This is a genomic window from Marinilabilia sp. (assembly GCF_016278715.1).
Taxonomy (GTDB): Bacteria; Bacteroidota; Bacteroidia; order Bacteroidales; family Marinilabiliaceae; genus Marinilabilia.
On record NZ_JADQBH010000139.1, the window covers coordinates 1 to 44,029 of the forward strand.

Consider the following 44,029-nt stretch of genomic DNA (forward strand, 5'->3'; position numbering starts at 1 on the left):
AGCCCCCTATCTGAGGTTCAATTGGTCGCTTATGCAACAGAGGCTTCAATTCGTAATTCTCATAACCGAAAATAACACAATCCACAGCCAGATAATGCTTGGGTGTATTTTTATAGTGTCCCTGATATGGCATTTGCATAATTGTTTTTATCTGGAAAAAGTTTTAATACCCGCCTCTTCTACTCGTGAATTAGCAATTCATGAATCAATTATTGAAATTTACGGAAAATCGGTTTTAAAAAAAATTTCAATTTTATGCTTCAAAATTAAAAAGTAATTTCTACTTTTAAAATGTTTTTAGAGATTTTTTTTAATAAATTTCGAAAACAGACCATTTAAAGGTGTTTCCTTTGACAACCGACTGTCATTGCGGTTCAGGAGGAATCAAAGAATCCGGCAGTTTTGAACATTCAAACAAAAAAAGCTCTAAATAGTTAATAATATTGAACTTAACCACTTTAGCAATTTACAAAAAAAAGCATTACAAATGTTTAATGTACTCTTAAACAAAACATTTTCAATATAGAATGCAAGCACAGACTTTGAATTGTACAAACCGGTAACAGATATTAAGGTAATAGAAATTAGAAAATCCAATAAAAAAACACAGACTTAATTTATACTTTTCAAGTGTTCAACCGTTCTCACATAAAGTATGGAGATAAATGGAATATTCAGTTTTGAACGAGCTCTGTAATCATTTTCCTCATTTGAGGCTCAGGATTCATTGCAACTGCTGACCGGAGACTGAAGAGCTCCTATATTTATACAAGTTTATAATAAGAAAACACCAGCACTGTAGGTATCGTACATTTATTAATATTATTTTTAACGATTAAAAAATAAGTCATATTATGAGAAAAAGTCCATTACATTTTATGGTTGCCATCATTTTAGGATTAGGCATCGTCAGTTGCAACACTCCCGTTGAGCAGTCCATCCAAAAAGAATCCTGGGGGCAGAGCTCAGATGGCACCGCAGTTGACCTTTACACACTGACCAGTAGCACAGACCTGGAGGTAAAGATATCCACATTTGGCGGAGTTATTACCGCCATAAATACACCCGACAAAAACGGGAAAGTAGAAAATGTGGTTCTGGGATTCGATGATTTATCGCGCTATCTGGAGAAAAGGAGTTTTTTCGGAGCCATCATCGGACGGTATGGAAACCGAATCGACAAAGGCCAGTTTACGCTAAACGACAGCACCTATCAGCTATCGCTAAACGATGGTCCCAACCATTTGCATGGCGGTACCAACGGTTTTGACCAGAAAGTTTGGGACGCTACACCCGTTGACTCCCCCGAAGGCCCGGCCCTGCAGCTTGAGTATTTCAGTCAGGACGGGGAAGAAGGTTACCCCGGAAATTTAGACGTCACTGTTACTTATCAACTCAAGGGCGACAGTCTGGTGGTTAAGTATCTGGCCAATACCGACAAAGCAACCCCGATTAACCTGACCAACCACTCGTTTTTCAACCTGGCAGGAGAAGGAACCATCCTGGATCACGAACTCACCATTAATGCAGATGCTTATACTCCGGTGGATTCCACACTTATTCCTACGGGAGAAATTAAACCCGTTGAAGGAACACCTTTCGATTTCACCGAAGTTCATCTTATTGGCGAGCGAATTGAGCAGGTTCCCGGAGGTTATGACCACAATTATGTGCTGAATCAGGACGCAGCAGGTGAAATGGCTTTCGCATCGAAATTAAAAGATCCCCAATCGGGAAGAACAATGGAAATCTATACCGAAGAACCGGGCTTGCAGTTTTATTCCGGAAATTTCCTGGACGGATCTCAAAAAACAGGGGATTGGGTATTCGAGCAATACAACGGTCTTTGCCTCGAAACACAACACTTTCCTGATTCGCCGAATCATGAAAACTTCCCGTCAACCATCTTAAACCCTGATGAAACCTATCAGACTACAACAATTATGGTATTTGGTGTGGAAGAATAAATAATAGTTATTCCAATCTCAATAGTCCGTTAAGAAAGGCTTAAATGCAAAGGCGCAAAGTTTTCATTACCGGGCAGTGACATGCAGCTCCCCTTGAAATCACAAATGCCTTGCAGTCAGGTGATTGCCAAAGACAGCCGGAGTGTTAAAAAACAGCTAAATAAAAAGGCCCGCTGAATTGTTTTCAGCGGGCCTTTTTTATCATTTTTCTGAGTCGGATAACTACCACTCCGTTTTTGCTATTTTCATAATTTATGAGATTAACAACTAAACTGCATCATTCATAAATTTTCTATTCCGATGCTCAACTAACGGGCACCAATAAAGGAATCCTGAACATCGGTCCATCCTGCCGCTTCTTTCACCTTTTCCGGAATTTCAGCAGCAACTTTAGAATCCCCAAAAACGGAGACAATCGAAGAATTTCCGGCAGGCAAGTCTCCCTCATAACCATTATAAAATTTGCTGTTTGCTTCGAAAGTTTCATACAAAGCATTCAAATCAGCAGGATCGGCAATCCGGGCCTGGCATTCTTCATTATCGGCCGGACTCCACAAGGCCACCAGGGGTTGCTCTTCTTTTTTCACTTTAACATATACATTGTTGTCAATGGCTTTCAGCGTGGACTCACTGAGTCGCTCACACATTTCGGCGGGTTGCCACACATAAAGCAGGGGCGTTTCCATACCGACCGTATCTATCATCAGATTGTTTACAAATACATGCTCCTCCCGCTCATCAACGCCGGGGCCACTAGTAACATGCCAGCCAAAATGATCGGCGCCGTCACCACGAGCTGTACGCCCAAAGCTTGCACGGCTGTTAACGAATGTATTGTTATAGATCTCGGCACCACGAGCGTTGAGAATCAAGATTCCCTGATTGTTGTTCACAAATTCGTTTCCGGCCACAATAACACCCTCAGAAATTTCAAAGAAGAAACCACTTCGTCCAACCCAAACTTTATCCCCCGAGGCTGCCTGGTCAACCTGACCAACATTCTCGATACGGTTATTTACAAACACACCATCCACATTACCTACATCATACCATATACCATTGGAATTGGGTTGATTGGTCACCAAATTCTCGCGACAAACCACCCGGTGGCTTTGGTTAAATATCTTTACAGCAGCAGGAAAATACCCTCTCCAATTCTCAATATTGTTGTGTGCAAAAATGTTTCGCTCCAGCAACACATCATCCGACGCAACGATATAAAGCCCTTCGGTATTGGTATCTTCAATTTTACAGTTGCGTATTACCATACTGTCGCCATGCGCAAATACACCAACACGCAGTGACTTCGTGAAAGAGCAGTTTTCCAGAACAGTTCCCACTGCATCGTTACCATGTGCTTCTTCGGGCGAGATTTCCTCAGGAAAAAGGCCATCGATGAGCACGCTGATATCTGCATACTGAGTTACCTCAAGCCCTTTTATCACCGGACCTCTTTTATCGGTTGTTTTGCCATGTACATCCTCAGGCGTTCTGATAATTGCATTATTGAAGGCAGTTATTTCAACCAACTGGTCGGTAGGATCGGCACCCAGATAAATTTTCTTTGCTTCGTAATCAACATAAAAAGTTCCTTCATCCAACTCATCTTTGCTACCTGCAGATTGAAGATACTCTCCATCCACAAACACACAGTCGTTGTTGAACCGATGCATGGGTGTTGATTCGATGTTCCGCTCTTTGTTCCACCATGATTGTGGGAAAGCCGGGAACAGGCGCTCCCACTCGGTGTACCAGACTCCATCTTCGTCCTTTTGCCAGTTTTCAGCAACCAATGTACCATTCAGTACCGGCTTTTCATCCTGATAGGGTTGAATGGTAATTCCCTGATTAAAGGTAAGGTCGCCGGTACGGTAAATCCCACCCCGCATCACAATAGCATCATTGGTCACCACGCGGGCGATGGCAGTCTCAATAGTGGTGGGATTCTCAAGAGAAGTTCCATCCGCCTGGTCATCTCCATCCGGAGCAACATAATAAATAGTTCCTGCCACTTCCGGAAGTTCGTAAGTGGTATCATAAGGTCCGTAAACGACCTCTTCCTTTTGTTCAGTTTCATCTGCTGGAGGAGGTGTCTGACAGGAAAACAATCCTGCAACAGCCAACACGACAAAAGAAACCTTCAGTAAAACCTGACTTTTTTTCATGAGGTTCTTTTTTATTTTTTAAAAGAAAAGGGGAAGCACCCTAAGCAGCTCCCCCCATTTGTTAAATTTAACTATTTTGCGCCAACAAAAGAGACATTCTCTTCTGTCCATCCGGCTAGGTGCTTAATGTTTTCGGGGATTGTGGTAGCAACAGAATGTCCTTCAAAATCAGATACGGTCTCGATATTCATCGGGTCCTCATCTGTAAACAAAGCACCTTCAAAACCATTATAAAGCTTACTACTCACTTCGAATGACTCGTACAAAGCATTCAGCTCCTCCGGCGAGGTTATTTTTGCCTGACATTTGTCGTTATCGGCAGGACTCCAAAGCACAATGGTAGCATTCTCTTCCTTCTTGGTCTTTAGATACACATTGTTATCAAAAGCTTCAAGTGTAGGTGTATTCAGTCGCTCACACATTTCGGAAGGCTGCCATACATAGAGAAGCGGAAATTCCAGTCCTATGGTATCCACCAGTAGGTTATTCACAAAAACGTGACCTTCGCGCTCATCAACGCCCGGTCCGGTATTGATGTGCCATCCAAAATGGTCGGCATCGTCACCCCGGGAATCGCGACCAAAGCTGGCACGACTATTCACAAAAGTATTGTTGTAAACTTTTGCACCACTACTGTTCAGAATCAGCATCCCCTGATTGTTATTCACAAATTCATTACCTGCAACAGTCACCCCTTTGGATATCTCAAAGAAGAAACCATTGCTGCTGGGCCACACCTGGTCATTTCGGAATGGGCCTTTGGGACTGCCCACGTTCTCGACCCGATTGTTTACAAAAACCCCGTCTATATTGCCCACATCGTACCAAAGACCGTTGGAGTTGGGATGATTGGCAATAAGGTTTCCACGGCAGACCACGCGGTGCGATTGATTAAAGATCTTCACAGCGGCAGGATAGAAACCGGTCCATTTTTCAATATTGTTGTTTTCAAAAACATTCTGCTCCAGCAATACGTCATCCGAAGCAACTACATACAAGCCTTCAGTATTTGTATCTGCTATCTTACAATTACGCATTACCATGCTGTCGCCAATGGCAAAAACACCGACCCGCAGGCTTTTTGAGAAGGTACAGTTCTCGAAAACCGTTCCCACCACATCGTTACCATTAAGTTCCTCGTTGGAAGCCCCCTGAGGGTAAAAACCATCAATATGCACCATTGTATCAGGATATTGGGTAACCGTCAGACCGCGAATCACCGGTCCTACCCCATCGTTTTCTTTGCCGTTGGCATATCCGCTGGTTCTGAAAATAGCTTTTCTGAAAGCGGTAATCTCAACCAATTTATCAGCAGGATCCTGACCAAGAAAAATCTCTTGGGCATCATAATCCACAAAGAAAGTTCCGTTGTCCAGTTCATCCTTGCTACCAACTGATTGCAAATATTCTCCATTCACAAATACCATATCATTATTGAATCGATGAAGCGGAGTAAACTCAAGGTTTCCTTCTGGGCGCCACCACGGTTCGGGTTCTCCGGGGAAAAGACGCTCCCATTTGGTAAACCAGATTCCATCCTCAGTTTGTTGCCATTCGGTTGCTTCAAGAGTTCCGTTCAAAACAGGTTTCTCATCCTTAAAAGGCTGAATGGTAACCCCCTGATTAAAGGTCAGATTTCCACAACGGTAAGTTCCCCCTCGCATCACCACTGCATCTCCGGTAACCACACGTGCAAGAGCCGACTCTATGGAAGTGGGCGACTCAAGAGCCGTTCCTTCGGCTTCGGCATCTCCATCGGGAGCTACATAATATATAGTTCCGGCAACTTCGGGTAACTCATAAATTTGTTCTACAGGTCCAAAAACCTTATCGTCGCCTTTAGTATTCTCTGCAGCTTGCGGGGCCTGACAAGCTACCACTCCAAGAGCCAGAATAAAGGCAGGGATTAAGCGTAAAAATGGGTGATTCTTTTTCATGTTATTGTTTTTTGATAAAATCAGATAATTCAATTCTTTTATTTTTATAATTGTGGCCCTGCCCGTTGGCAGGTAAAATAGTAGTGGGAAAAGGTTCAATATTTAAACAATTTACTAATAAACAAACATCTGGTCAAAATAGAAATAATCCAAACCAGGAAAACCTATTAAATTATTGTAACACAATGGTTGTTATGCTCTCTTTGGGTAATTCAACAATTACGTTATCCTCATTTAAAATATTATCATTGAGATTTCTGTTGAGCCCGGAGGAAGTCGTATAAGATACTGCCGACGTAGCAGAAGATGGTAATTCAACCTCAATCGTCCTGGCTGAATACTCAGACGGGTTGATAATCACAATCACGGTATTTCCCTCGCCCGAATAAGCAGTCATCTTGAGGGTGGAAACGCCCTCCGGACTGACATCAATACGCTGATAACCTGGACGAATAAACTTTGAATATTGCGAAAATGCGTAACCACGCTTCAATATTTTGCCTCGTTGAGTTCCGTTATTGCCGTCACCCAGGAAACTGTAATATCTGCGGATATACCACCAGATGTAAGCATTCCAGTCAAAAGCCATGGACGAATGAATCCCTTCGAGCATTTCCATGGTTTCGTCCCAGATGGTTTCCTGGTCGGTGTACTCAGTCCAGTTGGAAGAAACATTACCGCTGTTCAGATTCAGCAGATATTCAGTCATCCAGATTTCTTTTTCCTTCTCATGGGCAAGTGGATATGCTGCCAAACCGCCGCCATAGAGGTGTCCGCCAACAATATCAAGATTGTCCACTGCGGTTGCATCATTCAGAATATCACTGGTATAGGCCTGGTTAGAATTCAATGATTCCGCAGCCACCACTTTAGCATTTTCAATCACTCCCGCATAGTTTCTTACAAAATCATACATTTCGGCCACACTATATTCACATCCTTCATAATCCACTTTCCAATCAGGTTCGTTCTGAATGGAGACGGCATCAATCACAGCCCCTTTATCTGCCATGAACTGAATATACTCATTAATATAGTTGGCAAAATCAGAATAATGCTCTTTCAACAAATAACCGCCACCGTTGGTGCTATTATTGCTTTTCCACTCTGAAGGGGGAGACCACGGGCTGGCCAGCACTTTTGCATTGCGGCTGTTGGCCATTTTCACGGAGTTGACCAATCCGGCCCAGTCATCCCGGTTAGAAGGTAATCTCACCCTGTAGATGGAGAGCCCCAATTGATCTTCACCGGTTCCAAACGCCATATCCATTTCGCTTTCGGTGAGGTAATCGGTTCCCCAAATCATATTAGCCCCCCCAAAACCTGCAATTGTTTGATGAACCACTGTAGGATCAAGAGTTAATTTGGTTGTAGTCGGTGCCACCCTCCCGGATTGCTTCAGAACAATCTCCTCCGAAACCTCATCTTTCAGTGACTTGAGAATAAGCTTCTGCCAGTTTTCAGTGGTCTTACCATTTGCAGCATAAGTTATTTCCACAAAAGAGGAAGTCTCCGCTTCCATTATACTCCCGCCCTCTGATGGGAGTATGGTCGAGATAAAGGCATCGCCCTTCACCACTTCGGTGGTGATGTCCCATTGAGTAAAAGCCCAGTCAATTTCCAGGGAAAAACTTCCTCCTGCGGCATCCAGATTCTCCGGAAAGGAACTTTGTTCAAAAGATAATACAACAGTTTTATCCACCTCTTCCCCATTGTCATCTTCACTGCATGATGCAAAAAAAAGGATGGTGGAAAAAAATACGATTAATGAAACAACACAGAGTTTTCTTATGACGAGCATATTCTTCTTTAAATGTGAAAAGGTTGTTGGGAGGAAAGGATTTTCGACAAAATTTAACTTCTCAAAACTAATCAACTATCTCCTGTTTTATGTGGACTTTTTCGTGTATTAAGGGGATATTTTTCATTCCTGTCCATTTTTTGAAGCAGCCGCAACAGGTTGAAAACAACAAAAGGATAGCCTGCAAAGCCAGGAGATAAAAGGCTCTCCGTTGGAAATGCCTCAAATAATTCTTAATTTTGTCTGTTTAAAGATCCTCTTTGATTGATTTCATAACTACCCCATGTTAAAGCAGACACGGATTTTTTCATATAATAACATAAAGCACATTTTGGGCTTTTTGTTGCTTATTGCTTTTCCCAGCCCCACCATGGGACAAGTAATAGGAAACCCTCCGGTGACTCATTACTCTCATCAGGACTTTAACAGTGATGGCCAGTTTTGGGATGCCTGTCAGGATACCTCTGGAATTATGTACTTTGGCAACAATTATGGTGTCTTAAGATTCGACGGCGAAAGGTGGAACAAAATTTCTCTTCCAAACAACAGTGCGGTTCGAAGTCTGCATTGCTCCGAAAACGGAATCGTTTATGCCGGAGGATACAATGAGTTTGGCATCATAGAGACCAATACGAACGGGAGTTTTACATACCAATCCCTGCGCAATATTCTGCCTCCAAAATATTCAGAAATAGGAAATGTCTGGCAAATTTTAGAACTCAACAACACCATTATTCTGCGGACCTTTGATTTCCTGATTCTGCTTAACCGAAACAACGTTGAAATTATTGAAGCCTCAGGGACATTCAATTTTGCAGGAATCTCAGGCAATGACTTGCTCGTTCTGGACAAGAAAAATCTTTTTTTATTGAATGTCAACACCTCGCAATTCCAGCGTATCATCTCCACTGAAGATATTTTGAATGAAAGCATACTAAAAATACTTCCGGGGCATGAGAACGAATCATTGTATTTATTAACCAAAGAAGGTTCCCTATTTGAGATATCCCTGAAAAACAAAACCGCCCATAGACAGCAGAAACTTATCTCCCTTTCATCAAAACAGGTATTCACCTCAGCCATCCAATCCCTGTCGGGGGAGGTGTATATAGGAACATTAAGCAATAAACTCTCCTCCTGGAAATTTCAGGACAACAGACTCATAAAGGTACGATCTTTCGGGGATTTGCAGGATCAGACAGTCCTCAACATTTTTGAATCGCACGAAGGAATCATTTGGATTTTACTCAACAAAGGACTGGATTTTTTTGACCCTAACGCACATCTGACAAATATCTTTCAGGGCTCGTCCATCTATGACGCTATACTTTTTAACAACAGACTCTTCATCGCAACAAATCAGGGAGTATTTCATTCAGCAGATATTTATTCTAACAGCGTAATTTATCAAAATGAATTTCAAAAGATACCAATGCTTGACGGCCAGACATGGTCGCTAAAGGTTATTGACAACCAACTTTTTTGTGCACACGACCAGGGACTTTTCATGATTAGCAATGGCCAGACAACACAAATTCCAGGTTTTCAGGGAGTCTGGAAGCTATTTCCCGTATCAGGGAAAAGTGATCAATTCTTCATTTGCCACTACAATGGTATTGGTTTGATACAAATCAGAAATGGCAACTACTTGGTGTTGTCCAATTCGTTGCCCGGGTTCGATGACTCCACCCGTGATTTAATTGACATTCCGGGAGAAAGTGATTCCTATTGGGTTTGCCATGGTTACAAAGGCGTTTTTAAAATCAAAACCAACAAGGAAAATTCTCGTGTGGTATCCACTGAGCATTTTAATGAGCAAAACGGACTTCCTTCTCCATTCAATATTAATGTTCACAGGTGGAACGGACAAAATATTTTCACAACCAATGATGGTTTGTTTATTTTTGACAAGACAAGTGAAACCTTTGTTCCCCATGAGGCTCTGACTAAACTTCTTGGCTCTGAAAAAAACATTCGTCAGCTTGTTCAACAAGGTGATACGACCTGGTGTGTCATTGACGATCAACTGGCTTTTTTCGATAAAGCAATGAAGAACGTTATTACCAACCCGTTTCTCTCTCTAAAAGGAACGTTGAACCGTGGCATGGAATGCATTGTGCCATTGAAAAACGCCAATGAAGTTTTACTGGGGACAACCAACGGATTGTATGCTTTTCATCCGGAAGCAAAATCTCAATTGCTTTCAGCAAAAGTAAAAACCAGGGTTTCCCGGATCTCCTATTCCATAAATGATTCCATCACCACATTTGCCATTACAGACACAATGGATTTAATGGAATTTCCCAATAATGTTCACAATATCAGCTTCTGGTTTTCGGCACCTTATGTCCGCGACAAAGCCAATATCAGATACAGTTATCTTCTGAAGGACCAAATGAAGGAATGGTCAGAATGGCAGGAAGAACCAATGGTCAACTTCTCCTTTCTGAAAGGCGGTGATTACCTTTTAAAAGTGAAAGCTCAAAGTTTATCCGGTGAAGTCGCTCAAATTACTCAAATACCATTCACTATTGCCCCTGCCTGGTTTGCTACCTGGCCCTGGCTCATATTTTGGGGATTGATAACCACAGGGATGGTTCTTGCCGGAATAAGACAGATTCAGGTAATTATTGTAAAGGAGAAAGAAAAGACTCGTGTGGAAGAACAACAACTCCAGGAGGTACGTGACATGGAGCGGGAAAACCAACTGATAATTCAGGAAAAGAAACGCGTAGAAGCCGACATCATTAAAAAAAGCAAAGATTTAGCCAATAACGCCGTCCTAATTGCTAAAAAAAGGGAACTACTGATTGACATTCAGGAGAGACTCAACGAATTGAGAAAGAATGCAAAAAATGATTATACCCGAACCGGCATTCTAAACATTGTCCGTAGCATTGAGATCAACCTGAATGATGAACAACAGTATCTACTTTTTGACACCAATCTGGAACGGGTTCATCAGGAACTGTTTGACGAATTAAAATCAAGACATCCTAACATCACGACCAAAGACCTAAGGATGTGTGCTTTCATAAAAATGGAACTCACCAACAAAGAAATGGCGAGCATTTTTAATATTTCTGTGCGTGGAGTGGAAACAGCCCGGTACCGTCTGAGGAAAAAATTTCCTGATATCTATGAACTTATTGGTCAGGTCTGACAAATCCGAAGCTACCCCGACGAAAAAATCTGGAGAAACTCAAAATAAAAAAAGGTTGGCTGAATTTCTAAACAACAATTCAGCCAACCTTCGAGAAAATGTCGGTCAATTACTCTTGAATTACTGACAATACAGCCGCATTTATGCCTCCTGTTATATCGACTCTAAAAGTATATTTATTTCCTTCAATCAAAGGTTCCTCATTTACAAGCCCAAGGTTTCCGGGGTCGCGGCCATTTTCACCGTTTCCTACAAAAACAATATTACTGTCGGAACTAAGGGCTTCATTGGTATATTCTCCCCCCCAACCTTTTTGGTGGAAAAATTTGAAGTTGATGTAACCCGCATCTATTGACTCGCCGGCCACAACAGTAACCTCATAAACCATAGGGGACACCTGGGCCATGCACAAAGCTTTATCGGTGTTCCAACCCACCTGATTGTCAAGAGAAGGTTTTCCGATACCATCACCGATAATCCACAAAGCACCACTGCCATCCTGCTGAAGTGTTGCCAGATCATTTCCATTCATTGCTTCCACCACAAAATACTCATGAATAAAATTGGCGATCACTCTGTATTTCCCTCCGATAGCTTTAAACGTAAGGGTCCCATCTCCGTTATCCACAAAGTAGTTCTCATCAATCCACCACTCATCAAGGTTCGCAATGCCATCGATTTCAATTATCTGCTCCTGATCAAGATCGGCTTCCACTTTAAAATTGTCATCGTTAACCATCACCATTGATTCTCCTGCAAACTCAAGAGAAATAAAAGGACCCGCAGCATAGGTAAGCGTATTAAAGATAATCTCATACTCTCCTGCAACATAGCTGGAGAATGTGATCTCCGCATCAGTCCCTTCTTTTATTTCGCCGGAGGCCCAGCCAAAAGTCATTTCGTTTCCGGCATCGGTAATTGTTGGGGTTTGGATATAGCCTTTTACCTTTTGAGGGAAAGAAGCAGTAACAGCATACCTGTACTCATCCACTTTTTCCATTTTATAATCGCCATCAGCTGTCACCAGCGTTATCCATGGATAGTCAGGACGACTCAGGGCGATTTCAAAACTTTGTTCCTCGATGGCAAATTCGATATTTTGAAGAACAAATTTCAATCGTCCTGTCCCATTGGGAATGTCTTTATAAAAAGGCACGTATATCTTTCCGGAGTATTCACCATTGGTTTTTGTCCGAATAACGGTCTCCTCTACCATTTCATCACCAAAAAACAATTGTGCTTTAAGGGTTGACAAAGGCACTTCATCATCAGCCACCATAGTGGTAAAAGAAATACTGTCACCAAAATGGGCGGCGGTGATGTTGTTTTCCACTATCAGTTGGGGATCGCCGACAACAGTCTCCTCATCTTCGCAGGCAATAAAACCCACTAAAGCAAACAAAACACTGAAGAATAAAATATTTCGCTTCATAATAATTTAGATTTAGTTTTACTTATTCCAGCGGTAAGAAACCACTGCATTGGATGGAACCGGATAAGAAAAATGATTTGAGCCGTCACTAATGGTGATTGTTTTGGTATCATTAGTGTCATTCATCAAAACCAAGGCAAAAGAACCATCTGTATTTTCAAATGCACTGTAAATGATGCCATCGGTTGAATAACCGCTGGTTCCAATCCGCACCGCACCAGGTTTTACCACCGATGACAGATGACCAATAATGTAATAATGTGAATTTCGAACAATTGTTTTATAATTATCATTGCTGATATCCACCGCTCCATAACAAGTTTCACACCCTCCGGAACGATTAGGTCCGCGATTTGAGTCAAGCATCAGGTTCCACACGATTACAGCTTTGCTCCAGTTATTCACTGTGCCAAAGGCCACTTGCTCCATATCGTCCATCAACCGTTTGGAAAGATTCTGACCATCGTTCCAGGTTCCGATGGAAGTCTCGGTAAAAATCAGTTCCTTTTCGGGAGCTTTCTGATGAATATCCTCCAGTTCGCTGAAATGACCGCCATAATTGTGATAGGCAGCCCCAGCAATATACCGGCTGGCTTCATCGTCCGCATAAATATTCACAGGATAATCCTCCTGCTCACTCATATTATCGTAATTGTAATTGTGGTCGAAAACATACAATTTGACCTCCAAACCAGCCTCTTCAAGTGCCGGCCCCAACTCTTTGACAAATTCCAATTGCTCGTCCCAGCCCATAAACAAAGATGCAGAGTTACCGCGATTCAATGGCTCATTTTGAGGGGTTATCGCATCAATTGAAATCCCAAATCCGGCGAATGCCTGAATCCATTTCACAAAATAAGTGGCATAATCTTCATAATATGCAGGATTAAGATGACCACTTGTCCAGGAATTGAATGGCTGAAGATCGGTAAGATTATTAACTTTCATCCACCGCGGAGGCGTCCAGGGAGACCCCAGAATTTTAAGATCAGGATTGATTGCCAGAATCTCCTTCAGAATAGGAATCACGTAATCTAATTCCTCCGACTGAAGACTGAAATTCTCGATCCCGGGAGTGTCACAACAGGTGTACTCACTCAAAGAAAAGTCGGAACATCCAATAGCAATACGTACATAACTGTATCCCATCCCCTCTTCATGCGAAAAGGTCTGCTTCAGGAATTCTTCTCTGTCAGCAGGTTCCATCTGCATCAGGTTAAAACACGAAGAACCGGTGATTGCCGCTCCAAAACCATTCATTTTCTGATATTTCACTGACGGAACGAGCGTTATGGTCGTTGGTGACATATTGGAGGTCTCACTAAAATCAACAGCGCCTCTCTGAAAATCATAAGCCCGGTTGCCGGTGGTGGTGAAAATTGTGACATCTCCACCCACTACTTCAGGCTTTTCCTGATCATCCGGCTTATTCACCTCATCATTTTCCTTGGAGCAGGAGCCGCACGACATAAACATGAGGCTAAAAAAAGTCACATAGAATATTTTATTTAGTCTTTGAAAGAAAACACCAACTACTGCGTTGTTCTCGTTTTTAAAACAGTCATTTACAAAAGGTAAACTCCTTGGTTTCAAAAACTTCAAAAGCCTTGTATTTGGCGCTTTCTTATCAAAGACTTTAAATTCCTTAGTTTTCTTACTGGCACTATTTATCATCTCTCTTTGGTTTTGTTCAAAACTTAATCAAACACCCCCGAGTTAATGTGCAATCCGGGACAGGTGTATAAGGATTTTTAATAGCCCGGATTCTGCTCAAGGTTAGTGTTGACATCCAACACTGTCTGTGGAATGGGTAACAGTTCAGAATCCTCAGTAAAAGGACGGGCCTGAGATAACCTTCCATTATCCCGGGTATTGATTCCATTCATAACAGACTGAAGTTTATCATTTCTGATTAAATCGAATAAACGATTTCCTTCAAATGCGAGTTCCAGACGGCGCTCTCTCAACACAGCCTCTTTCATTTGCTCTGCAGAGGATTTAACAGATTCAGACAATCCTGGCAAGTCAACCCTTGCTCTGATTTTGTCAACAATGGATGCAGCTTCTCCCAGCTGCCCTTGCGCTACGAGCGCCTCGGCTTTCAGTAATAGAATATCGGCCAAACGTAATTTGATGATGCTATTGTTGCCAGACCGCATTTTATACATAAACGGATAATGGTCTGAAGGATAATAAAGGCTCCATCCGGGCTCATAATAAACAACAGATTGGTTAAATCTAATCTCGTCCCCCTCTGTTTCAAAGGCAGCAATCAGGTCGCGCGAAGGAGTTACCCACTTTGCCCAGGAGAAGTTCTCATCCCAATTGAGCAAGTTGCGACCAAACATCCAGTTAACCCAGTTTCCGCTTCCGGTAAAAAACTGAACTTCAAAAATCGACTCAGTGGTATTTCTTGCTGCAATATCAGTTCCGGCTTCATTCATTCTAAAAAGCAGGGAGTAATCGTCCACAAGAGAAAAATTATCATTGATAACATCATCACAATATTCAATAACCTTACCATAATCTCTAATTGGTTTCTCAGCATAAGCCTTTGCCAAAAGGGCCCTGGCCACTGCTTTCGACAAAACAGTTTTTTCATTGCCGGTCTCCGGAGCATCAGGAATAGCAGTGGTAAGATCCTCCACAATTTGCTGATAAGCTTCTTCGGGTGTATTCTGAGAAGGGAAGTAGGCAGGATAAACCTCTTCAATATTATCAGCAGTAATATCCTCCGCCTCTGTGGTGATCACAGGAATATTTCCCCAAAAACGAACCATATCAAGCATTACCATAGCCCTGAAAATTTTAGCTTCCGCTTTCCACTGAGCTCTTTCGCTATCTGAAAATGAAGCATCCGGAACCAGATCAATATTTTCAATAATAGAGTTTACATGAGCAATATCGTCAAGATAGCTGTTCCAGTCACGTGTAATTACGCTGTTTCCGCCATCCAGTGAATTATCTTCCACAGGCATCACCTCTGCCCCTGTGGTTCCACCATAAGCATTATCGGCGCGGGCTTCGGTCAGCAACAGATAATCCAGATACCAATGTTCCTGACGTCCGCGAAACAATTCATACATCGCATCGTACTGAGTCAACATTTCACTCCGGTTTTCAAACTTTATGCGATCACCCGACTCATCCGAGGAACCCATTGTAATCTCTGAAAAATCAGAAATCGGGTCTTTATCCAGTGAACAGGAGGCTGCGATGAAAATCATCAGCAATCCAAACCCTTTTTTTACTATATCAAGTTTCATAATTGTCATTAATTAAAATTCAACATTTACCCCAAAAACAAAAGATCTGGTTTGTGGATAAGTACCCCAGTCAATACCCTGTACAGCACCATTATTTCCCCATTGATTTACTTCAGGATCCATGCCGGAATAACCGGTAAGGGTCAAGAGATTGGTTGCAGTGAAATAAGGCTGAATACGTGAGATTCCCCAACGCTCTATCAGGCCACGGTTGAATTCGTAAGAAAGTGTAATGTCTTTCACTCTCAGGTAACTTCCATCCTCCACAAAATAAGACGAGGTCTTGATTTTGTAACCAGCTTTGGGCATATCGGTAATCTGACCCGGAATTCTCCAACGATCAAGTACAGCTGTTGATTGATTTTTAGCATCATACATCCCCTCAGTCTCTATTCTTGATGCATTATAGATGTCGTTTCCATAACTTCCCTGAAGCAGAATATTCAAGGACAAGCCTTTGTACGACAGAGTATTTGTCATGCCATAAGTAAAATCAGGATTGGGATCTCCAATATAGGTACGATCGGTAGTTGAGAGAATGCCGTCTCCATTAACATCCCGGTACATTAATTCCCCGGTTTCGGGGTCCACACCATCGCTGATATAACCATAGAACCCACCCAGTGAGCGTCCGGGTTCATTACGAACCGCATTTTCATTAACAAAATCACTGGTAACGGCATAACTGTAAACCTTGGTTAATTGAAGGTTGGTCAGTTCATTTCGGTTAAATGAGATATTGAAATTAGTATCCCAGGAAAAATTGTTTCTATTCATATTACGGGAGTTAACCATAAATTCAAATCCTTTATTGGTCATTTCCCCTTCATTGCGGGTTATGGTACTGGCAGCAGCAGAACCTGAAGGCAAACCAGTCACCATCAACATATCAGTAGTTTTTTTATAATACCAGTCCATATTAAATGTGAGTCGGCTTCTCAACACCGTCAAATCCAGCCCCACATTGGTCTGTGTTGTGGTTTCCCAGGTAAGATCTGTATTTCTAAGGTTGGCCTGACTCAGGTTAACAGTGGCATTACTTTTTCCTTCTTCCCACCAGTTTTGACGTTGAATATTGTAACGTTCCAGGTAAGCATAATCACCTAGTCCAGACTGGTTACCGGTTTGGCCATAACCACCACGAAGTTTCAAGTCATCCAGCCAGGACAGACTCTCCATAAACGGTTCCGACGAAAGACGCCAGGCACCTGAGACCGAAGGGAAATATCCCCACCTGTGGTCAGGATGTAATTTAGACGATCCGTCGGCACGCATATTCATGGTTATCAGGTATTTATCATCAAAATTATATCCCAAACGACCAAAATAAGACATTATAGTCCAGTCGGCCGAAAAAGTTCCATTTCCTTGAGATATTTTATTGGCAGCGTTGAGCGTTTTGATAGTTCCATCACGGAAGTGAGAAGCACTCTGATAACTCTGCGACCAGCGCGAAGTAGTCGCCGAACTACCCATCATCAGGTCAAAATCATGACGTTCTAAGGACTTTTTATAACTAAAAATATTATCATAAATCATAACCGTTCCCAAACTACGATTATCATTTGCCTGTCCAAAATTGGATCTTCCCCATGCTGTTTTTATGGGATCAAGAAACGACACCTCATGTGTATAAGTACGATCGAGTGTAACGGTTGATTTAAAATTTAAGTCAGGTGTAAATGTAATTTCTGCTTTTCCGGTCGCCAGCAAACGCTGATTATTGGTCTGATTGTCTTCACTACGTGACATATTCTCCACCGGATGTGTAATATTCACCCCATAGAAATTATTATAGTACTGTTCAGGGTTTTCCTCACTCCAAACGGGTGCATAAGTCGGAGTATTTATCACGGATAAAACCACCCCGGCTCTGTTAGCCCCGGTTCCGGAAATAATTCCGTTTCCGGTATAGTCCGAGTAAGAGACATTGGCTCCCACTTTCAGCCAGGAGCGAATCTCATTTTCTATGTTGGCTTTAAAATTGTATCGCTCAAAGAATGAAACTTTTACAACACCATCTTCCTTGCTGTAACCTCCTGAAATGTAATAATTGGTTTTATCATCTCCATTGGTGACAGACATCTGGTAATTGTGAGTCAGGGCCGTTTGATAAGTCTCATCATACCAATCAGTCCTGTCCGTAAGACTTTCCGGGAGATTCATATTCAGGCCCAAATCATCAATAAGGTCTCTATATTGAGAAACATTAAGGGGCTCAATGGTATTAGTAAGATCAGTCACGCCTACATGGCCATTGAAAGTGATTTTTGCAACTCCTGCCTGCCCGGATTTTGTGGTAATCATCACCACACCATTAGCAGCTCTGGATCCATAAATGGCAGCCGAAGAAGCATCCTTCAATATTTGCATACTCTCTATATCATTAGGTGTCAGATACGAGATATCGGTCATAGGAACCCCATCCACAACGTAAAGTGGATCATTGTTTCCATTCAGCGAGGTTGTCCCACGAACCCGGACAACCATCCCTGCACCAGGTGAACCGTTAGGCTTCATCACTGACACTCCTGCTGCACGTCCCTGAATAGCCTGGGCCACATTTGTTATGGGCTTTTTATCCAATTCCTTTGTTGAAACACTGGATATAGAAGTTGTTACATCTTTCTTTTTAACAGATCCGTAGCCGATTACGACCAATTCATCCAGTGTAGCTATTTCTTCCTTCATCCGGATGTCAATCACAGAGCGACCATCAACATTTTCTTCCGTAGATTTCATGCCGATGAAAGAAAAAACCAAAACGGCATCGGATGGCACTTCCAATGAGTATTGCCCATCCACATCAGTAATAGTACCCTTGGCAGTCCCCTTAATCACCACCGATGCTCCGGGGAGAGGCTCATCCATTCCGTCAGTGATTGTTCCCCGGACGGTTAACTCCTGAGCAGAAAGTTGATGTAAGGGAAAAAAAAGACAACCTAACAGGAGAAAACTCCAGAATAAATTACCTTTGAATAACTTCGCTTTTTTCATGGTTTAATAATTAGTTTAACACAAACCTTTTTTACAATTTCTAATTTGTTGTTCGAGTCAAGTGTAAACAACTCTTAAAATTGTAAAAGCGAAGTAAAATTTTCTCTGCCCCTTTTTAAAGAAAAGCGTTACATCATAGATACTCCACCCTGCCACCACAGGACTTCTTTTATACGTCATTGAAACACAATCAACTCACGCAATGAATCTTACATCTATTTATGCTATAAGAAAGATAAATCAGATTAGAGAAGTTTGTATGGTACTTCCCGAAGGAGAAAAGAAATTTTTGAACAATAAATATCACTATTGTTCAGGAAACCTGGAAAACAAAAATTAAAATTGCATCATCAAGCTTTCTTTAACCGGAGACCAGGAATTAATTATTTCACATAAAACCGTGAATTAAATTATTCAGAATTGAGAAACTGAATTCCTGGTTTTTCAAAAGAAATGTTCAGAGAAATAAAAAAGAAAAAAATCAGGAAGAAAAAAAGAAAACTACTCCTCATTTAAAGTCCTGTTGTATATGCAAAAAGAAAAACACACAATTACAACTGCCAATACCTTGCCAACTTCAAACTAACCCATCATAATGAGTTGCCTACGAAGAACCTTCAGAAATCAAAAGAAACAAGCGGATAACAGGTTTTTCGCAGATTAGAAAGAGTTGGATGCAACTCAGTGATAAAAAAATTGCGCCTTTGAGTCTCTGTGTTTAAGCTTTTATTACCGGCCTATTGTGGACTACAATACAAAAGAAAAAAAGACTAAGGCTTACAGAAACCTATTCACAACAGCGATAAGATCTTCTTTGCTCACTGGTTTTGTAATATAATCATTAAACCCGGACTCCATGATAGCCTCTCTGTCACCGGCCAGAGCAAAGGCAGTCTGTGCAATCAGCGGAATTGATTCATTGAAGGAACGAATTTCCCGTGCAGCTTCAATGCCGCTTTTTTCAGGCATTTTAATATCCATCAGCACCAGCATCACTTCGGGATGTTCACGTACAACGCTGACGGCTTCAACTCCGTTTTCGGCAATAATAACATTAAAGCCCTGACTGGAAAGAACCGCTTTAAAATAGGATGAACTTAATTTATCATCCTCTGCCAACAGAATGGTCGGTTTCACATCATTTTCTTTTGATGAATTCATCATTTGATTGTTTTTTTTCGGTACTGCAAGGTATAAAAAATTTGCATTTAACAGTCTCATTTTTACCTTGAAAACGTATTCATTACTTTTGTGCTAGAATAAAAAAAATAAAAAATTTATGAAATATTTTTGCCCCATTATAAAAATTACCTTATATTTGTATCGGGTTAGGGTTAAGGTTAAAGGGTTGTCGGTTCTACCGGCAGCCCTTTTTTATTTTCTTATTTTTCTATCCAACCCGCCTCGTAAACACCTGACCTCTAACCAAAAACCACCAATGTAATAAAATACACCAGTGGTTCTTTTATTTCCTGCAACCGGTTTCAAAAAGATTCATGCAACGATTTGCCCTATGGTAAACTGTTTTTTAGTTCCTGATACCTTTCGGCAAAAACATCCCCCACGTTTCCTCCCAGATTTTGATGATGCTCATAAATTTTTTCAATACGATCCGATGGATTGGGGTGGGTCTGAAAATAGACCATCCAGTCGGGATTATCGGCTTCAGTTCCCATCTTTTCGAAGAAATAAGCCACACCTCTGGCATCCCAGTCCGTTTTGTAGAGATACCTGACAGCAGACTCATCTGCCTCATATTCGTCATCACGGCTAAAAGCCAGTGCGGTAGCCTGCCCCCCAAGTTGCAAAAGAAGATCTTCTACCACGGTAGTCTCCTCTCCTGCAATCACCGACAGTAAGGTTTGTACCCCATACATTTTGGTCATTCGGTTGGTTGAATGCCTTTTGTCAGCATGAGCAAACTCATGAGCCATCACACCGGCGAGAGAAGCCTCATTGTCTAAAAACTTTATCAATCCCGTATAATAAAAAGTAGTTCCACCCGGAACGGCAAATGCATTCAGGATATCTTGGTCGATAATGTAAACATCCCAATCAAATTCATCCGCATATTTTATTTCACCCGTTGCCAAAAGCTTATCACGCATTTCTTCAATGTAGGCATAGGCTTCCGGATAGTCTCTCCTGCTGAGAATCGGATATTCCGATGGATTGGCAAGAATCTCCTGGGTCATCTGTTCGCCAAATTCAACATCCTGATTCACGGTAAAAAGATTTATTTTTCCTTCCTCACAGGAAAGAGTCAATACTGAAAAAAACAGCATTACAGCAAACAGTTTAAAACTTCTATTTTTCATATCAAAAAATTTGATTAACCCATCACACACAATTTCGCCAAAACAAAACAATTATTAAACCAAAACCATGGAATTTTAAGAATTTTCCTTTATTTTTCCTACCTGTTTAGTAGTATAACTTAAGTTTAAAACACACCACAATGATAAAGCATTTAAACAACACTAAATACGAAGAAGCAAAAAAATGGTTTAGAAATCACCCCAAGATTCTGGTTGCGCTTTCGGGAGGTGTCGATTCCTGTCTCGCAGCGTTTATGGGCCGGCATTTCCTGGGCAAACCCAATCTTATTGCTGTGATCGGAGATTCTCCTGCGCTGAAACGCCGGGATTTACATCAGGCCAAGGATTTTTGTATAACGCATGATATAAATTACCAGGTAATAGTGCCCGGAGAAATAGACGACCCCCGTTACAATTCCAATCCTGAAGACCGGTGTTTTTGGTGCAAAAATTCACTCTACACAGGAATGAAAAAACTAAAGGAAGAGCAATTCCCTGACCATACCATTATCAACGGCAGCAACAAGAGTGATTTAGGCGATTACAGACCAGGGTTAAAAGCTGCTGACCAATACCAGGTATTAAGTCCGCTCGCGGATTGTGGTTTTGAAAAAGAAGATATCCGGGAAATTGCCAGTTATTTTAATCTGAAGGAGTGGAACAAACCGGCAAGTCCATGCCTGAGCAGCCGTTTTCCTTATGGTGAAAGTATTTCCATAGAAAAACTCAAAATGGTTGAAAGGGCTGAGGCATTAATAAACAGTCATGGTTTTGTCGACGTAAGGGCGCGATACCGTGGTGGACAAGTCAGCATTGAAGTTCCCAGTGAAGAGGTTGGCCGGTTGAGTGAAATTTTGCCCAACCTCAAACCCTCCTTGCAGGAAATAGGATTTTCGGATGCCTTTGCGGATAAAGAAGGCCTGGTATCAGGGAAACTTAACCGGGTACTCTTAAAAAGAGGAAGCAATTCTGAGGATTCGGCACAATAACAACCTGCCCCGGCAAAAAAGACCATTTGCCGGGGCAGGTCAATTCTTTACCATTACTTATGAACAACCACAATACGTGTACAAGATTCCCGGCCCGAAACCGTCATCATCCGAACAAAATAAATCCCGTCTTTCAGATCATCTACAGAAACAGAGAACTCTTTTCCACCCGATAATTTTTTCTCTTTGACTTTAGTGCCAGCCATATTTATCAGTTCCACAGAATTCAGGGCATGCTCACCCCTGCCATAAATGAAATCTGAGGTGGGATTTGGCCAAAGTTCCACCTGGCTTTCTTCGGGTGCTTTGCTACTGTTGGCAACAAAGGAAGTCCATTCAAAATCATCTACCATGATTCTTTCCGTGCCCCGGGTAGGAGTCAGTCTGATAAGTATGTTATCGTTGCTGCTGTTGATGGTTCCTCCAAATGATTTCCATTCACTCAGGTCGTCCAGTGTTTCATTGGTTATCTGTGCCACCTCCACCCAGGTAACTCCTTCGTTAGTCGAGTATTCCAACTGGTAATATGGTCCGGGGTCATTATCCCAACGCCGGGTTTTCATGCTAAAAGTCCCCACACCTCCCGAAGCAATAGTAATGCGCCAGTCAACAGCGGTCACATCTTTGAGTTTCCATGCATAATTTCCCAGGGCTCCGGGCACACCATCCTGGTTGCTACCTGTAATGCGGCAGGCTTCTCCGCCGGTGGCACGAAAAGTTCCGTCTTCGTAGGCATGATCAGTGGCATAACCGGAAATGTAAGTGCCACTTTCACTACGCACCCATTTATCATCATCATCAAAATCAATAGACGTCTGGGATTTGACAGTTAAAGAAAGGAAGAACAAAAGGAGGGAAATAGAAATTACTTGTCGGAAAAGAGTAGAGTTTCTCATCATTTTTGGGTTTTAAGGGTTAAAAACTTATTTCATTAATGCTTAAGCATTTACGTAAAAATAAGAAAAACCATTAAAACTGTCAACAAAGACCTTAAAATCAAACGATTCCAAAATTTATTGAACCCAAAGCCACGCGACAGTCCAGCCCATTTACAGGCAATCAAAAAAAATTAAAATTCAATTTTATAACTAATGAAAGGAATTGCACTGGTAAAAAACTCATCCTCGATGGACTGGCTCTTAAGGTTATAGGTTTTGCCCTGATACTGTTTTCCTATTAAATTCTTCACTTGCAGGGCAAGTATGGAAGAGGAGCTCTTTCCGTTTATCCGGTATGTGATTGTTAAATCTGTATAGATCTCCAAATCGGAATACCTGTCTGAAAAACCTGCAGTTTCGTCGTACACAATATCTCCTGAAACATGAGAGGCCGCCTCGTCAACCGGATGATACCAGTGAGGTCCCATAGCAGTCATTCTCAGATTCAAGCCAAACAGATTCTTTTGCCTGATAGTCCACTCTTTTCCACCCAGCACATTAACCACATACCCGCCGTCGTAACGGCTACGCCGTTCGACCCCGTCGCCCCCTACATATTTGGAATCATACAAAGAACTACTCACCATGTAATATAATCCCTCATGCAGAAATCGCTCAATAGTAAGATCAAGCCCCAGATTGGTTCCCGTACCCCGGTTAACCAGCTCCTTATCAAACGACCAGTCATTCTTGAAATTGATCATAGAATAAGCACTTCCTGCCACCACCGGCACATCATACAACCTTTGATAGTAAGGTTCTACCTTCAGCCTGAAATTTCCGGAAGGAGACCAGTCGTAACCCAACACAAAATGATGTGCTTTGGAGCGTTCCAGTCTCTCATTTGGCAAAACAACACCTTGGGAGTCCTCACGTTCCACGAAATAGACAAACAATGGTTCGGTCTGACTGTGTTTTCCGTAGCCCAAAGAGAACCGATGCTCCGGATGCGCTTTCCAGGCGAAAGAAAATCTGGGAGTCAACAAAGTTTCATCATTTATCCGCAGCCAGGAAACATTAACCCCTCCGGTAAAAGTAAGTTTATCAGAAAGCTGATACTTTCCTTGTCCATGGGCCTGGAGTAACATAGTATTTCCCTCTCCGTTTAGAAACTCTTCATAGTTCCCGGAGCCCATATCTCTGACCTCCCCTTTAAGATTATAAAAAAGACTATTGGCATCAATGCCCGCCTTCCACGAAAGTTGTGTATTTACTTTATGGTTAAAAACGGAGGCAATAGTTACCTTTCCTTCCAAATTTTTCCCCTTATTCTTTGGAGTTAGAAAGTCCGGATTGTTTTCATCAAGTCTGATTTTCTCCTTGTTTAACTGCAGACTTATTCCAGATGCCAGGGTTGTTCGAATAAATGATTTATCAGAAATGGTTTTCTGATGAGTAATACCACCTGCCCCCATATTGTATTGAAAACTCATTCGTTCGCGGTTTTCAGGCGATTCCCATTTTTCCGGGTCATCATATCCTTTGGATGTAGTCTCACTTAGTCCGCCAACGCCCCACAACGAAAGAGTTCCCAAATTACCCGAAGGCATATTCAGATTAAAGGACAAATCCTGATAAACCGGAATCTCATTGCCATCACTGGTTTCAGGCAAAAATTGAAACACCAGAGCCATGGTTGAATATCGGTAATTAAACAAAAATGAACCCTGCCCTCCTATACTAAAAGGCCCCTCAGAAGCTATCTCCACACCTTGAACCCCAACCTGAAAACTGTGTTCATATTTTCGATTATTTCCTTTCCGCAATTTCATATCAAAAACTCCCGCGGTAGCATTTCCATACTCGGCAGGAAATGCCCCAGTGTAGAAATCGGAATTAGCCAAAACCTGACTGCTAAATATGGATAATGCACCTCCCCCGGCAACATTTCCTCCGGCAAAATGACTTGGAACCGGAATATCGATCCCCTCAAGTCGCCACAACAACCCTTTAGGCGCATTACCCCGCACTACAATAGCATTAACATTAAGCCCGGCAGTGGTAACTCCTGCAAAATTTCCTGCCATGCGAGCAGGATCGTCCAGCGTTCCTGCATATCTCCGGGCTTCCTCCACCGAGAAAGTACGTGCACTAATCATTGCCATACTATTTTGAGGTTGATCCTTACGTAAAGAAGATCTGATAACCACCTCATCCAGCTCAGCAATTCGCTCCTCCATCTTTATTTCCAATACAATCTCCTTGGCCGAGCCCACAACAATTTCAGGAATAACAACGGGCTCATATCCCACAAAACGAGCCTCTAAAGTATATCGGCCAACAGCAACTTCTGAAAATAAAAACCTCCCATCCATATCCGTAATAGTCCCTTGCTCAGATTCTCTGATAACAATATTGGCTCCCGGCAGAGTTTCCCGGGTTGAAGCATCCTGAACTACCCCCCTCAGGGTTTGGGTAGGTTTTTGAGAAAGGACAATAATATTTATACAAAAGAGAAAAAAGAATACAACTCTGATTTTCATAAAAAACTTCCTTAGGTTATTAGTTTTTTTTAGAAGTCAAAAATAAAAAGATTGCCCATTGAAGCCAACAGAAACTTCCATAAGCCAACGAAAAAACCTGATAAAACAAGAATGGAGCTTTTATTTATCCTTCGGCTCCGCCGTTCTGTTTACAAAAAAAGTTGTCACAAATTTGGAGGCAAGCAAAATTCCTTCAATCAAGTGTTCGCCTGGCTCTTACGCTTTGCTTGTCAATGAGAGCCAATCGGAGGAATTCCGCTCAACTTAGGTGTAAAAAAGAATCGCAAGTTCCATCCTGCTTAAAAAAATTTTTTTATACGGTTGTAGAATCCGTAAAAAAAAACCTTGTTGCAAGATAACACTTTGGTATAGCTACGGATTCGATGGGGGGCTCAAAAACCTCATTATCTGGGAGTTACAAGCACCGTGCAATCATGAATAAATAGGCCTTTTTCAGGAATTCGCAAAGGTTTACCGATGTGTTGACGCATGAACAATCCTCATTTTTTCCGAACAATCCAGACATCCTGTGGCAACCATCTTCCTTTTTCAGGAACAGGTACCTCATGCTCCAGAACATCCACCTTTGCGAATAGTTTTTCCATAAATGCAGAAGGCTGAAAAGCAGAATAAGTCCGGTGACCTTCTTTCACTTTGCCACGGACAATTAACTCTCCTGCCTCGAATTGCTGGCATTCCCGTGAAGTAAGTTTCTCTTTAAAATTGGCCCCATGTGTAGTAACCAACATTACACCTCCGGGCTTCAGAACACGGTGGAGTTCTTCAAACCATTCCTGATGCATCCGGGAAGATAGATGTGTGAAAATAGAAAGTCCGTAAATGGCATCAAAGAAATCGTTGGGATAGGGCAACTGTGCCTCCAGAGCATTGTTATTAAATTCAATTCCCTGCAGGTTTTTGCTGCACCAAGATATGCTTTTTGAGTTGTAGTCGGTTCCATAACAATACCAGTTATCACCCAACAAACCAGGAAGATGACGAATAATGCGTCCCGGGCCACACCCCCAATCTAAAATATTCCCCGATTCAAGAGTCTTATGTTTACGGATTTTATCCACAACCCAACGGGCAGATTCAATGCTTTCGGTAAAGTACTTGTGATAATTAATCTGGAATGATTCGTATATCAAATAATCGGGCGGAAGTTTAACCCCTGGATTTTCCAACCTGAATAACCGATTAATTTTCCGGTTTTTGAATCTCTGATAAAAATAGCGCATCCAGTCTGCAAAATATATCAACCTTAACTGTCTTAAAAAATTGGAAATCGACCCTTTTCTCATAGAAAAAACATTTTTTGAGAGCACTCCTGACTTTCAACATCTCCAAAAATACATTTTTTTAAGGAATAGCAGTTATCTTTGCCCTTCTTCTAAAATTGCAAACAATGATAATACTCGATCATCCATACGTCTCCCAAATTCTGGAAGACACTATCTTAAAAAATAACTATCCGGTTCTTAAAAACAAGGCATCTGAAGAATTAAACCTCAGAGAAGATCTCCCGTTCCTGGATGACCATGCTTTTGCTGAGGCCATAAAAGGGAAAGATTTCCCATTGGTTTACACCAACTCCGAAAATTCCATTGAATGGATCAGCCGAAACCTGGATTTCACCCCACTGCCAGAACTGATATCGAATTTTAAGGACAAAGTAAAATTCAGAAGACTGATAAAGGCCATGTATCCGAACTTCTTCTTCAGAGAGGTAAGTTTTGATGATTTGGAAAAGATATTCCACGGAGAACTGCCCTACCCCTTCATCATCAAGCCTTCAGTAGGTTTTTTCAGCATTGGAGTGCATGTAGTAAACGATGCTGCAGAATGGGTAAAAGTGGTGGCTAAGCTAAAATCTGAAATCGATTCTCTGGGCCGCAACTTCCCGGGCGAAGTAATTAACGTCTCCACTTTTATTCTTGAAGAAATTATTCCGGGCGATGAATTTGCGGTAGATGTCTATTACGACCGGGCCGGAAAACCTGTGGTCCTGAACATCCTGAAACATTTATTTTCTTCGGCCGAAGACGTAAGCGACAGGGTTTACATCACCTCAAAACAAATCATCGAAGACCACCTTGAATCATTCACACGGTTCCTGAGCAAGATGGGCGACCTTATTGAGTTACGTGGTTTCCCCATGCACATTGAGTTCAGAGTAGATTCTAAAAACAACATAGTTCCCATAGAAGTAAACCCCATGCGATTTGCCGGATGGTGTGTGACCGATATTGCCTGGTATGCATTTGGCATTAATGTTTATGAATATTTCTTTGAGCAAAAACAGCCCGACTGGAAAAACATTCTGAAAGATAAAAACGATGACATCTTCAGCATGGTAGTTGCTGATTTGCCCGGTGACATTCCGGCAGAAAAAATCAGGAAAATCGATTACCTGAAGTTCCAAAACTATTTTGAGGAGCCATTGGAATTAAGGAAAATCGATTACAAAAAGCATGGTGTTTTTGCGTTTCAGTTTGCTCGAACCAGCTATAAAAACAGAAAAATGCTGGAGGATATTCTCAAATCCGATCTTAAGGAGTTTCTTATAATGAAAACTCGCTAGAGACAATTTTTAATACTTGAACCATATAAGAAAACCTGTCCAAAATAAATATCTTCAAGCTGCTGCAGACCGACCTTTGCAGGTGAGCCTAAAAACAAAGTTGTTTTGTATTAATTCGGAACCCATTCAATTTTTTCCCGTACAAACTTAACATACTTCCCTCCCCGCCATTATTTTATCCGTGAAACACAAACTACTTTGTTATGAAAAAACTTTTTCTATTCCTGCCTTCCCTTATTCTGCTTGCTTGTCAGCCGACACAAACCCCCTCCGGACTCAAAGAGAATGCCTCATTCCCTGTGGGAACAGCCATCCGGGCTCATCAAATAATCAACGACAGCGCAATGCAAGCCATTGTAGCAAAAGATTTTAACAGCATCACCCTGGAAAACAGCATGAAAATGTATGCTGTTCATCAGTCAGAAAGTGATTACACCTGGGACCACGTGGATGATGTGGTAGATTATGCACAACAAAATCAACTCCGCCTGCATGGCCACGCCTTCATCTGGCACTCGGGGACGCCCCGCTGGATAAACGAAATGGCTCCTGACAGTGCTAAGCTTGATCAAATCATGGAAGAGTACATCCTTACTTACGGCAGTCGTTACAAAGGAAAAGTTGCCGGATGGGATGTGGTTAATGAGGCACTTTTGGACAGCACCGGAACATACAGAGAATCTATCTGGTACGAAACCATGGGCGAAGGCTATATTGCCCGTGCATTTGAACTGGCTCATCAGGCCGATCCAGAAGCAGTCCTGTTTTACAATGATTTCAATATTGAGCGGGACACCGTAAAACTGCATGCTATGCTGCGAATGGTGGATAAACTCAAAGCTCAGGATGTACCCATCTCAGGAATTGGTTTCCAAATGCACATCAGGATGGATACCGACGAAGAAACCGTGGAATATGCACTAAAAAAAGCTGCTGAAACCGGTTTGCAAATCCATCTTTCGGAAATTGACATCATCTTTAACAAACATGACGATACCCCCGGTGGCGGAATACAGATTTACGACGAACTAACCGAAGAAATGCTCCAGGCCCAGGCCGAAAAATACCAATGGCTTGCTGAAGCATACATTCGAAATGTACCGGCAGAGCAGCGTTATGGAATGACTGTATGGGGTTTCAGCGACAAACATTCCTGGATTCCTTCGTTCTTTAATCTGAATGACTGGCCATGCCTCTTCGACGAAAACATGGACCCCAAACCGGCTTATCACGGTTATATGAAGGGATTGGGTAATTCCAAATAAAATACAGCAATAATATTCAAAAAGGCTTCACGGTTAGTGGGGCCTTTTTTGATTTAGAAAGAACTGTAAGGAAATGCCGATTTTTGTGCGAACAAATAAGTAATCCCGTACACCCTCCAATAAGTAAAAGGTTGTTGTCAAAAAGGGGATTTGCAAAAGTCTGACAGCACACTAATGAGAATAGCGGAATAATCAGGTGTTTCTTAATTCTGTCGTTACAAAATCTGATACGAAGCAGAAAACTTCAGTCAACCACAAAAAATCCAAATCTTTTTGACCATTATGGTGGAAATGCTCCTTATTTCATTTTCATCAATTCATGTATTTCATTCAAATGTAATTTAAGATGTTCAGGAAACCCGATGATAATATCTTCTAATGAAACAGGTTTTATGAAACCATCCGTCCAAAGATTGTTCAAATCCTTTTCATTCACCTGACTCATTATGTACGAAAGATGAAAACCGTAAAGTTTCCAGAACTGAACTAAATTAACCCAATCGGCATTTTCATAATTCTGAATATGAATCCATGTGTCGTTGTCCGGTTGATAATCCGGAAAATATAGTCGCTTTAAATATTGTAACCGAACAATGCGATGATGGTTATTAACAGAAGAATCAACCAAGTGTCCCAAAATTTGCTTTATATTCCTGTTTTGGCTGTTTCTATTAACGGTGATTTGCTCCTCTGTCAAATTCATTAAAATATTTTCCCAATTCGAAATCAATTCTTCAGTTTGTTGGGATGCTCGTTTGATTCGTTGAATTTTCTCCATGCTTCTTGTTTTTTAATTCATTCAAAACTATGGATTTGACAAATAGTAAAAAAGCGAAATGTTCTCATCAAAAACATGAGAAATATTCATGGATTTAAACAAATTAGATTAATTATATTTGTTTTATGGATTTCAAATATGTCAAACTTATTTCGACAATTGTTGATTGTGGAAGTATCACAAGAGCTGCTCAGGTATTAAATCTGACACAATCCGCTCTTAGTCACCAGTTAAAAGTAATTGAAGACCAAAAGGGCATCCGGTTTTTCACTCGCTCAAACCGCAAACTAAATCTAACTCCTGCAGGTAGGATGGTTTATGAGGCCTCCGGCAAAATCCTGTCAGAGATTAACAGACTAGAATCAAATCTAAAAGATATAAACAAACTAAACAATGGCTCTTTAAGGTTGAGTGCGGCCTGTACAACAAGCTATCATTGGCTCCCCAAACTTTTGCAATCCTTTAAAACGCATTATCCCAATATTCACATTGATATCGTTTTGGAAAATTCTTCAAATCCCATTAACGAGATAATCAAAGGAAAGATTGATGTTTCCATCGTCGTATCCCCAATTGAGAATAAGAATATCGAGTATAAATTTCTCTTTGATGATGAATTAGTGGCAGTTTTCTCAAAACAACATAAATTCAACAAGAAACAGTTTTTAATTGCCAAAGATTTTAGAGATGAACATTTAATAATTCACTCAAAGCCCCTCAATTCAGTTGTTTTCTATGAGCAGATTTTAAAGCCAAAAGGTATTGAACCAATCAAAATTTCGGAACTCCCACTCACCGAAGCGACCATTGAATTAATCAAAATAAATTATGGTGTAGCAGTTATGTCAAAATGGTCAATTCAACCTTATTTAGACTCTGATGCTGTTTCATTCAAGAGGATTAATCGGAATGGGTTTTACAGACCTCACTATGCAGCAATTCTAAAATCTTCAAAACATCCGGAATACATCAACCATTTTATTTCATATTTATCGAAAGGTCTCTGATGGGATAGAGCATATTGGGTGTGGGAATGCACCTGGGCTAATACGTAAGATACGCTCGAGCTTTTTATTTATCTCACCTTAATACTGTAACTCCATAGTATTCAATGGCTTTAAGCTTCCGGCCATCATCTATTCTTTTTGTGTTCATATTTTTGACCGCTAAAGATCGGAAATCCAATGTATCGATAACTTTAGGGGGTCAACATGCTGCGGAATAATCAACGAAAATCTATCTCAAAAGGGGGTCAACATCCGCCGGAATGACAGTTTTTTTTTCATCTTAATTTGAAGTGAAATCTCTCCGATTTTAGGAGGTCAGCTTGGTCCCCACCATTGACATATTAAAGTTTTGTTATGGCCCTTTTGGCTCTTTTATTCACCTAGTCGTGTTGATAATTTTTAATCCTTTTTTCTCAAGAACACTTTCAAGTTTTCTCCAATCTTTCTGGAGGAAATTATCAACCGGAAAAGATTTGCTATTATCATCTATTAAAATTATTCTAATATTTATAGGTGATTTGGTTCTGGGTCTTTCAATAATGATTTCTTTAATCTCATTTAATCTAAAGGTTTTTCCCCAGGGGAAGTAATAATTCTCAACTCTCAGATAATTTTCAGATACGCCAACTTTCGCCATGGCTATAAAGGCAAGTGATGTAATTAAAAGTCCAAGAAGTACGATTACAGACACTCCTCTTGCTTGGTCGTTTGTTGCTAAAAGAAAGATATAAATAAGAGCGAATCCTATTATTGGGAAATAAGTGCGAAGTGAAAATATTGGCATTCTTGAAATAAAACTGAATTCTTCAAATCTTGTTTCATTTCTTTGAATTCGCTCCAAAGAAAGTGGAGTAAAAGAATTTAGGTCAAAATCTTCTTGCCGGTTAAATGAATCCAATCCTTTTTTTATTACTTGAGAAATCCGGATAGAGTTTTTATACAAAGGATAGTGAATTAGAATAGCTTTGGTTCCTGAGTTTCTAATAATTTGGATAGCCCTTAATCTCATGACACCATCCCGACTTTGGAAATTTATTTCCTTTATATCGCTCCATTTAATCACTATCCGTTCTTTCTTATTTGTTAATTGAATCCCACTTTTCAGAACCTCAATATCTTGTTTTAACGGATGAGTTCTAAAATAAAAAAACAAAAAACCTCCATAAAACAACATTAGCATTGACATTGCAAATGTTGATTCCGGAATAAACAAAATGGTCAACACAAGCATACCAAATAAGATTAGTAAACTTAATCCAATTTGAAAACAATATATTATCCAATATGTCTTATTATTAATGCTTTTCATTGTTTTCATAAGTTTGGACACCACAAGCATTCGTATAAAATGTAGCGGATAACTTCCGTTATCACTGACTGCCGACGCCAAATTTGAGGCAATTGCCTGTGAACGAAAGAACGGTGTGCGTCAGAAGTCTGAGTTTAATTCGAAACTATAATTATAATCAATTAGCTTTCTTTCTGTATGATTATCAATCCAGGCTTTTTCTTTATGACTGATTTCAATTATCTCGTTGGTCGATGTTTTTTTAAATCTTTCTGCAACCGACTCTAATATTTTTAATTCATTTTCAGTAAACAATTCCTCTTCAAAAGTCTTGTTTGGATTCGGCTTAAATTGCTCTCCCGTGCCACCATCGGCAAAACTGGCATAATAGATGTCTATTTCGCCTTTATTGGCTATATATTCAAAAATACTGTTGAAATTATTGGGTACAGGCCCCATTGGAATCGCCCTATACAGAACACCACTCATCGAAAAACCTGATTGTTTGTGCATGATAAAGTCAGCATAAAATAACAGTTTGTTCAACTTAGTTTTCCAAGGTTCAAGCTTTTGGGTGAAAAACACAACCATTTCAGAAAATTTCCTAAAATCAGGTGTTTTATATCCTGTTAAACTATTGGGAAGGCAAGTGCCAAAGAAGTAATATTCCAATTGTTTTTCAAATTGGTTCTTCTTTTCTTCTTCCAATAAGATATCAATTGTTTTATGTGTCTTTTCAATAAATTTCTGGTCAAGTGTTGTGCAGTAATTAACCAATTTTTTAAACTCATGCGGGTCGTCAGCTAACTGGATTAATTTGGCGTTTGATTGGTTTGGAACCTCACCACCTTCATAGTGCCGATATCCATTAGTGCCAAAACCTAATATCTCGGACATTTTTGCTGCCGAAAGATTGTATTTTTCCCGAATTGAAATAATTTGTTCAGGAAATGGGATGTTGTATTTTACCCTGTATTGATTTACTAATTGATTGTAATTCAATTGGGCAAATGCATCATCCTCAAATTGTTCGCCTGTATCTTCGCATTTGTACGAATGAAATAACACCTTGAATTCGTCTTTGCGAAAACTCATGGTTCTCCACTCATTTACAATGCTCATTTCTTTACCTGTAAATGGACTTTTCATGATGTTTATTTTAAAAATGGATAATTCATAGAGTATTCGGCAATATGAAATGAAATACAAACCACTCTGTTGTTTTCATTTCCCATACTTACTTTGATATACACTTCTTTCTTTTTTACTTGCTTACCAAAAACCCACATAGGCAATATGCCATGCATTTTTTCGTCTAAAGGGCCTTGCGAATAATCTTCTGCTTTTAACGAACTTATAATTTCTTTACGTTTGGCAGGTGAAATTTCTAAATCGTGAAGCGTTTGTTGATTCTTGCCACGATCATCAAAAAACAGTATTCCGAAAATATCCATTTTCACCTTTAGTTCCTTTAAGTATGTTTCAACTTCTTGTTTTGATGCCATGTATAAATTGAATTCGGTGTAAAGATACGTTTAGTTTTCTACATTATTCAACTTTAAGATTTGTTTTTTAATGATATCAACCAATAAATCAAACTTTATAATTGTTTCTCCATGAATTAAACCTCCTGTCAATTTACTGAAATCATTGCATACAAGTTGGCAAAAAAAGTATATGCCTGGGTGCAAGGGAAGGTTGCAAGGTAGGACAGCCACACTGTTGCTCTTGTACGCTGGTACGTTCCTGTCAAGAAGCTAAATTCTTTCTCATTTTAGTTTTAAAAACACTGTATTTATCTGCTAATCTTTTTTTTAACTTAACCAAAACAAGCACCTAAATAAAATATTGGGGGATTGATGGGATCGTCACTGACGGCCTTTACCAAAATAGGTCAGGAACAATAAAAACCTCAATCACTTAACTATCCCGGTCTTTCACACGCCATTGCAGCCAGTCATTTGTTTCTTAACTCATTTTTATTGTTCTGACATTTCAAAAATACATAGTCAATAAAATTGCAACACTTAACCTCCAATTAAGCGTAGCTAACATACGCTTAAAATTGGAGCCTACGTTAATTGTAGGATTTCCTTACTTGTTGTTCGTTGAAATCTCAAACATTCCTTGAAAACTATTTGGCAAGAAAACCTTATCTCCTGCATTATTTGATATTATTTTCATCCCGTCAATATATTTTTGAGATAAAATTATTTGACCGGCAATTTCCGAACTTGTGTTCTCTTTCAACCTGGAAATATAAGTACTCTCTGCATCAGCAATTATTTTCATTGCTTCGGCTTGTGCTTGTGCTCTAATCAGCGTTGCATTGGCCTCAGCGTTCGCTCTCGTAACTTTTGCAGATGCTTCGCCATCTGCTTCTGCAATTAATGCCCGTTTTCTTCTTTCAGCAGTCATCTCCTGCATCATTGCTTCAGCAGTTTCACTCGAATAGTTTATTTCCTGAATTTCTACTCTTGTGAATGTAACTCCCCATTTTGATGCAGTCTCAACTAACTGAGCGGCAATTCTCTGATTCAAATTTTGACGTTCAGACAGTACTTGATCCAATTTTATTTTACCAATATTTGACCTTAACGCATTCAATGCAATATCTGCAATCGATTTTGGTAAAATATCAATATCATACAATGCCTTTACGGGGTCAGTTATTCGCCAATATATTGAAGCATTCGCATCAATGGTCACATTGTCCTGAGTTTGACATTGTCTTGGTGGTGTATCAGTTTGTTGTTCTGACAATTCAATAAAATATCCATTCTTATTAGCAACTCCTTCCCATTCATAAACTTTCTTAATACTTTCAATAAATGGTAATTTAAATCTTAGTCCATCTCTCTGTACTCTTGAATGTTTACCAAATCTTTTAATTAAAACAACATGGTTCTGTGGAATCGTGTAAATTAAAGCCATAATTTTTATTCTTTTAAATAATTAATTTATTTGATTTAACATTTAAAACTATATACTTATTTCCAATTGCAATTTCTTTTTCGGTTTCAAACTGATAAATTTCATCATTTATGAAAATATACTTATCACCTTCAACTTCCTTTATGATACCTTCCTTGCCGATAAATCCCTCAAGCCCCCCTATGTGTTTACTTGGTGCAACTAATTTATCATTGATTTTTTCTATAATTTTTCGCCAAATTGTATAATGAAAAACAACAAGAACCATCCATATTAATACTCCAAAAAGAATTTGATATAGAATTGGCATATCAATTTCTTTAGCAATGGCAAAAGTCCCTATTATATACGCTAAATGAGTAGGAAAGTCCGAAGCGAAGAAAATATCTACAAGTATCAAAATTATTGCTGATACTATTAAAATCTCATTAATTGTCATTCCCAATATTTCCATATTTTTTTTTATTTAGTGGCGAAATTCTCTGTTGATAATTGTGACATTACATAATATAAATACATCAGGGGAAATTGCGAATGCATTTTACTATGAACCACTCCGTTGTGAAAACATTTAAGGCGGGACACCTTCGGGTGCTCTCGTCTTCTGTTTTTATATGAACACCTCCCAGGATGCAGTCTCAGAAATACATCTTCCGAATTTACTAAAAGGATTGAACAAAATACATTAACTGGTCGAAAAACCAAACTTTGAACAACTATCGCTTAACTATTTAAGGCTTCACTCCGGGTGAAACCCTTAATCGCCCAAACGGAACAAAAAAAGCCTGAAAACCCGCTTTCGCAGATTTTCAGGCTCTCTATATCAGAAAATCAGATTCTCTTAATCAAGTCCTCTCATCAGCTTTTTCAGCCATGGTGAGATAGCAAACATCAGCAATGCAGCCGATCCTGAAGTCATTACCAGGAAGAGGAACAGATTCATATCGGGCAAATATGTTTCCAGAATACTCCTGAGGGCTCCGGCCAGATAATTGGCAAGAGCAATAGATGCAAACCAAAGTCCCATCATCAACGAAGTAATTTTGGGAGGCGACAGTTTACTAATCATACTCAACCCAATAGGACTGAGACAAAGCTCACCCATTGTATGCAACAGATAAACACCCACCAGCCATAAGGGGCTAACCAGGTTGGTAGCCGTTGCTTTGGTATCGGCAGCAAACATAATTACAAAACCGAGAGACAGCAAAAGCAAACCGAGACCAAACTTCACGGGAGTGTTGGGATTGCGTCGTCCAAGCCACACCCACAAGATTGAAAATACCGGAGCCAGACCAACAATCATAATTGCGTTTACAGACTGGAACCAGGAGGCTTTAATCTCAAAACTTCCCAACATACGGTCGGTCATATCACGCGCAAAAAGATTAAAAGTTCCACCTGCCTGCTCAAACCCTGACCAGAAGAAAACATTAAAGAAGCAGAATACCAAAATAGCCGCCATTCTACTCCACTGGTCTTTTCCGGTTGTGTTTTTAATAATCAGATACGCGATGGCGGATATGGCAATAATGGCAGTTCCGCGAATGATCCAATCCATTGTTGAATCCGGCAGTGTCCACCAGACCTTAACAAAAAGGTAGATAAAAGCAATAATACCCAATATCCAGACCCCTATGTCGAGCCAGTCACGACCATTCATTCTGACATTATCGTCTTTAAAGGTCCGGCTGGGGCCAAAACCAATAGTCCCCAGTTTCTTTTCCTGTGCCCAAAACCATCCTGTTCCTAAAAACATACCAACGGCCACGGAGCCAAACCCCCAGGACCAGCCAATAGACTCACCCAGATATCCGGCTACCAGAGGTGCCAAAAAGGCTCCCAGGTTAATACCCATATAGAAAATGGTAAACGCTGAATCCTTACGTGGGTCTCCATCAGCATAGAGACGCCCCACCATGGTAGAGATATTAGGTTTAAAGAAACCATTACCAACAATAATAAGGCCCAGACCGATAAAAAGCCAGTACTCACGCAATTCCTGAAGCGCTTCGGGGGATGAAATGCCCCCCATACTAACAACTGCTTCGGAATAAGCCAGAGCGGCCTGTCCCAAAGCCATTATCACTCCACCAATTATGATGGCTTTTCTTTGCCCGATTAACCGATCGGCCAGTATTCCTCCAATAATGGGGGTGAGATAAACCAATCCTGTAAAAATTCCGTAAATTTCAAGAGCATGGTTTTCTGCATACGCAAATCCACCATTTACAATTAATGATGTGAGGTACAAAACCAGAAGCGCACGCATACCATAATAACTAAATCGTTCCCACATTTCCGTGAAGAACAAAACCCATAATCCCTGAGGATGCTTTTGAGGAGGAGTCTCCATATCCAAAGGGCCTTGAGGAACTTTTTTTGATGGTGTGTCCATTCTTTTGCTTTTTAAATTTTAGGTTTATTTGTTTTTGCGTTCAAATTTTTGTTACATTTTGGAAACATCCCTGAACCGAAAGAACGGGCAGGCAAAAATCCCGGATAGATTTTCGATATTTCTAATTGTGAAAATTATCAAAATTTACCGAAACAAAATGGTATTTTGGTTTGTCTTTTTTCAAAAAACATCAATGATGTTTTTTGAAAAATCGCAACAAAACCTTACAAACAACTAAAAATAAGACATTTCAGGAAGCAAATAAGCTTCTCCATTTTTTCAAATTATTACAAAAATACATTTTGTAAGCTAAGTTAAACGTGTTATTTCTCATATAGTACATGAAAATTCTCACCTCAAAACAAACCGGCGAGACCGACAACTACACCATCGCTCATGAACCCATTGCTTCCATCGACCTGATGGAACGGGCAGCTTTCCAGGCTTTCCGCTGGATAACACACCATTTTCCGGCCTCAGGGTTTAGCGTATTTGCAGGTCCGGGGAATAATGGAGGAGACGCCCTTGCCATTGCCAGAATGCTAATAAAAAAAGGTCAATTCGTAAAAACCTATCTTTACCGAAGTGAAAAATTGTCGCCCGACGCAACCATTAATCTTGAAAGACTGAAAAAAATCCCCGGGGCAATCATCACAGACCTTTCGAAAGAAGAATTACCGGCGCCCTCTCTCTACCCACCCATTGCAATCGACGGACTATTTGGGTCCGGTCTCAACCGACCGCTTAACCAGAAAGCATCGAATATTGTCCATTACATCAACAATTACTTTTCACGCACCATTTCCATCGATATCCCCTCCGGTCTGTTCTGCGAAGACAACAGCCATAACGCCCGGGAAAATATTATCAAAGCCTCGCACACCCTGACGTTTCAAATGCCAAAACTGGCCTTTCTTTTTCCTGAGAACAGGGAGCAAACAGGCCATTGGGAAGTATTGCCCATCGGACTCAGCCACAAAAAAATTGCGGAGACACCCACTCCATGGCAAATCACCCGACAAAAGGAAGTCAGGAGGATGATACCCGCTCCCCACCAATTTGCTCATAAAGGGACCATGGGGCACGCATTGCTTATTGCCGGCAGTTATGGAAAGACCGGTGCGGCACTACTGGCTTCAAAAGCTTGTCTCAAATCGGGTGTGGGCTTACTTACCACGCATGTTCCACTCAGCGCAGTATCAGTTCTGCAAACAGCCATTCCTGAGGCAATGATAAGTGTGGACCGCTCCGACCTGATGTTTACTGAACATCCCGACCTCTCACAGTTCTCCGCAATTGGCGTGGGCCCCGGATTGGGCACTCGCGTCAACACGCAAAGAGCGTTAAGAGAACTTCTGCAAAATGCCAATATTAAGAATATGGTCATCGATGCAGATGGATTAAATATTCTGAGTGCAAATCAGGATATAATGGAATTGCTGCCTCAAAATACAATTCTTACTCCTCATCCCAGGGAGTTTGAACGACTGGCAGGGTCATCAGAAAACGATTTTCAACGATTGCAACTGGCGATAGACTTTGCCAAAAAACATCGCATCATCCTGATTCTGAAAGGTGCCTTTACGGCAGTAATCTCCCCCAAAGGGAAAGTTTGTTTCAACCCAACTGGCAATCCCGGAATGGCCACAGCCGGAAGCGGTGATACGCTGACAGGGATTATCCTGGGCCTGCTGGCATCAGGAATTGCTCCTTTTGATGCAGCGCGGGCGGCCGTTTACATTCACGGACTTGCAGGAGATATGGCAGCCAGAAAGGGAATACACGGACTCATTGCCTCAGATATCATTGACTACCTTCAGGCTGCTTTTAAAGAGGCAACTGAATAATTTTTATCAGTTCTGAACGTCTATATCCAAACCATGGATATCTAAATCCTGAACTATTTCATTACCATCAGCCTGTTTTTATTTAGTAACTTTGAATTTGAGAACCCGAATCAGTATTTAATTAAGCAGAAAAACAATATCATGGGAAAAATAAAAAATCTATCCATCCTTGTCATCCTGGCTCTATTGGGGGCTTGCACTGCCCCAAGAACCATTTCCAAAGCCGATTTCAACACCGCAGATTCAACGGCAGCCCCCGGAAAATTGTATTATCATCTGCCAACTACGGTAATAAATATTGAAGTAACAGCCCGGAAAGTCATTGAAAAACGAGGCCCATACTATCGTTATTCAGAGCGTTATCTGAATCTTTCCGATATCATTGCCGAAGACAAGGAATACTGGGAAATTACAGGGGCAACCATTTACACCACCGGGATTCCGGACAGCAACCGTTTCTTTAGCATTTCTGCAGAAGGTACCCCGGCAGGAGCAGCTGTGAGTCTGACCCCTGATGGGACACTTTTGGGCTTCAACGTACCAGCGGCCGGTTCATTACACAACACTTTGTCGACCGATGCCGACAACATACAGGTTTCGACTGAAGAATTTAGTTTCGATGACATCCCTTATACCGAAGAACAACTCATTAAAACCTCCAGCGCTGCCACTGCAGAAGAGGTAGCCGCTGAAATCTACAACATCCGGGATTCACGCAGACGCCTGCTCGAGGGAGACATTAAAAATCTGCCCCCCGATGAAGGCTCCTACCAAAGAATCCTTGAAGGTTTGGACCGAATGGAAAAACAATACCTTTCACTTTTCAAAGGAAAAAAACAAATAGACACCCAAAAACGCACATTCCGTTTTGTGCCGGATGCCAGCGCATCTGCCAATCAGGTTCTGTTCCGGTTTTCCACTCAAAAAGGGTTTACCTCTATTGATGATATGGCAGGCACACCGGTTTACATTGAAGTACTTAGCGAAAAAGTTACTGAAAACAATCAGGTACATATAAATTCAAAAGAGCGAACCGGGATGATTTACTGCAAGCCCCAAAAAGCTACGGTAAAAGTCATTGACCGAACAATGCTGCTGACTCAGGAAGAGATGCTCATTGGCCAATATGGAACCCTGCACACCTTGCCCGTCTCCCTGCTGGATAATCCCGGCACCATTGTGGAACTGGATCCCGCAACGGGAGCTATTGTTAATATCAGGTACTAGCTGTTAGCTCGTGGCTGTTAGCTGTTGGCTGTTGGCTCTTAGCTATTGAGTGTCAGGGAGTGAAAACACGAAACACAGAACTAGAAACACGGAACACAGAACACGGAACTCTATGTCCCCAGATGGGATTCGGAGAGCCTCTAAAACAAATAAAAAAATGAACACAAACATTTCAAAACTAGAACCTCAGCTTTTATGGTCTTATTTTCATGAGCTGACAAAAATACCGCGGCCTTCCAAAAATGAAAGCAAAGTTATCGACTTTGTTGAGCAGGAAGGCAAACGTCTGGGACTGGAAACCATTAAGGATGGAGTCGGAAATGTCATCATAAAAAAACCGGCTACCTCAGGCATGGAAAGTGCTAAAGGGGTTGTTTTACAGGGCCATTTGGACATGGTGCCTCAGAAAAATAGTGACAAACAGCACAATTTCGATAAAGACCCCATTGAAGCATTTGAGGAAGATGGCTGGGTAAAAGCCAACGGAACTACTCTTGGAGCCGACAATGGCATTGGGGTGGCTGCTGCGCTGGCAATACTCAAAAGCAACAACCTAAAACACGGGCCCATTGAGGCACTGTTTACAATCGACGAAGAAACGGGCATGACCGGTGCCAATGCATTAAAGCCCGGAGTTCTGAAAGGTGATATTCTAATAAATATGGACTCTGAAGACGAAGGAGAACTTTATGTTGGATGTGCCGGAGGTACTGATGCCAATGCAGTTTTCACCTATATGGAAGAGGAGTTTCCTGAAAATCATGTTGCCCGTAAAATCAATCTTACCGGATTGAAAGGCGGACACTCGGGAATGGACATCGTATTGGAACGAGGCAACGCCAACAAATTGCTTTTCAGACTACTGAAGTATTTAGTGGCTCACGAACAGGTAAGACTCTCTACTATTGAAGGGGGGAGTCTGCGCAACGCCATTCCGCGCGAAGCATTTGCAATAATTGCCATACCGGAAAACAAACTGAAGGAGGTGGAGCAGGCGGTGGATGGCTATAAAAATATCTTCACCAATGAACTTAAAAATGTGGAGCCCGATCTTTCACTCAAACTTGAATCGACCGAAACACCTCATTTTGTGATGGATGAAATGACGCAGGACGATCTAATCAATGCCATCCAGGGATGCCCCAATGGTGTAATTCGGATGAGTACAGAAATGCCCGGACTGGTAGAGACATCACTCAATCTGGCAATCGTAAAATCACACAACAAGGAGGTGGAAGTAAAAGCCCTCATTCGTTCCAGCGTGGATACAGCTAAAGAAGAGGTGGAATCCACTCTTGAAAGCATTTTTCTACTGGCAGGAGCCCATGTGTGGTTCGATGGTCAATATCCCGGCTGGAAACCCAATATGGACTCACAAATTCTGAAAACCATGCAAAGTGTTTATCAGAAAAAATGGGGCAAAACACCGGAAATAAAAGCCATTCATGCAGGTCTGGAATGCGGTATTTTGGGAAATGCCTACCCCAACTGGGATATGATATCTTTCGGCCCAACCATTAACTTTCCGCACTCACCCGATGAAAAAGTAAATGTGGAAACCGTTCAAAAATTCTGGGATTTTCTGGTGAGTACGCTGGAGAACATCCCCGCCAAATAAACATCCTACAACATTCTCAAACAAGCCTTCTTTGCCTGCCATTACAAAAGCAAAGAGGGCTTTTTTATTGGAACCCCCTGCCTCAAGCTCCCTGCCGGGGCTTGTCCACCATGAAAAGGAAAAACCGAACAATAATTCCTTCCAGATATAAATTGAAAAAGACATGGTCATGCCAACAATCCAGCTTCAGCGTAAAAGGAACCCTCAACTATCCACCATCAAAGCTCTCTGTCCCAAGCTCCCTGCCCCATGCTCTCTGCTCCATGCCCCATTACTAAAAAATCCCATCCCGTATCCCCAACACTATTTAACATCCCTTTTTTGAAATTCATCACTTAAACCCATACATTTGCAGCGCTATTAAATGAAAATCAGGCAAAAAAGTCTGAAGCATTCAATTTCTGACAACCACAGATCCTTTTTTTACACACAAATAATTTTTCGGGGAAGTCCTCATGGAAACAGCTTCAAAACTATTAGGACGCTTTCTAATATGGCGGGTCAAAAATGTATCTCAAAAACACTTCACCCTGTTTTTGTCGTTCATCATCGGACTGGCAAGCGGTCTGGCTGCCGTTATATTAAAAAACACCATCCACTTCACCCACCAGCTTCTGACTGAGGGCTTTACCCTGGAACACCAAAACTGGCTCTACCTTGCTTATCCGTTGGCAGGTATTTTTCTAACGGTTTTGTTTACCCGCTATGTGGTAAAAGATAGTATCAGTCACGGAATAACCAAGATATTGTATGCTTTTTCCCGCAAGGGCGGGTATTTGAAACCCCACAACTCTTTTACCTCAGTAATAGGAAGTACTTTCACCATTGGATTTGGAGGTTCGGTAGGAGCCGAGGCCCCCATTGTGCTCACCGGTGCATCCATCGGATCCTCGCTGGGGCGGATGTTTCATCTGAATCAAAAAACCATTACACTTTTGGTTGGCGCAGGAGCTGCGGGTGCCATTGCGGGAATTTTTAAAGCCCCCATTGCCGGTCTGGTATTCACCCTTGAGGTTCTGATGCTCGATTTGACCATGGCTTCCATCATACCACTACTGATTTCAGCCGTTACAGCCACCACACTGGCATACTTTTTCCTGGGAAAAGCTGCTGAATTTGCCTTTCATCTCGACAATGCCTTTTTATTGAACAACCTGCCCTGGTATTTGATACTGGGAGTTCTGGGAGGCCTCATTTCCCTTTACATGACCTGGGGGAGTATGTACACCGAAGAGAAAATCGCCAAAATCAAAAATCCATTTTACCGATTACTGACGGGCGGACTTATTCTCAGCTTACTGATTTTCCTGTTCCCTCCGCTATACGGTGAAGGTTACACCACTATCTCAGCACTTCTTAGCGGCAATACAGATGTCATTGTGGAAAACACCTTTTTCTACGCACTAAAAGACAACAACCTCATCATTCTCAGCTTCCTGTTGCTTCTGATTGTCTTTAAAGTACTCGCCACAGCAGCCACCAACGGAAGCGGTGGTGTAGGTGGTATTTTTGCACCTACGCTTTTCACCGGGGGAGTGGCCGGCTTCTTCATGGCACGTTTGGTAAACAATATGGGATGGGTAAAGCTGCCCGAGTCTAATTTCACCCTTGCAGGAGATCGGAAGAG

General features: G+C 41.2%; 29 protein-coding genes and 1 pseudogene. 11 read left to right on the forward strand and 19 right to left on the reverse strand.

Annotated elements, in window-relative coordinates; genetic code table 11:
- The first annotated feature begins 854 nt into the window (after window positions 1-854).
- Complete coding sequence (locus QZZ43_RS08945; RefSeq protein ID WP_291858024.1) at window positions 855-1,967, forward strand: aldose epimerase family protein; 1,113 nt, start codon at window positions 855-857, stop codon at window positions 1,965-1,967.
- Window positions 1,968-2,275: 308 nt separating this feature from the next.
- On the opposite strand, the gene QZZ43_RS08950 is transcribed toward QZZ43_RS08945, so the two are convergent.
- The 3 genes from QZZ43_RS08950 to QZZ43_RS08960 all read right to left on the reverse strand — a co-directional run bounded on the left by QZZ43_RS08950 (window position 2,276) and on the right by QZZ43_RS08960 (window position 7,870).
- On the reverse strand, window positions 2,276-4,132 hold the full coding sequence (locus QZZ43_RS08950; RefSeq protein WP_291858026.1) for a right-handed parallel beta-helix repeat-containing protein: 1,857 nt from the start codon (window positions 4,130-4,132) through the stop codon (window positions 2,276-2,278).
- Window positions 4,133-4,203: 71 nt separating this feature from the next.
- Window positions 4,204-6,069, reverse strand: a complete 1,866-nt coding sequence (locus tag QZZ43_RS08955; protein ID WP_291858027.1) for a right-handed parallel beta-helix repeat-containing protein — start codon at window positions 6,067-6,069, stop codon at window positions 4,204-4,206.
- Between the two features lie 172 nt (window positions 6,070-6,241).
- Entirely contained in the window at window positions 6,242-7,870 is a 1,629-nt protein-coding gene (locus QZZ43_RS08960; RefSeq protein WP_291858031.1) for a glycoside hydrolase, read from the reverse strand.
- A gap of 370 nt (window positions 7,871-8,240) precedes the next feature.
- On the opposite strand from QZZ43_RS08960, the gene QZZ43_RS08965 reads away from it, so the two are divergent.
- The gene (locus QZZ43_RS08965) at window positions 8,241-11,033 is read left to right on the forward strand and encodes a hypothetical protein (RefSeq protein WP_291858033.1); all 2,793 of its coding nucleotides are present in this window, start codon (window positions 8,241-8,243) and stop codon (window positions 11,031-11,033) included.
- 109 nt (window positions 11,034-11,142) lie between these two features.
- Here QZZ43_RS08965 and QZZ43_RS08970 read toward each other — a convergent pair whose 3' ends face one another.
- From QZZ43_RS08970 to QZZ43_RS08995, 6 genes are all read right to left on the reverse strand, one after another.
- On the reverse strand, window positions 11,143-12,465 hold the full coding sequence (locus QZZ43_RS08970) for a DUF5125 domain-containing protein (RefSeq protein WP_291858034.1): 1,323 nt from the start codon (window positions 12,463-12,465) through the stop codon (window positions 11,143-11,145).
- An 18-nt stretch (window positions 12,466-12,483) separates the two neighbouring features.
- Window positions 12,484-13,959 (reverse strand): glycoside hydrolase family 30 beta sandwich domain-containing protein, encoded by a 1,476-nt coding sequence (locus tag QZZ43_RS08975; protein WP_291858036.1) that lies wholly within the window; start codon window positions 13,957-13,959, stop codon window positions 12,484-12,486.
- A gap of 257 nt (window positions 13,960-14,216) precedes the next feature.
- Window positions 14,217-15,731 carry a RagB/SusD family nutrient uptake outer membrane protein gene (locus tag QZZ43_RS08980; RefSeq protein WP_291858038.1) on the reverse strand — a complete coding sequence of 505 codons (1,515 nt, stop codon included), beginning with the start codon at window positions 15,729-15,731 and terminating at the stop codon, window positions 14,217-14,219.
- Window positions 15,732-15,743: 12 nt separating this feature from the next.
- Entirely contained in the window at window positions 15,744-18,728 is a 2,985-nt protein-coding gene (locus tag QZZ43_RS08985) for a TonB-dependent receptor (protein WP_291858060.1), read from the reverse strand.
- 777 nt (window positions 18,729-19,505) lie between these two features.
- The gene (locus tag QZZ43_RS08990; protein WP_291858063.1) at window positions 19,506-19,892 is read right to left on the reverse strand and encodes a response regulator; all 387 of its coding nucleotides are present in this window, start codon (window positions 19,890-19,892) and stop codon (window positions 19,506-19,508) included.
- A gap of 347 nt (window positions 19,893-20,239) precedes the next feature.
- Entirely contained in the window at window positions 20,240-21,046 is an 807-nt protein-coding gene (locus tag QZZ43_RS08995) for a M48 family metalloprotease (protein ID WP_291858066.1), read from the reverse strand.
- A 140-nt stretch (window positions 21,047-21,186) separates the two neighbouring features.
- On the opposite strand from QZZ43_RS08995, the gene larE reads away from it, so the two are divergent.
- Window positions 21,187-22,035 carry an ATP-dependent sacrificial sulfur transferase LarE gene (larE, locus tag QZZ43_RS09000; protein WP_291858068.1) on the forward strand — a complete coding sequence of 283 codons (849 nt, stop codon included), beginning with the start codon at window positions 21,187-21,189 and terminating at the stop codon, window positions 22,033-22,035.
- Between the two features lie 53 nt (window positions 22,036-22,088).
- Here larE and QZZ43_RS09005 read toward each other — a convergent pair whose 3' ends face one another.
- From QZZ43_RS09005 to QZZ43_RS09015, 3 genes are all read right to left on the reverse strand, one after another.
- On the reverse strand, window positions 22,089-22,931 hold the full coding sequence (locus tag QZZ43_RS09005) for a T9SS type A sorting domain-containing protein (protein ID WP_291858071.1): 843 nt from the start codon (window positions 22,929-22,931) through the stop codon (window positions 22,089-22,091).
- Between the two features lie 173 nt (window positions 22,932-23,104).
- Window positions 23,105-25,456: a TonB-dependent receptor gene (locus QZZ43_RS09010; protein ID WP_291858073.1), complete on the reverse strand. Its 2,352-nt coding sequence runs from the start codon at window positions 25,454-25,456 to the stop codon at window positions 23,105-23,107.
- 500 nt (window positions 25,457-25,956) lie between these two features.
- Window positions 25,957-26,760, reverse strand: coding sequence for a class I SAM-dependent methyltransferase (locus QZZ43_RS09015; protein WP_291858076.1), 804 nt, complete (start codon window positions 26,758-26,760; stop codon window positions 25,957-25,959).
- A gap of 104 nt (window positions 26,761-26,864) precedes the next feature.
- Between QZZ43_RS09015 and QZZ43_RS09020 the strand changes: the two genes are divergently transcribed.
- Both QZZ43_RS09020 and QZZ43_RS09025 read left to right on the forward strand, forming a co-directional pair.
- Complete coding sequence (locus QZZ43_RS09020) at window positions 26,865-28,040, forward strand: ATP-grasp domain-containing protein (RefSeq protein WP_291858079.1); 1,176 nt, start codon at window positions 26,865-26,867, stop codon at window positions 28,038-28,040.
- A 203-nt stretch (window positions 28,041-28,243) separates the two neighbouring features.
- Window positions 28,244-29,305: an endo-1,4-beta-xylanase gene (locus QZZ43_RS09025; protein WP_291858081.1), complete on the forward strand. Its 1,062-nt coding sequence runs from the start codon at window positions 28,244-28,246 to the stop codon at window positions 29,303-29,305.
- Window positions 29,306-29,603: 298 nt separating this feature from the next.
- Here QZZ43_RS09025 and QZZ43_RS09030 read toward each other — a convergent pair whose 3' ends face one another.
- Window positions 29,604-30,083, reverse strand: coding sequence for a hypothetical protein (locus tag QZZ43_RS09030; RefSeq protein ID WP_291858084.1), 480 nt, complete (start codon window positions 30,081-30,083; stop codon window positions 29,604-29,606).
- 125 nt (window positions 30,084-30,208) lie between these two features.
- Here QZZ43_RS09030 and QZZ43_RS19605 point away from each other — a divergent pair.
- Window positions 30,209-30,382: pseudogene (locus QZZ43_RS19605) on the forward strand (LysR family transcriptional regulator); the annotation flags it as partial.
- A 12-nt stretch (window positions 30,383-30,394) separates the two neighbouring features.
- Window positions 30,395-31,090: a LysR substrate-binding domain-containing protein gene (locus QZZ43_RS09035; protein ID WP_291858087.1), complete on the forward strand. Its 696-nt coding sequence runs from the start codon at window positions 30,395-30,397 to the stop codon at window positions 31,088-31,090.
- 376 nt (window positions 31,091-31,466) lie between these two features.
- Here the strand turns inward: QZZ43_RS09035 and QZZ43_RS09040 are convergent, their stop codons facing one another.
- From QZZ43_RS09040 to QZZ43_RS09065, 6 genes are all read right to left on the reverse strand, one after another.
- Window positions 31,467-32,408: a hypothetical protein gene (locus QZZ43_RS09040; protein ID WP_291858090.1), complete on the reverse strand. Its 942-nt coding sequence runs from the start codon at window positions 32,406-32,408 to the stop codon at window positions 31,467-31,469.
- 111 nt (window positions 32,409-32,519) lie between these two features.
- Window positions 32,520-33,527, reverse strand: coding sequence for a type II toxin-antitoxin system antitoxin SocA domain-containing protein (locus QZZ43_RS09045; RefSeq protein ID WP_291858093.1), 1,008 nt, complete (start codon window positions 33,525-33,527; stop codon window positions 32,520-32,522).
- A gap of 5 nt (window positions 33,528-33,532) precedes the next feature.
- Window positions 33,533-33,883, reverse strand: a complete 351-nt coding sequence (locus QZZ43_RS09050; protein ID WP_291858096.1) for a toxin — start codon at window positions 33,881-33,883, stop codon at window positions 33,533-33,535.
- A 589-nt stretch (window positions 33,884-34,472) separates the two neighbouring features.
- On the reverse strand, window positions 34,473-35,312 hold the full coding sequence (locus QZZ43_RS09055; RefSeq protein ID WP_291858099.1) for an SPFH domain-containing protein: 840 nt from the start codon (window positions 35,310-35,312) through the stop codon (window positions 34,473-34,475).
- 13 nt (window positions 35,313-35,325) lie between these two features.
- Complete coding sequence (locus QZZ43_RS09060) at window positions 35,326-35,766, reverse strand: NfeD family protein (protein ID WP_291858102.1); 441 nt, start codon at window positions 35,764-35,766, stop codon at window positions 35,326-35,328.
- Between the two features lie 387 nt (window positions 35,767-36,153).
- Complete coding sequence (locus QZZ43_RS09065; protein WP_291858106.1) at window positions 36,154-37,710, reverse strand: peptide MFS transporter; 1,557 nt, start codon at window positions 37,708-37,710, stop codon at window positions 36,154-36,156.
- A 341-nt stretch (window positions 37,711-38,051) separates the two neighbouring features.
- On the opposite strand from QZZ43_RS09065, the gene QZZ43_RS09070 reads away from it, so the two are divergent.
- The 4 genes from QZZ43_RS09070 to QZZ43_RS09085 form a co-directional block, all read left to right on the forward strand.
- Window positions 38,052-39,557 (forward strand): NAD(P)H-hydrate dehydratase, encoded by a 1,506-nt coding sequence (locus QZZ43_RS09070; protein WP_291858109.1) that lies wholly within the window; start codon window positions 38,052-38,054, stop codon window positions 39,555-39,557.
- Window positions 39,558-39,698: 141 nt separating this feature from the next.
- Window positions 39,699-40,784: a DUF4831 family protein gene (locus QZZ43_RS09075; protein ID WP_291858112.1), complete on the forward strand. Its 1,086-nt coding sequence runs from the start codon at window positions 39,699-39,701 to the stop codon at window positions 40,782-40,784.
- A gap of 157 nt (window positions 40,785-40,941) precedes the next feature.
- On the forward strand, window positions 40,942-42,402 hold the full coding sequence (locus tag QZZ43_RS09080; protein ID WP_291858115.1) for an aminoacyl-histidine dipeptidase: 1,461 nt from the start codon (window positions 40,942-40,944) through the stop codon (window positions 42,400-42,402).
- A 536-nt stretch (window positions 42,403-42,938) separates the two neighbouring features.
- Window positions 42,939-44,029 (forward strand): chloride channel protein (locus QZZ43_RS09085; protein ID WP_291858118.1); only part of this gene is annotated, 1,091 nt, incomplete at its 3' end.

What these genes read in the sequence shown, in the direction of transcription:
- QZZ43_RS08945 (WP_291858024.1), top strand. Translation starts at nt 855, where the DNA reads ATGAGAAAAAGTCCATTACATTTTATGGTTGCCATCATTTTAGGATTA.
- QZZ43_RS08950 (WP_291858026.1), bottom strand. Translation starts at nt 4,132, where the DNA reads ATGAAAAAAAGTCAGGTTTTACTGAAGGTTTCTTTTGTCGTGTTGGCT.
- QZZ43_RS08955 (WP_291858027.1), bottom strand. Translation starts at nt 6,069, where the DNA reads ATGAAAAAGAATCACCCATTTTTACGCTTAATCCCTGCCTTTATTCTG.
- QZZ43_RS08960 (WP_291858031.1), bottom strand. Translation starts at nt 7,870, where the DNA reads ATGCTCGTCATAAGAAAACTCTGTGTTGTTTCATTAATCGTATTTTTT.
- QZZ43_RS08965 (WP_291858033.1), top strand. Translation starts at nt 8,241, where the DNA reads ATGGGACAAGTAATAGGAAACCCTCCGGTGACTCATTACTCTCATCAG.
- QZZ43_RS08970 (WP_291858034.1), bottom strand. Translation starts at nt 12,465, where the DNA reads ATGAAGCGAAATATTTTATTCTTCAGTGTTTTGTTTGCTTTAGTGGGT.
- QZZ43_RS08980 (WP_291858038.1), bottom strand. Translation starts at nt 15,731, where the DNA reads ATGAAACTTGATATAGTAAAAAAAGGGTTTGGATTGCTGATGATTTTC.
- QZZ43_RS08985 (WP_291858060.1), bottom strand. Translation starts at nt 18,728, where the DNA reads ATGAAAAAAGCGAAGTTATTCAAAGGTAATTTATTCTGGAGTTTTCTC.
- QZZ43_RS08990 (WP_291858063.1), bottom strand. Translation starts at nt 19,892, where the DNA reads ATGATGAATTCATCAAAAGAAAATGATGTGAAACCGACCATTCTGTTG.
- QZZ43_RS08995 (WP_291858066.1), bottom strand. Translation starts at nt 21,046, where the DNA reads ATGAAAAATAGAAGTTTTAAACTGTTTGCTGTAATGCTGTTTTTTTCA.
- larE (WP_291858068.1), top strand. Translation starts at nt 21,187, where the DNA reads ATGATAAAGCATTTAAACAACACTAAATACGAAGAAGCAAAAAAATGG.
- QZZ43_RS09005 (WP_291858071.1), bottom strand. Translation starts at nt 22,931, where the DNA reads ATGAGAAACTCTACTCTTTTCCGACAAGTAATTTCTATTTCCCTCCTT.
- QZZ43_RS09010 (WP_291858073.1), bottom strand. Translation starts at nt 25,456, where the DNA reads ATGAAAATCAGAGTTGTATTCTTTTTTCTCTTTTGTATAAATATTATT.
- QZZ43_RS09015 (WP_291858076.1), bottom strand. Translation starts at nt 26,760, where the DNA reads ATGAGAAAAGGGTCGATTTCCAATTTTTTAAGACAGTTAAGGTTGATA.
- QZZ43_RS09020 (WP_291858079.1), top strand. Translation starts at nt 26,865, where the DNA reads ATGATAATACTCGATCATCCATACGTCTCCCAAATTCTGGAAGACACT.
- QZZ43_RS09025 (WP_291858081.1), top strand. Translation starts at nt 28,244, where the DNA reads ATGAAAAAACTTTTTCTATTCCTGCCTTCCCTTATTCTGCTTGCTTGT.
- QZZ43_RS09030 (WP_291858084.1), bottom strand. Translation starts at nt 30,083, where the DNA reads ATGGAGAAAATTCAACGAATCAAACGAGCATCCCAACAAACTGAAGAA.
- QZZ43_RS09035 (WP_291858087.1), top strand. Translation starts at nt 30,395, where the DNA reads ATGGTTTATGAGGCCTCCGGCAAAATCCTGTCAGAGATTAACAGACTA.
- QZZ43_RS09040 (WP_291858090.1), bottom strand. Translation starts at nt 32,408, where the DNA reads ATGAAAACAATGAAAAGCATTAATAATAAGACATATTGGATAATATAT.
- QZZ43_RS09045 (WP_291858093.1), bottom strand. Translation starts at nt 33,527, where the DNA reads ATGAAAAGTCCATTTACAGGTAAAGAAATGAGCATTGTAAATGAGTGG.
- QZZ43_RS09050 (WP_291858096.1), bottom strand. Translation starts at nt 33,883, where the DNA reads ATGGCATCAAAACAAGAAGTTGAAACATACTTAAAGGAACTAAAGGTG.
- QZZ43_RS09055 (WP_291858099.1), bottom strand. Translation starts at nt 35,312, where the DNA reads ATGGCTTTAATTTACACGATTCCACAGAACCATGTTGTTTTAATTAAA.
- QZZ43_RS09060 (WP_291858102.1), bottom strand. Translation starts at nt 35,766, where the DNA reads ATGGAAATATTGGGAATGACAATTAATGAGATTTTAATAGTATCAGCA.
- QZZ43_RS09065 (WP_291858106.1), bottom strand. Translation starts at nt 37,710, where the DNA reads ATGGACACACCATCAAAAAAAGTTCCTCAAGGCCCTTTGGATATGGAG.
- QZZ43_RS09070 (WP_291858109.1), top strand. Translation starts at nt 38,052, where the DNA reads ATGAAAATTCTCACCTCAAAACAAACCGGCGAGACCGACAACTACACC.
- QZZ43_RS09075 (WP_291858112.1), top strand. Translation starts at nt 39,699, where the DNA reads ATGGGAAAAATAAAAAATCTATCCATCCTTGTCATCCTGGCTCTATTG.
- QZZ43_RS09080 (WP_291858115.1), top strand. Translation starts at nt 40,942, where the DNA reads ATGAACACAAACATTTCAAAACTAGAACCTCAGCTTTTATGGTCTTAT.